Source organism: Brevundimonas sp. VNH65, assembly GCF_049445955.1.
Classification (GTDB): Bacteria; Pseudomonadota; Alphaproteobacteria; order Caulobacterales; family Caulobacteraceae; genus Brevundimonas.
On sequence record NZ_JBMSDX010000001.1, the window covers coordinates 276104 to 329386 of the forward strand.

Consider the following 53283-nt stretch of genomic DNA (forward strand, 5'->3'; position numbering starts at 1 on the left):
GCTGGCCAGCCAGCGGTCCGGGTCGGCCGCCCGGACCGTGGCGTCGAGATCGAGCTCCGCCATCGGCCCTTACGGCCGGCTGGCCATGCCCAGCTTGACCGGCTTGGCGTCTTCCTCGACCTGGCCGCGCTTGACGCCCCACAGCAGGATGATCGGCGCGCCGACATAGATCGACGAATAGGTGCCGATGATGATGCCCAGCATCAGCGCGATCGAGAAGCCGAACAGGGCCTCGCCGCCGAAGATCGCCAGGATCGCCAGAACGCCCACGGCCGTGACGCCGGTGATGATGGTCCGGCTCAGGGTCTCGTTCAGCGACAGGTCGATCACCTCGCGCAGCGGCATCGACTTGTACTTGCGCAGGTTCTCCCGCAGGCGGTCGAACACCACGACCGTATCGTTCATCGAATAGCCGATGACCGTCAGGATCGCGGCGACCATGTTCAGGCTGAACTCCAGCCGCATCAGCACGATCAGGCCGAAGGTCAGGACCACGTCGTGGACCAGTCCGGCGATGGCGCCGAAGCCGAACTGCCGCTCGAAGCGGAACCAGATGTAGGCGAACATCAGCACCACGGCGAGGCCGAGCGCCAGCAGGCCCGAGGTGAACAGCTCGCCCGACACCTTGGATCCGACGACGCTGACCCCGGAATAGGTCACTTCGCCCACCGTGCGGGTGATGGCGCCTTCGACCTGCTGCACGACCTGGGTCTGGCCGCGGCCTTCCGGCACCTGGAAGCGCAGGATGGCGGTGGAGCCGTCATTGGCGTTGTTGTCCCGCCGCGCGATGCCCTGAACCTGAACGTCGCCCAGACCCAGCTCGCCTACGGCGCCGCGCACGCCGTCCAGGCTGATCACCTGACCGGCGGGCTTGGACACTTCCATCGAGGCGCCGCCCCGGAAGTCGATGCCCATGTTCAGGCCGGGGTAGAAGCAGCCCACGATCGAGGCCACGCAGAGGATCACCGACAGCACGCCCGCGTAGGGGGCATATTTGACGAAGCTGAAGTTCGTCTTCTGCGGCAGCAGTTTGATCAGAGGCCAACCACGCATCGTCGTCACTCCGCCGCCGCCGGAGCGGGGTTCTTCGCGCCCCTCGCCGGTTCATCGGCGATCGGCAGGGTCTTGGGTTTGGCGACTTTCAGCCACCAGGCCAGCAGCACCTGGGCCGTCATCACCGAGGCGAACATCGAGGTGAAGACGCCGATGGTCAGGGTCCAGGCGAAGCCGCGCACCGGGCCGGCGCCGAAGGCGAACATGATGCCCGCCGCCACCAGGGTGGTCAGGTTGGCGTCGATGATCGTGCCCATGGCCTTGTTGAAGCCGGCGTCCATGCTGGCGATCACGCTGCGGCCCTGACGGGCCTCGTCGCGCATCCGCTCATAGATCAGCACGTTCGCGTCCACCGCCACGGCGAAGGTCAGGATCAGACCGGCGATGCCGGGCAGGGTCAGGGTCGCCTGGGTCAGGGACATGGCCGCGATGATCAGCAGGCCGTTCAGCATCAGGCCCAGAACCGAGATGCCGCCGAACAGCAGGCCATAGGACAGGATCATGAACACCACGATCAGGGCGAAACCCAGGGCCGTGGACACAGCGCCCGCCTTGACCGCGTCGGCGCCCAGTTCGGCGGTGACGACCCGGCGTTCCTCGACCTTCAGTGGCGCGGGCAGGGCGCCGCCGTTCAGCAGGTTCACCATTTCCGAGGCGGACTGGATGGTGAAGCCGCCGGTGATCTGGCCGCTGCCGCTGGGGATGGGTTCATTGATCGACGGGGCGGAGATGACCCGGCCGTCCAGGATGATGGCGAACCGCTTGCCCCGGTTCTGGGGGGCGGTGGCCTCGGCGAAGCGCCGGGCGCCGACGCCGTCGAAGCGGAAGTCGATGGCCGGCCGGCCGGACTGGTCGGACCCGACATTGGCGCGCGTCAGCTGCTCGCCCGACACCAGGATGCGCTTCTTGATCAGGATCGGGGTCACGCCGTCGGCGTCGACATACAGCTGGGCGTCCGGCGGCACGCGGCCTTGCAGCGCGTCGTTCAGGTTCTCGGAATCGACCATCTGGAAGGTCAGCTGGGCCGTCTGGCCGATGACCCGCTCCAGCTGGGCCGGATCGCTCTCGCCCGGCGCCTGCACCACGATGCGATCGGCGCCCTGGCGGGTGATGGACGGTTCGCGCGTGCCCAGGCTGTCGATCCGGCGGCGCACCACCTCGATCGACTGGTCCACGGCGGTGGCGCCCATATTGTCCAGCGCCTGCTGGCTGAAGGCGAAGCGCAGCTGGTTCTGGCCGACGCGGCTGACCACCCGCTCCTGGATGCCCTGCTGGTTCGGTGCGCCCGCCAGTTGACGCAGGGCCTCGAACGCCGCCGACTGCTGCGAGGCGTCGGACAGGGTCAGCAGGGCGCCCGTCGGCTCACGCTGGAGACTGTTCAGGTTGACGCGGCTCTCGCGCATCGTCACCCGCACGTCCTCAACCAGATTGTCGACCCGCTTCTCGCGCATGGCCGGCACGTCGACCTCCAGCAGCAGGTAGGACCCGCCCTGGAGGTCCAGCCCCAGGTTCAGGCCGTTCTTCGGAACCCAGCCGGGCAGGCTGGCCCGCGTCTCGGCCGGAAGCAGGTTCGGATAGGAGAACAGCAGTCCCAGCACCAGCGACAGGGCCAGGACGATGACTTTCCAGCGCGACAGCTGAATCATGATTGAGGGTCCGGTGCGGACGATCCCGTCGCCGGGATCAGCCCTTGGCGTCGTTGGCGGCGATGGCCGTGCGATTGCGGATGTCGGCGATCATCGTCTTGACCACGCGGACATTGACGCTGGGTGCGATCTCGATGTTGACCTCGGCCTCCTCGACGCGGGTCACCTTGCCGATCATGCCGGACGACAGCACCACCACGTCGCCGCGCTTCACCGCATTGATCTTGGCGGCATGCGCCTTCTGGGCCTTCTGCTGCGGACGGATCAGCAGGAAGTAGAACAGGACGATGATCAGGACGAACGGCGCGAACTGCATCAGCAGTCCCATGGTTCCGGCGTCAGCAGGCATATTCAATTCCCCGGCATGGGCGAGCCGCGTCGGGCGCCCGTCGAAAACAAGGCGCGGAAACTAGGGCTGAGGCGCCCGGATTGCAACGCGGCGAATGCGACGGCGGGAAACGACCGCGCTATCGCGGCAACACCGTCATCGGATCGATGGCCTGGGGATTGTCGCCCTGCATCTTGCGGATCTCGAAATGCACCGAGGGGCGACCGTCGCCAGCGCTTGTGCCGACCGTGCCGATAGGCTGTCCGGCCCGCACATCGTCGCCGTCGTCCACACTCGCCGAGCCGAGGTGGGCGTAGACTGTGCGATAGCCGTCCCTATGGATCACCATGACCGTCAGGCCATGGCCCGGAATAGAATCCCCGACATAGGCCACCCGGCCGGTCGCCGAGGCGGCCACCGTCGCTCCCGCCGCGCCCGCGATGTTGATGCCGTTGTTGCGCTCGCCCAGGGCCACCGGTCCGAACCGGCGCACGACCTCGCCCCGCAACGGCCATTGGAACGCCAGGGCTCCTGTAGCGGGCGCCGGAGCCGCCGGCTGCGCCGGGGTCGGCTGCACCGGAGTGGGCGCGGGCCGTGTCACAGGCGCCGCAGGCAGGGGCGGGACGACCGGCGCCGGTCGCACGGGGGCCGCGCTGGCCGGCAGGGCCGTCGGCGCCGGACCGGTGGCGTAGGGGTCGCTGCCGATGTCGACGGCGCCGGCGGGTAGGATCACCCTCTGACCGGCGCGCACCCCCCCGTCCGGGGTCAGGCCGTTCAGCTCGATCAGGGTCCGCACCGGCGTGCGGAACCGCCGCGCCACGCCGGACAGGGTGTCGCCCTGCTGCACCACATAGGCCAGGGCACCGGCGGCCGGGGAGGGGACCAGGGCGGGCCCCGAGGTGTCCTGCGTTTCGGACGGTCTCGGCGCCCCCGCCCCCGACCCGGCGGACGGCAGGGCGCCGCCCTCGATGGAATCGATCGGCGCGGTGCGCGGCGGCGGGGCCTCCTCGATCGGGGCGGGCGTTCCGGGCGCCGCACCCGGCGCGGGCGGATAGGCGGGCTGAGGGCCGACCCAGGCGCCGGGATCGGCCCGCGTCGAATATCGAGGCTCGCTGGGATAGGAGGCGCAGGCCGCCAGCCCGAACATCGCCGCCGTCGCCGCCAGGGCGCCGATCGCCTTGCCGCCGATCACCCGACCGCCGATCACCTTGCCCATAGGTCTTGTCTCCGTCCCCGAGTCGCCCCCCACGCGAACCGTGTGCCCCTTCGCGCCGGCCAAGCCAAGCGCCGAATGGTCACGAATGCTTGCCTGTAGCGACGGCTGGGGGGTTGCACCGCATGTCCGCAGCGACCACGCGATTGAGCGGCTCGGCCACTTCATCCGCCGTCGCGCGGGACAGCATTCGCTCACCGGAACCGGTCAGGCGCAGGTCGCTCCAAGGCACGCCATACTGGACGAGGAGGCGGCCGACGCCCTCGGCGCGACGTTCGCTCAGGCGTTGATTGGCTGCGGTCGAACCCGAGGTGTCGGCGCCGCCCCGAAGCGTGACCCAGCAGCCCGGACGCCACTGCGCCGCGAGCAGCTGGAGTGTAAACCGCCAATCCTTCGGGACTTCTGCGTCGCCCGGCGGGAAGAAAACCCGGGGCATCGTGGAGTGATCGATGCGAGCGTAGTGCGGAGCGCCGTCTTGAGATGGAAGCGTGTCCACGACCACGGTGACGCGGCGGTTGAGGGGTTCGTCCGCCCTTGGGCCGGCGGCGCGCGCCAGTTGAAATGAGCCGCGGCGGCGGATGCTGATGAGCGAGGGCGACACGCCTTGCCGCACCAATTCCAACATCATCGCGCGGCCGCGCTCCAGGTCTTCGCGGAAGCCGGGGCGGGAGGTCTCCAGGGTGTCCGCGTGGGCGTCGATGATGACCCGGCGACAGCGGTTCAGGCGGCAGTAGTCAGCCGCTTCCCTTGCCGCCCTGAACCCTTGCGTGGAAAGGTCCGAATGTCTCGCCTCGAAATAGCCGGTCCACTGATGCGCGCGCGCCGCGCCGGCCGTCACGGTCGCTAGGGCGATCGGCAGGATCAATAGCTTGCGCACGGCGCGACTATGCGGCGAGGAATTGCGCCCGTCACCCCTCCTTGGCCGTCCCCTCGACCAGGGGCACGAACCGCACCTCGCACAGGCTTTCGCGGCGGAAACTGCCGTCCGGCTGACCGACATAGCGATGCAGCATCTGCACCGAGGTCCGCCCCACCGGCGCCACCAGCACCCCGCCCGGCTTCAGCTGTTTCAGCAGTTCGGTCGGCTCGCCCGGCGACGCCGCCGTGACCATGATCCGGTCGAACGGCGCCTGCTCCGGCCAGCCCAGACCCCCGTCGGAATGGCGGGTGATGACATTGTCGATGTCCAGCTGCCGCAACTTCTCCTCGGCCTCGGCCAGCAGGCTGCGATACCGCTCGACCGAATAGACATAGCGCGCCAGCCGGCTCAGCACCGCGCACTGGTATCCGCTGCCGGTGCCGATCTCCAGCACCCGGTGGCGCGGCTGCACGTACAGGGCCTGGGTCATCAGGCCGACGATGAACGGCTGGCTGATGGTCTGGGCGCAGTCGATCGGCAGGGCCTGATCCTCCCACGCCTGATCCAGGAACTTCTCGTGCACGAAGACCGCGCGGTCGATCGATTCCATCGCCCCCAGCACGCGGGCGTCCGTCACCCCCTGCTGACGCAGCGACAGGATCAACCGCCCGGCCCGGTCGTCGCGCAGGTTCATCCGAACATTCCTCCCCCGTTGGGGGAGGTGGCGCGGCGCGCCTTCGCGCCGAGACGGAGGGGGCTCGCGGCAGACCCGGCGTCCGCTGTCGGCCCCCTCCACCGCTGCGCGCTGCCCCTCCCCCGGCGGGGGAGGAATGAAAGCCTCGACGTCACCCCGCCACCGCCTTCGGCGGCGCCCCGCCCAGCACCTTCTTCAGCTCATGGACGCTGCTCATGTGCGTCAGGTCGATATGCAGCGGCGTGACCGAGATCCGGCCCTCGTCCATGGCCCGCAGGTCCGTGCCCGGCGCATGGTCCTGCTTCTCGCCCCGGAACGCCATCCAGTAATAGTCGCGGCCCCGCATGTCGGTGCGCCGCACCGCATGCATCTCGCCCACCTTGCGGAAGCCCTGGGTGGTGACCTCGACCTCGGTCACCTCCTCGGGCGGGCGGGCGGGGAAGTTCAGGTTCATGATCACGCCCGGCTCCCAGGTCTGGGCCAGCAGGCGGCTGATGATCGGCGGCGCATAGGTCTCGGCCGTCTCCCAGTGGGCCGTCACCTCGTCGTGGAACCGCTCCAGGCTCTGGCTCAGGGCGATCGACCGCACCCCGAACGCCATGCCCTGCAAGGCGCCGCCGACCGTCCCGGAATAGGAGCAGTCCTCCCCGACATTGTGGCCCCGGTTCACCCCCGACAACACCAGGTCCGGCTTGCCCGGCAACAGGCCGTTGAACGCCAGCACCACGCAGTCGGTCGGCGTCCCGGTCACGGCGAACTTCCGCTCGCCCAGCCGGTTCACCCGCAGCGGCTCGGTCAAGGTGATTCCCCGTCCCTTGCCCGACTGCTCCTCCTGCGGCGCCACGGTCCACACGTCGTCCGACAGCGCCCGCGCGATCCGCTCCAGCGCGGCCAGCCCCTCGGCGTCGACGCCGTCGTCATTCGTCAGGAGGATTCGCATGGCGCACCTTGTCCCCCAGCCGACGACGAGGCTCAAGCGGCGTAAATGAATTCCGTCACCCTCGGGCCTGTCCCGAGGGCCCATGGCCGCAGCGCGCCGGGCCGCCAGACGTCGATCGACGCCTGTCACTGGCCGTCGTCACCGGGACGGATCGGGATGGGCCCTCGGGACAGGCCCGAGGGTGACGGACCTTCAGGTCAGCGTCTTTCCGAAGATCACCCGATCCGACGCACCGACGTCGCCAGGATCACGTAGTCGGAGCGGCACTGGTTGGAGATCACGCTGCCCTCATGGCTGATCACCTGACGCTCCCCGCGCGAGGCCCAGGGCACGGCCCGGCCGGTGATCTGCACCTGCGCCCCCTGCAGGTCGCCCGCCGTGTCCTGCAGATTGCGCGGCAGGGCGCCGGACACGCACGGCCGCATCAGCCGGTTGCGCAGCTCGCGCTGCTCCGAGGCCAGCTGGAACTCGCCCTGCGACACCCGCACCCATCCGGTGAAGGTCGTCGCCGAGGCGTCGAACCCCGGCGTCGCCTGGGTTTCCGGAATGGTGCCGCATCCGGCCAGCAGGGCGGCGGAAACAGCGAGGGTCGAAATCAACTTCATCGGTCTACTCCTTTTTCCTTCTCCCCTCGGGGGAGAAGGTGGCTCGCGCAGCGAGACGGATGAGGGGGCTGTCGGACCGGATATCGATATGAGCGGGAGGTTCGGACATCCCCCTCATCCGGCCCGACGTGCCACCTTCTCCCCCGGAGGGGAGAAGGACGGTCAACCCACGCTCTCGATCCCGCCCATATAGGGCTTCAACGCTTCGGGAACGGCAATCGTGCCGTCCTCGCGCTGATAGTTCTCCATGATCGCGACAACCGTGCGACCGACGGCCAGGCCCGAGCCGTTCAATGTGTGGACGAACTCGGTCTTCTTCTCCCCCGCCCGCTTGAACCGCGCATCCATGCGCCGGGCCTGGAAGTCGCCGCAGTTGGAGCAGGAGCTGATCTCGCGATAGGTGTTCTGGCTCGGCAGCCAGACCTCCAGGTCATAGGTCCGCGTCGCCGAAAAGCCCATGTCGCCCTTGCACAGCAGCACCTTGCGATAGGGCAGCTCCAGCGCCTTCAGCACCGCCTCGGCGCATTCGGTCATCCGCTCGTGCTCGGCGGCCGAATCCTCCGGCCGGGTGATGGAGACCATCTCGACCTTGTGGAACTGGTGCTGGCGGATCAGGCCGCGCGTATCCCGCCCCGCCGACCCCGCCTCGGCCCGGAAACAGGGCGTCAGGGCGGTCAGACGCATCGGCGTGGCCAGCTCATCCTCCGGCAGGATCTGCTCGCGCACGAGGTTGGTCAGCGAGACCTCGGCGGTGGGGATGAGCCAGCGGCGATCCGAATTGTGGACCAACTCGAACCGCTCTGAGTCACGGCCATAGTAAGCCCGAGCGTGCTCGATGCCTTCGCGGTCCGCTAGATCGAGAACTGCGCCGGCGATGATCTGGAAATCCTTGTCGATGTCGGATTTCATCAAATCGCCGCGCTGCGCTTCAAAGAGGTCTTCAAAGAACTTCGGCAACTGCCCAGTGCCGAACATCGCCTCGTCCTTGACGAGATAAGGCGGGTTCACCTCCAGATAGCCGTGCTGGTCTGTCTGCATGTCCAGCATGAACTGGCCGACGGCGCGTTCCAGTCGGGCCAGATGGCCCTTCAGCACCGCGAACCGGGCGCCCGACATCTTCGCCGCCGCCTCGAAGTCCAGCAGGTCCAGGGCCTCGCCCAGATCGGCGTGGTCCTTGGACGGGCCGGCGTTGTCCGGCTTCGGCGCCCCGGCCCGGTCGGAGGCCCAGCGGTATTGCTCGACGTTCTGGGTCTCGTCCTCGCCCTCCGGCACGTCTGCGGCGGCCAGGTTCTTCTGCGCCGCCAGCAGGTCGCGCAGGGCGGCGCCCTTGTCGCGCTCGACCGCCTCGAACCCGGCGATGTCGCCCTTCAGCGTCTCGACCTCGGCCTTCAGCCGGTCGGCCTCGGCCATGTCCTTCTTCGCCATGGCCGCGCCGATCAGCTTGGACGCGGCGTTGCGCTTGGCCAACGCCTCCTGCCCCGCCGTCTGCGCCGCACGCAGTTCGCCGTCCAGCGTCAGCAGCTGATCGACCAGTTCTTGCGCCCCCTCGACCCCGCGCGACGACCACCCGGCCACATAGGCGGCGGGGTTCTCGCGAATGGCTTTGATGTCGTGCATGGGACCGGTCTTGAGCAGGCGTTCAGAAAGGCCGGAGCCTTAACCTCCCCACGCCCACTGGGCAATGTGAGGGTGACGCAAGTGCCGCCACAGGTCCTTCTCCCGCTTGGGAGAAGGTGGCCCGCAGGGCCGGATGAGGGGACTGTCTGGCCGTCGGCGAAGCCGTCGCACCGCCCGTGACACGGCTCACGCCGACTCCACCGTCCGTCCCCTCACCCTTGAGCGCCAGGACGACGGCTGCGCCGCCGTGCGCTCAATCCCTCTCCCAACCGGGAGAGGGAGAGGTCTGGCAGAGGGCGGTCATCCGTCACACTTCAACACCCGGATTCGCTGTAATCCCTCACCTTTCCCCGAAACTTGCAGCCCGCTTCCGGGCGCAGGTGGAACCTCGTCCATAATACCCCTGCTTCACCGCACGGGAGGGCCGTCGGCCGGCGACCTGCGGGCGGTGGAGGCGAGACAGCGGGGGCGGGGTCTGTTCACACGGGCTCCGCCGCCTCGACCGCGGAGGGGAACCTTTTCGGAGCCGAGGTTGGGTCGGAGTTGAAATCCCGACCGTTCCGGGGATCGGCCGCGCCGGCCGACCCGCCCGCCGGGGGGCTATTCGACGCCGGCGCCAATCAGCGCCCCCCGTCGCTCCTCCCGTCCAGGCCTCGCGCGGAGCGAGCTCAGGCGAAATCGGGCGGGGCCTCGGCCCCGTCTCAGATTTCGCCCGACATCGGACCTTCGTCGAACGCGGTAATACCCAAATCCACAGACCGGGCGAGGCCCGGCGCTCCGCCCCTCCCGCACCCTTCAGGCCCCCGCCGTGAAGCCGACGACGCATGCCCAAATTCCGTCACCCTCGGGCTTGTCCCGAGGGCCCATTCCGGCCGTCGCACGCGCTGATGACCGGTGCCGCAGGCTGTCGCCCGTCCGAACGCGCAGAGGCGTGGGCCCTCGGCACAGGGCCGAGGGTGACGGGAAAGCGGGCGCTCCGGGAGGTGGCGGGAGAAGGCACCCCTATCGACGCATCAGTTCGTCCGCCAGGGCGGCCGTCAGATAGCCGTCGGCCAGCCGGCCGTTGGCGGCCTGCCAGTGGCGCAGGGCGGCGCGGGTGTTGGCGCCGATCACGCCATCGACGCCGCCGGTGTCATAGCCCATCCGGTTCAGGGCGGCCTGGGCGCCGATCCGCTGGTCGCGCGACAGCGGGGCGTCGTTGGGCCAGGTCGCGACCAGTCCGGGCCGTCCCTCCACCCCGTCGGCGATCAGGCCGATGGCCAGGGCGTAGCTGACCGAGTTGTTGTAGCGGCGGATGACATAGTGGTTGGGCAGGGCCAGGAAGGCGGGGCCGCGCGCGCCCTGGGGCAGCAGGATGACGCCGTCCTCGGCCGCCTCGGCCTGAGTCGGCGCGCCGCCGCCCGCCAGGGTCACGCCGCGTCGCGCCCAGAACGACCAGGGATGGCGCGGGCCCTCGGCCTCGGCGTAGTCGAAGCCCTGCGGCAGGCGGACCTCATATCCCCAGCGCTGGCCGCGCTTCCAGCCGGCCTGGGCCAGCAGATTGGCGGCCGAGGCCAGGGCGTCGGCGTCCGAACCCCAGATGTCGACCCGGCCGTCGCCGTCCTGATCGATCCCGAGACGCAGATAGTTGTCCGGCATGAACTGGGTCTGGCCCATGGCCCCGGCCCAGCTGCCGACCAGTCCGGCGCGGTCGCGGCGGCCGTCGATGACGATGTCCAGGGCGTGCTTCAACTGGCCCTCGGCCCAGTCGCGACGGCGTCCGTCATAGGCCAGGGTCGCCAGGGACCGGATCACGTCCTTGGTTCCCTGGATGCGCCCGAAGCTGGATTCCTGGGCCCAGATGCCCACCAGGATCTCGGTCGGCACGCCGAACCTCTGGGTCACGGACCAGGGCACGGCGTCGGTGCGGCGGCGTCCCTCGGCGATGCGGGCGGCGGAGGTGGCGGATTTCACATAGTCGCCGGCCGGGCGGCTGAACTCCGGCTGGGACCCGTCCAGACGCACCACGTCGGGATCCGGCGTCAGGCCGGACAGAAGCTGGTCGTAATAGGCGCGCCGGGAGCCGCCGTGCCGCGCCAGGAAGCCCTGTTTCCAGCCCTCGAAGCCGGGCTGGTCGGGCAGGGCGGCGGCGGGCGGGGGCGCCGGTTGCGGGCGCGGCTGCGGGATCGGGACCGGCGCGGGCGGCGCGGCGGGCTGGGGCGCCGGCGTCACCGGCATCGGCGGCTCGGGCAGCATGGGGGCGCAGGCCGAGACGAGGACGAACAGCAGCAGGCGATGATCGAAACGCATGGAATGGGTTTAGGGGGCTGGAGCGGGAAGGGGCAATCACAAGACCGGGAAGGCGTCGCCATCCTGCTGCAGGAGGGTCAACGTCGCGCTAACCGATTTCGTTCGCAGCCGGGTAAGGCGCGCCCGCTAACACCGCGGGGCTCTCTGAGACGGCCTGGTGGCGGAGGGGCGACGCGTCGGACCCGCAAGTCCGAAGACCCTCCGTTCAACTCGGAGGCCAGGCCTCCATCATTTCATTCTGGGCCGCTGCGCGACGCGCTATGTTCGCGACGCGGTCGCTCACGACTTGAGCGTGATCCTTTTCTTCGGTCGCTGCGCGACGCGCTATGCTCAGCGCGCGGCGCTTCGCGGCTTGAGCGCGGGCGGGCGTCCCTTCGGGGCGGGTCTGGCCTTCGTTCTCAGGTTGACGATCGCCCGCCGACTCTCTATAGGCACCGCTCCGCCGCAGGCTCGACCCGCGGCTCTTTTATTTTGATTTGCCTCAGGACGCCCGACCATGAAGGTCCGTAGCTCGCTCAAGTCGCTCAAGACCCGTCACCGCGACTGCAAGGTCGTGCGCCGCAAGGGCGTGGTCTTCGTGATCAACAAGACCGACCCGCGCTTCAAGGCCAAGCAGGGCTGATTGCGCTTCCCGCCGCGACCGGCCCCGCCGGTCGCGCTGGACGATCCACAGGCTACGGGCTTCGTCCGTGGCCTTTTTCGTGTTCGGGATTGAGACGCGGCCGCGCGTATGGTTAGCGTCCGCCCCCTGATTGAAGTTGGATGCGCTGTGGCAGCGAGGCTCCGCGAGCCGAGCGATAGCGCATTCCGAAGGAACTAGAATTATGCCCGATGACGCCGCCTTCGATGCCTCGCCCGACGTTCTGAACGCCACGGCCCAGGGCCGCCTGCGCACCATCATCGAGCGCCTGGAACGCCTCGAGGAGGACAAGCAGGCCGTCATGGCCGACATGAAGGAGGTCTTCGCCGAGGCCAAGGGCGAGGGCTATGACGTCAAGACCCTGCGCAAGGTCATCCGCATCCGCAAGCAGGACAAGGCCAAGCGTCAGGAGGAAGAGGCGATCCTCGACCTCTACCTGTCGGCCCTCGGCGAGGTCTGATCCTGAAGCGAAAGGCCCCAATGGGCGGCGGCGGGGGGATCAAACGGTCCCCGCCGAGCCCGTTCGAGGCCGAGCGCAAGGCCAGCCAGCGCGCCGCCCTGAACGCCCTGAAACGCGCCCGCCGCTCGGCCGAGCAGGCGGGCGTTTCCTTGTCCGAGTGGGAAGGCGAATTTCTCGATTCGGTCAGCGAGCGCGTGAAGACCCACGGCCGGGCGTTCGGCGACCCGGAGCTGGGCGCGCCGGGCCAGGCCCTGTCGGCCATGCAGGGTCGCAAGCTGAAGGAGATCGCCAGGAAGGCGAAGGGAGAAACCCCGAAAGGCCGTTGGGGCCGGAAGCCGCCCGAAGACTGACCGCCGGCCCCGACCGATCAGAACAGGATCTTGCGCAGGCTGATGCGGACGACCCGACCCTGGGGGTCCAGGAAGTCCGGCTGATAGTTCAGCGGCAGATCGCCCGAACTGCGCACGTCGACGCGGCTGTCGAACAGGTTCTCGACGCCGAGATTGACACGGGCGCCTTTCAGGATCGGGAATTTCTCGACCCAGGAGGTGCGGGCGTTGAGGTCCATGAAGACGTTCAGATTGACGGTCGTCTGGTCACCGAAACTGATGTCCTGAGCCGAGGTGGCCCCGTTGATCCGGGTGCCTTCGCGCCAGTTGGCGTTCATGAAGCCGCCGAAGCCGTTGCGGAACACGCCTGCCTGCAGCTGAATCTCCTGTCGGGACACGCCGCGCGCGCTGGTCGATCCGCCGTTAAGCTGATCGATGATCGGCAGGCCGTCGCGAATGACGATCTCATCCTGGAACCGATAGGTGTGATAGACCGAGACGTTGAAGCGCCCCTGGCCCGGCTGCATCTGCGGCCCGCGACCCCGGCCGCCCCCGCCACGGAACTGGCCGCCGCCGCCCGGAGGCGGCCCGCCCATGATCATGACAGGGCCGCCGCCGCCAGGACCGCGTCCGGCCGCCGCCTGGGCGTTCGGCTTGCCCCACGGCATTGAGAAGTTGAAGCCGGTGCGCAGGTCCTGGCGTTCCGACCGCTCGTAGTTCAGCGGGCGGGCGTCGATCGAGACCAGATTGCCGGCCGCGTCACGGGTGAACCGCTCCGGCAGGGCGGCCTCGAGATCGGGGGTGATCGTCGGGAAGGAGACGATGTCGTCCTCGGTCCGGCTCCAGGTGTAGTTGGAGCTGATCGACAGGTCCTGGCTGCTGAGCGGACGCAGGTTGAACCCAACCTTCAGGACCTCGCGGTTGTCGGATTCGAGGTTGCGGTTGCCCCCGCTGATCTGGGTGATGTTGACGGTGTCGCCGGTCACGAAGTCGTAGACCGCCACGTTCGGCGTGGTGACGACCGGATTGTTCAACTGCGCCACCGTTGGGGCGCCCTGCTCGTTGGTGTAGCTGGCGTTCAGGCCCAGCATCTCGATGGGGGACCAGTTCACGCCCGCGCCGAAGGTGGTCAGCCCACCGAAGTCGGACAGTTCCTCGTAGCCGGCGTTGACGTTGACCGACAGGTCGCCCAGGGCCGTCAGGACCTCACGGCTGCGGTTGGCGATGGGCAGGCTGAAATTGCCGGTGACATAGCCGCGATCGCGAGAAAGGTCGCCGGAGTTGAACACGCCGGAACGGACGCTTTCCGATTCCAGCGAACGCGTGTCGAAGCCCGCCTTGAGGGTGGTCTGGATCCCGCCGGCCGGGAGCGTCACGGGACGACCGCTCAGGATCACCTCGGCCGTGCCGCCGCTGGACACCGACTTGGACGTGTCCTGCAAGGCGGTCAGGCGGTTCAGAGGAATGTCGCCGAACGGATTGGCGCCGGCGTTGATGTCCGCCTGCCAGGCGGAGGCGTTGAAGCCGCGACCGGTCGTCGAGTCACTCTCCGCGCGGTCGTAGGACCCGTTGAACGTCCAGCGCCAGTCACCCAGGAAGCCGTTGAGCATCAGGCCCAGATTGGCGGTCAGGCTGTCGCTGTCGCGCGTCATGACATCCGGTGCGTCGACGTAGCGATACAGCAGGGCGTCATTCGTCAGGGGCGAAAAGGGATTCGAACCCGGCACCGTCAGGGTCAGTCCGGGAAGGCCGAGCAGGCTCTGGCTCGAACTGTCCTCAAGGCTGAGGCTCAGGGTGCCCTGGGTGCTCGAATTGAGGTCGCGGGCGACCGAGGCGCGCATCTGCGAACTCTCGGTGCGAGGCAGCAGGGTGCGGTAATCGCCGAGGTTTCCGGTCCGGGTTTGGCCCGCGCCGGCCGCGAGGTCAGCCAGGGTCGGGGAGGTGACGCCGACGGGAAGGGCCGCCGCCGTCACCGGCGAACCGACAAGCGCCGACAGCGCCGGATCGATCTCGGCGCCGTTGGGAACACCGCGCAGGTTGCCGGTCAGGTCGAACGGCTGGCTACCCGGGTCGCGCACGATATCGCGGTCGGATTCGAACAAGGCGTCTGCGCGCTCGTATTCCAGATCCAGGTTCCACCGGTCGGCGCCCTGGATGCGGAAGAAGTTGCCGTCGATCTCGCTGGTCAGACGCCCGCCCTGGGCCGGGCCGCGGGTCTGGATCGCCACCGATCCCTGGCGGAAAGTGTCGCGCAGGACGATGTTCACCACCCGCTGGTCGGCGCTGTAGCCGTAGGTCAGGGCGACTTCTTCGGGGAGGATTTCGGTGCGTTCGATGGCCTCGAACGGGATGCCGCGAATTTCCTGGAAGCCCGTGGTGCGGCGGCCGTTGAGCAGCACCACCGGGCCGGCGTCGGAGCGGCCGCGGCTCGAGCGGGTCAGGGGTTCGATGGCGGTCAGCAGTTCGGCGATGTTGGATGCGCCATAGGCCTTGAGCTGTTCGGTATCGAGAACGATGTCAGGCGGGATGTCCCCCTGAACGCTGCCGCGCGGCTTGGCGGCCGTGACGGTCAGGGTGCCCAGATCATAGGCGTCGGCGGAAGCGACCCCGGTGGGAACGTCCTGATCAGGGTCGGGCTGGGTCTGGGGCGTCGGCGTCGCCGGAGTGGTCTGTTGGGCGACCGGCGGCTGCGCCGCACCGGGCAGGACAGCGGGATCGACCGTCGACGCATTGCCTGAGGCGAGCGCATAAAGAATAACGGCGGCAATAGTCATACTGGGGTCGTCCTGGACGTCTGAAACACAAGAGTTGGACAGACGGAACGCTGCGCCGGGTGCTCGGCGCGCCCTGATTCCGTACGTCGGGGGCTATAACGCGTGAAGACGCGGCCTCCGTCGGGCGTTCAGGTTACAGTTCGGACATGTTGCCGTCAGTGCGGCGAGATGTTGCCGGAAAACGACACTTTCAGCCGACCGCCTGGGCGTCAGGCGGAAGGATCGCGTCCAGGCCCTGCTCGCGGACCTTGCGATACAGGGTCGATCGACCGATCCCGAGGCGACGGGCGATCTCGGACATGTGTCCGGCGTAGACGTCGATGGCGTGCTGGATCAGGTCGCGCTCGATGTCTTCCAGCGTTCGCAGATGGCCCAGGTCGTCGAGGATGCGAACGGGGCTGTCGATCGCGGGCACAGCCGATGAGATCTCCGCTTGAGCGGTGGCCGGCGCGTCGCTGGGCAGAGGCGCGGCGATCCCCGAGATGGCCGGGAAGTCATGCGGCTGAAGCCACGGCGCGTCGGCCAGGACCAGGGCGCGATAGACGGCGTTTTCCAACTGGCGCACGTTCCCGGGCCAGTCATGGGTGGTCAGCAGGGCAAGTGTCTCGGGCGAGGCGCCCATGACGCGTCGCCCTTCCTCGGCGTTGAAGCGCGTGATGAAGTGATCGACCAGGGCGGGGATGTCCTCGCGCCGATCACGCAGGGACGGTGCCTCGATCGGAAAGACGTTCAGGCGATAGAACAGGTCTTCGCGGAAGGCGCCTTCCCTGACCTGCTGGGCAGGATCGCGATTGGTCGCCGAGACGATACGGACGTCGACCTTCACCGGGCGTTTGGCGCCCACCGGATCAATCTCGCTTTCTTGAAGGGCGCGCAGCAGCTTGACCTGCATGTCCAGCGGCAACTCGCCGATCTCGTCTAGGAACAGGGTGCCGCCTTCGGCTTCGCGGAACTTGCCCAAGGTCTTCTCGACGGCGCCGGTGAAGGCCCCCTTTTCGTGGCCGAACAGGATCGACTCGACCAGATTGGCAGGCAGGGCGCCGCAGTTGACCGCGACGAAGGGCTTTCCGGCCCGGTCGCTGGCGCCGTGCAGGGCGCGCGCGATCACTTCCTTGCCGACGCCGCTTTCGCCGGTGATCAGGACGGGAATGTTCGACTTGGCTGCGCGGGCGCCGAAGCTCTTGACCGTCCGCATGGCCGGGCTGTCGCCGATCAGGTCGTCAAAGGTGGTGCGGCCGGCGACGTGCTTTTTCAGCCTGCCCACCTCGGCCGTCAGGCGGGTGACCTGAAGGGCGTTCTCCACGCCGACCAGCAGGCGTTCCGGCCCGACGGGCTTGATGAAGAAGTCCTGGGCCCCGGCCTGCATCGCCTTGACCACGGTTTCGATGCCGCCATTGGCGGTCAGGACGATGACCGGCGTCGTGTCGCCGCCCGCGCGCAGTTCGGCCAGGGTCTCCATACCCGTCAGGCCCGGCATGACCATGTCCAGCAGGATCAGATCGGCGCCGCCGCCGCCCTGCATCCGCTTGAGCGCCTCGTCGCCGGATTCGGCGTGAACCACGGCGAAGCCTTCACGCTCCAGCACCGCCTGAACCAGGCGACGCTGGGTCGGATCGTCATCGACCACCAGAATGGTCTTTGCCATGGGAAGGCCCCTTCGTTTCGTCCTGACACAGCATCCGCACGCAAGCGGGACTGGCTCGTTTCGGGACGGTTCTACGATCGCGACGGTGAAGATCGGGTTGGGCGGCGTGGTATGCGGCGAGTTAACGGCGTCCCTCGCTTGCACCGCGTCGCAGGCGTCCCCACAACAGCGGCATGAACGCGCCCTTCAAATCGCCCGAACCGACCGAAGCTCCGCTTTGGGACCTTTCCGACCTCTATCTCTCGCGCGACGATGCGGCTGTGGAGACCGATCTGGAGCGGGGTCGGCGCGCTGTGTCGGAACTCGGCGCGTTGCAGGGTCAACTGATCACGGCGCGGGCAAATCCCGGCCTGCTGGGCGAACGGCTGGACCAGGCGATCGGCCTGTATGAGCAGGCGACCGAGGCGCTCGGCGGCTTGGGCGCATTCGCCTTCCTGGCGGCGTCGACGGCGCGCGATGACGCGGCGGCCAACGGCTTCGAGGCGGACATTCGTGAAAAGCTGACGGCGGTCTCGACCCCCACGGTCTGGCTGACGCTGGAGATCAACGCCCTCGAGGACGATGAGATCGAGGCGGCGCTGGCGGCCGACAAGGGCGCGGCGAAGTGGCGGCCGTGGCTGCGTCGCGTGCGGGCCATGAAGCCGCATGAGCTATCGCAGGAACTGGAGACCTTCCTGGCGGAGCATGGGCCGATCGCCGCCCAATGGCCGCGCCTGTTCGATGAAACGTTGGCGGCGCTGCGAGCCAAGGCCGGCAAGGAGAGCCTGACCCTCGCCGAGGCGTTGAACCGTCTGTCCGATCCCAAGGCGGCGCGGCGCAAGGCGGCGGCCGAGGGCCTGTCGGAGGCCCTGGGCGAGCGGGCTTCCACCCTGGCGCTGGTGCTGAATACGGTCGCCGCCGACAAGGCCCTGGAAGACCGATGGCGCAAGTTCAAGCGCCCGGCCGACGGCCGCCACCTGGCCAATGAGGTTGATGGAGACGCCGTCGACGCCATGGCCGAGGCGGTCGCGGCCGCCTATCCGCGCCTGTCGCATCGGTACTATGCGCTGAAAGCCCGGATCATGGGGCTGAAGACGCTGAACCACTGGGATCGCAACGCCCCTTTGACGGCGGCCCGTCCCCGAACGTTCGACTGGAAGGAAGGACGCGAGATCGTCCTAGACAGCTTTTCGGACCTGGGCGCGGAGTTCTCGGATCGCGCCAGGTTGTTCTTCGACAATCCCTGGATCGACGGCGCGGCGCGGCCGGGCAAGCAGTCCGGGGCCTATGCCCACCCGGTGACCGCGAACCGGCACCCCTACGTCTTCCTGAACTGGATGGGTGAACGGCGTGACGTCCTGACCCTGGCGCACGAACTGGGGCACGGGGTGCACCAGACCCTGGCGGCGGATCGCGGGACCCTGCTGGCCGACACGCCGCTGACCCTGGCCGAGACGGCGTCGATCTTCGCGGAGGGGCTGACCTTCGACCGGCTGCTGGCGGAGGCGTCGACGGCGGACCGCAAGGCCCTGCTGGCCGGACGGATCGAGGACGGGCTGAACACCGTGGTGCGTCAGATCGCCTTCCATCGCTTCGAGACCCGGTTCCATGACGAGCGTCTGAAAGGCGAGGTGTCGGTCGAGCGCATCGGCCAGATCTGGCTGGAGGAGATGGGCGACAGCCTGGGGCCGGCCGTGACGCTGAACCCCGGCTATGAACACTGGTGGAGCTATGTCAGCCACTTCGTCCACTCGCCCTTCTACGTCTACGCCTATGCGTTCGGGGACCTGCTGGTCGCGGCCCTGATGGAGACGCGGGCCAAGGATCCGGAGGCCTTCACGCCGCTGTATCGCGAGTTGCTGGCCGGGGGAGGGACGCGCACCTATGTCGAGGCCCTGGCGCCGTTCGGCCTGAACCCGCGCGATCCCGCCTTCTGGACCATCGGCTGCGGTCGCCTGGAACGCTTGATCGACCAGTTCGAAGCCCTGGTCTGAGATCGGTTGACGGTCGCGGCCCCGCCATCGACTGTGGCGGCATGAAACCCACGCTGAAGATCGCCGCCCTGGCGGCAGGCCTGCTCATCTCCGCACCCGGCTTCGCGCAATCTCCGGCCTCGCCGACCCACCGTGCCTTGGCGGCAGGCTACAAGGCCCTGACGATGTGCAGCGCCCTGTTCACCGCCGAGCAGGCCGGAGCGGCACGCACGCCGGAGAGCGTCGAATCGCATGAGTTGGTCGGGATATATCCAGAGCTCCAGCCCCTGATCGGCGACATGAAGGCCGAGATCGGCGACGGCGAGGTCTCGGTCGGGTGGGACGCGGACATGCCGGCCCGCGTCGCCCAGTTCACGCCCGGACAGGGGTGCGCCATTCAGCCGATCGGCTTCGTCGGCGGCATGCGGGAGATGCGGCGGGTGGCGCGCCGGACGTCCGCGCCCGACCTACCGCAGGCGGCAGTGCGCGGAGATCGGGCGGCGTTGGACGCCGGGGTCGCGCGGGCCTTCGGCGGATTTGGCCAAGGCGTGACAACCGGCGTCGTGGTGCTGCAGGACGGCGCCGTCGTCGCCGAGAAATACGCCGACGGCTTCGGTCCCAACACGCCGCAGCGGACGTGGTCGGTGGCCAAGAGCCTGGCGGGCACGATCATCGGCGCGGCCGTGCAGCGCGGCGAGATCGATCCCGATGCTCCGGCCGCCATCGCAAACTGGCAGGCGCCGGGCGACCCGCGCGCACAAATCACGGTCGACGCCCTGATGCGAATGGCCTCGGGCCTGACCAGCGACACGGCGGGGAATCGCACCGACGCCCTGTATTTCGGCGGCACGACGGTGGATGAGCAGGCGCCGGGCTGGCCGCTGATCGCGCCGCCGATGAGCCGGTTTCGGTACGCCAACAACGACACCCTGCTGGCGGTCATGGCCGTCGCGCCAGGGTTCGCGGCCCACCCGCCGCACGAGCTGTTCGACCGCCTGGGCATGACGCGCACGTTCGCCGAGACGGACTGGCGTGGGAACTATGTCCTGTCATCGCAGGTCTGGACCACGGCGCGCGATCTGGCGCGGTTCGGCCAGTTGTATGTGCAGGACGGCGTGTGGGAAGGCGAGCGCCTGCTGCCCGAGGACTGGCGTGCGCGGGTCACGGCGCCCAGCGGACCTCAGCCGCCGACGGGAGCGTTCGGATACGGCGCGACCTTCTGGCTGATGAACCAATCCGAGGGCGTGCCCGGCGACGCCTTCGCCGCCTTCGGCAATCGGGGGCAGTATGTGGTCATCGTGCCCAGCCGTCGGGTCGTCATCGTCCGGCGCGGCGAGGATCCGGCCGGTCGCGGATTCGACATCGCCGCCTTCACCCGCGAGATTCTGGCCACGCTGGAGCCTCCAGCCGCCTGACGGCCGGCCCAAGCCTTGAGCATTCGGGGCGGCGGCGATAAGAGGCGGTGCAACGACTCTCTCACGGATGCCCGACCATGGCCGACCCGCACCACGCCGATTCCCACGATTACACGCGCGGCGAGATGACGATCGGCGAACAGTCCTCGACCTGGGCCCTGTTCATGGTCCTGGCCAAATACGGTTCGCTGGCGGTCGCGGCGGCCCTGACGTTCCTGACGGTGTGGTTCTGCACCCCGGCCGGCTTCCTGGCCGGTCTCATCACCGGCGTGATCGTTTTCGCGGCGGGGTTCGCCTTCCTGCGGTCCGGCGGCGGACACTGAGTTCCAGCGTAACCGACCGCTGAGGGGCCGTTTTCAGCACGGCTCTTTCCGTCGTTCCCGAAACCGCGAATGCGAATTGTCGGAAACCCGGCAATTCGCGCTTTGACGCGCCAATCCTTTCCTGCCTAACCTCTCCCCAAGAACGAACATCCTGGGAGACGAGATTGGCTGTCGCGATCGCCGTGACGCGCGAGCGCCGTGAAGGCGAGACGCGCTGCGCCCTGACTCCGGAAACGGCGAAGAAGCTGGTCGGCCTGGGCTGTTCCGTCTCGGTCGAGGCCGGGACGGGGGCTGGATCGTCGTTTCCCGATGCCGACTACGCCGCCGCCGGCGCCGTGGTGAAGCCGGACACCCGCGCCGTGCTGGAGGGGGCCGATGTGCTGCTCAAGGTGCGGGGCCCAACGGCGCAGGAGATCAGCGCCCTGAAGCCCGGCGCCGTGGTCGTGGCCCTGCTGGACGCCTATCGGGAGAAGGACACGGTCACGGCTCTGGCCGGCGCCAATGTCACCGCCTTCGCCATGGAGTTCGTGCCCCGGATCACCCGGGCACAAGTGATGGACGCCCTGTCGTCGCAGGCCAACCTGGCCGGCTATCGCGCGGTGATCGAGGCGGCGGCGGCCTATGGGCGCGGCTTCCCGATGATGATGACGGCGGCGGGCACGGTGGCCCCGGCCAAGGTCTTCGTCATGGGCGTGGGCGTCGCCGGGCTTCAGGCCATCGCCACGGCGCGGCGTCTGGGCGCGGTGGTGACCGCCACCGACGTGCGGCCCGCGACCAAGGAACAGGTCGAGTCGCTCGGCGCCAAATTCCTCGCCGTCGAGGACGAGGAGTTCAAGAACGCCCAGACGGCGGGCGGCTACGCCAAGCCGATGTCGCCTGAATATCAGGCCAAACAGGCGGTCCTGACCGGCGAGCACATCAAGAAGCAGGACATCGTCATCACCACCGCCCTGATCCCCGGCCGCGCGGCGCCGGTTCTGGTCACGGCCGAACAGGTGGCGACGATGAAGCCGGGCTCGGTGCTGATCGACCTCGCCGTCGAGGCGGGCGGAAACGTCGAGGGGGCCAAGGTCGGCGAGACGGTCGTGACGCCGAACGGCGTCTCCATCGTCGGCATCGCCAACCTGCCGGGCCGGATCGCGGCGGACGCGTCCAGCCTCTATGCCAAGAACCTGGTCGCCTTCCTCGACCTGATCCTCAAGGACGGGGCGGTGACGGTGGACCTTGAGGATGAAATCCTGAAGGCGGCCGTGGTCACCAGCGGCGGGGCCGTGGTGCATGAAGGAGTGAAGGGCTGATGGAACACGTTGATCCCACCGTCTTTCGTCTGGCGATTTTCGTTCTCGCCATCTTCGTCGGCTACTATGTGGTCTGGTCGGTGACGCCGGCGCTGCACACGCCGCTGATGGCGGTGACCAATGCGGTGTCCAGCGTCATCATCGTCGGCGGGCTGATCGCCGCGGCGGCGGCGACCTCGGGCTCCGGCGGCTGGGTCGCCAAGGGGGCGGGCGTGGCGGCCGTGACCCTGGCCAGCGTCAACATCTTCGGCGGCTTCATGGTCACGCGGCGCATGTTGGCCATGTACAAGAAGAAGGAACGTCCGGCGGCGGCCAGGCCCGCCCACGGCGGTTCCGCCTGATGCCCGAACTGGCCGGAGACTGGGACGCCGTCGCCATCGTCCGCCTGCTGTCGTGGGCTGCGACGGGGCTGGGTCTGGCCATGTGGCTGTGGTCCTGGTTCGGCGAGAAGGACGCGATCCAGCGCCTGCGGTTTTCCGACTGCGGCGTGGTGATCGTCTTCGCGGCCACCCTGCTTCGCATCGCGGTGCAGGAGCGGTCGATGACCGCCATCGACTGGGCCCTGGCCATTCTGTCGCCCCTCTTCATCCTCGCCGCCCTGTGGCGGCTGTCACGCACCTGCCGGCCCGGAACCTGAGCCGGTTGGAGACTTAAAGAATGAACGCCTCCTTCGCAGCTCTGGCCTATCTGATCGCCGGCGTCCTGTTCATCCTGTCGCTGAGAGGGCTTTCCAGCCCCGAGACCAGCCGACGCGGAAACACCCTGGGCATGATCGGCATGGCCGTGGCCGTGGGCGTGACCCTGCTGACGCTGTGGACCTCGGGCGCGACGGACCTGCTGACCGCCGCCCTGATCCTGGGCGGGGTGGTCGTCGGCGGCGGGGCGGGGGCGATCATCGCCGGGCGGGTCAAGATGACCGACATGCCGCAGCTGGTCGCGGCGTTCCACAGCCTGGTCGGTCTGGCCGCCTGTCTGGTGGCGGTGGGCGCGGTCTATGCGCCGGCGTCGTTCGGCATCGCCGAGGGCGCCGGGATCAAGGTGGTGTCGATCATCGAGCTGAGCCTCGGCCTCGCCATCGGGGCCATCACCTTCACCGGGTCGGTGATCGCCTTCGCCAAGCTGGACGGACGGATGTCGGGGGCGCCGATCATCCTGCCGGCGCGCCACCTGATCAACATCGGCCTGGCCCTGGCCCTGGTGCTGCTGATCGGGGTGATGATCGGCTCTGGCGGCACGGCCATCTGGGCCTTCTGGGGCATTTTCGCCATCAGCCTGATCCTCGGCGCGACCCTGATCATTCCCATCGGCGGGGCCGACATGCCGGTCGTGGTGTCGATGCTGAACTCCTATTCCGGCTGGGCAGCGGCGGCCCTGGGCTTCACCCTGGAGAACATCGCCCTGATCATCACCGGGGCCCTGGTCGGGTCGTCAGGCGCCATCCTGAGCTACATCATGTGCAAGGGCATGAACCGCAGCTTCATCAGCGTCATCCTGGGCGGGTTCGGCGGCGACAGCGGCCCGGCCGGCGAGGGACGGGTCGAGACGCGGCCGGTGAAACAGGGCTCGGCCGACGACGCCGCCTTCATCATGAAAAACGCCTCCAAGGTCATCATCGTGCCAGGCTACGGCATGGCGGTGGCCCAGGCCCAGCACGCCCTGCGCGAAATGGCCGACAAGCTGAAGGAGGAGGGGGTCGAGGTGAAATACGCCATCCACCCCGTCGCCGGCCGCATGCCGGGCCACATGAACGTCCTGCTGGCCGAGGCCAACGTGCCGTATGACGAGGTGTTCGAACTGGAGGACATCAACTCGGAATTCAGTTCCGCCGACGTGGCCTTCGTCATCGGCGCCAATGACGTCACCAATCCGGCCGCCAAGACCGACCCCGCCAGCCCGATCTTCGGCATGCCCATCCTGGACGTGGAAAAGGCCGGCACCGTCCTGTTCATCAAGCGCGGCATGGCGGCGGGATACGCCGGGGTCGAGAACGAACTGTTCTTTCGCGACAACACCATGATGCTGTTCGCCGACGCCAAGAAGATGGTCGAGGGGATTGTGAAGGGGTTGTGATTACAGTTGATCGAGCCTGTGCCATAAAGCCAGAATTCTTTCGGCACGTTGACTATCGTCTGGTCTGCCGTCGGCCATGACTTTTTGCAAATAGCGGCTCATGGCGTCGCGACTAGCCCAATCGTCAGGGGTTGCGACAATCGAGTAGATCAGCTTCGTCTCGGCTAGAATCTGCGCTTCGATATGAGCGCGGCCGCGAAATTCCGACGGCGCCCTGCCGAGTTTTGGAGGGAATTCGAGAGAACCCTTTCCGCCGAAACCGAGCGCCGATCCGCCGTTGTATGATTTGCTCAAGCCGCTTCACTCATCGGCCGCAGCGTCCCCGCTTCCCGCATCAGCATGTGCTGATAGATAGGGTCGATATCGCAGCCGTTGGGCCAGGTCGGGACGCCCATTTCGATGAAGACGCGCGCGAAATAGGTGGGGTCGCGCAGGGGCGCCGTCATCGGGCCGAGGTTGACGAAGTCGCCGAGGTCGGCGACGCCCATGTTTCCGTCGTCGAAAACGATCTCTAGGCGATGGTCAGGCAGGGCGCGAACGCGGGTGGCCCGGACCAGCTTGATCTCAGTCATCGTTCAGGCCCTCGATTTTGAATGTCGGCTGTCCCGACACGGCCAGATCCCAGTTTCTCAGCAGCTCGGCGCGGTGCTGAACGAGCCATTCTACCACATAGCGGGTTTCGCGTCGCGGCAGGTGTCCGGCGATGACCTTGCCCGTCCGAAGGTCGAACAACGCCTCGTCGTCGCCATAGGCGGCGTGAAGATGTGGCGGCGCGTGATCGAAGAAGTTGATGCGGATCACGATCCCGAAGAAGATCGAAATGATGGGCACGTCGTCCACCTAACACGGATATGCCGACCTCTCCATGACCTTCACCGCCGCCGAAGTGATCGAATGGCTCGACCTCGCGCCCCATCCGGAGGGCGGGCATTATCGCGAGACGTTTCGGGATGAGCGCGTCTTCGACGGGCGGTCCGTGTCGACGGCGATCTATTATCTGCTGGCCGAGGGGGAGGCGTCGCACTGGCATCTCGTGGATGCGGCCGAGATCTGGCATCACTATCTGGGCGATCCGCTGGAACTAAGGATCGCGACGGAGGGCGGGGTTCGGACGGTGGTTCTGGGCGACGACCTGAAGGCGGGGCAGGTCAAGCAGGCGGTGGTCCCGGCCGGAGCCTGGCAGGCGGCGAGGGGGCTGGGGGCGTGGAGCCTGATGGGCTGCACCGTGGCGCCGGGGTTCGAGTTCTCGACCTTTGAGCTGGCCCCGGCGGGCTGGTCGCCGGAATAGCGGGAGAGCAGGATGGCGTCCGAACCCAAGACCAAGCCGACCGACGTTCCGGTCGCCGACTTCATCGCCGCCGTGCCGGATGCGCGGCGGCGCGAGGAGGCGGAGGCCCTGTGCACGCTGATGACCGACATCACGGGCGAGCCGCCGGTGATGTGGGGGCCGTCGATCGTCGGCTTTGGGCGCTACACCTATGTGAACACGACCAAGAAGCCCGCCGACTGGCCGATCATCGGCTTCTCGCCCCGCAAGGCAAAGCTGACGATCTACATCATGCCGGGGTTCGAGGGGCAGGCGGAGCTGATGTCCCGGCTGGGCAAGCATACGACGGGGGTGTCGTGCCTGTATCTGAATCGCCTGTCGGACGTTGATCCGGTCGTGTTGAGGGAACTGTCGGAGAAGTCCGTGGCCTGGATGCGCGAGCGGCATCCGACCGCAAGCTGAGGCCCCTTTCGTCCGGCTGTTCACGGCGCTATCACGCCGACGTGAGCACAGACGCCGTATCCGCCCAGAAGCCCCCGCACCGGTTCGAGGCGCTGGATTCCCTGCGCGGCGTCTGCGCCGTGCTGGTGGTGATGTTTCACATGCCGATCGCCAGTCACTGGCGCGATTGGCCGTTGGTCCAGCACGGCTATCTGTTCGTCGACTATTTCTTCGTCCTGTCGGGCTTCGTCATCGCCCACGCCTACGCCCAGCGGCTGCAGACGCCGAGGGACGCCGGGCGGTTCATGGTCAGGCGGCTGGGTCGGGTCTGGCCGCTGCACGTGCTGATGCTGGCGGCGTTTGTGGGACTGGAGCTGGTGCGGCTGTGGACCGCGTTCGACGGGGCGACGCCGTTCGAGCGGGACCGGTCGGTGGAGGCGATCTGGACCAATCTGTTTCTCATCCAGGCGTTCAATCTCCATGGCTATCTGACCTGGAACGGGCCGGCGTGGACGCTGAGCGTCGAGGTGGGCTGTTACGTCGTCTTCGCCGCCCTGCTGCTGCTGGCTCCCGGGCTGCGGTTCGGTCTGTGGCGCTGGATCGGGGCGGCGGCGGCCCTGGCCTGCGCGGTGATCGTGGCGACCCAGGCCCCGCGATGGATGAACACGACCCATGATTTCGCCTTTCCCCGCGCCGTGTACGGCTTCTTCCTGGGCGCGGCCTTGCAGGGCGTCTGGCTGAGACTGCCGCGGCTCAAAGGAGCGGCCGCGACGGCTCTGGAGCTGGCTACGGCGGCGGCGATCTGTCTGTTCGTGGCGTGGGCCGAGGGGCCGGCGGCCGTGCCGGTCACCCTGCTGTTCGTGATCGCCGTCTGGGTGTTCGCCGGCGAGGATGGGGCGGTGTCGCGGCTGTTGAACAGACCGGCGCTGGTGACCCTGGGGCGGTGGTCGTTCGCCGTCTATATGGTGCATATGCTGGTGCTGACGATCATGCTGATCGTGGCGCGCAAGGCGGACTGGATGCCGAACGGGCGGCGGATCGACTTCGGCTCGGTCTGGCTCAACGACCTGTTCGCCCTGGCTGTGCTGGGGGTCATCGTGGCGCTGGCGGTCCTGGTTCACCGCACGGTCGAGGCGCCGGCCCAGAAGCAGATCGACCGGTGGACCCGACCGGCGCGGCCTTGATGTCAGATCAGCTCGATCTCCGACGGTGAGATTGCAGGCCGCCTGCCAAGACGACGCGCACATACTGTCCTTGTGATCTCAACGGCGACCGCTGCCCGCCGCAAACCACGAGGATGACCCAGAGCAGGACCGTCGCGACCAGCCGCACCCCTGCAAGGACGAGCGGCAAGACGTAGGACAGGAGCCAAAGCGCCAGCACGCCCCAGAAGAAGACGGCGACACCAAAGGTGACCATCAGGCCGCCATCCGCCAGTCGGCGGCGAAGCCGGGCTCGGCCGCGAAGGCGGCGCGGCCTTCGTCCCACAGAAGGTCCTCGTCGGAGTAGCGGGCGGAGGCGGCGGCGGAGATGACGTCGACCACCTGTTCCTCCAGCCGGTCCCAGATGACGGCCAGGTCGCCGCAGCCCTCGGCCTCGCAGGGGACGATCAGATAGCGGCTGTCGGCGACCATCGTCGCGGGGCGGAAGCGGGAAGCGATCGAACGCGCCATGGGGGTCTCTCCTGAGCCGATGCGTCGTTTGCGGCGTCTTGCCGATGATCGGAAGATGAGACAGTGTTGCGCCAATATCGGACGTATCGGTGCGAGACAGGGTGCGAGGCGGGCGACATGCGGCACGACAAGGCGATGATGGTGCTGGAGCTGGCGCGGCGGATGGCGGCCTCGGCAGAGGGGCTGACGCTGAACGAGATGGCGCGCGACCTGGAGGTGGGGCGTCGGACGGCCGAGCGGCTGAGGGACGCGGTGCTGGAGCTGTATCCGGCGACCGAGGAGGTATCCGATCCGCCGACCAAACGATGGCGGATCCGCGGCGGCCTGTCGGGCTTCGAGCAGGCGCCGACGGCGACCGAGCTGGTCGAACTGGCCAAGGCGGCGGAAGGGCTGCGGCGGACGGGCGAGACCGGGCGGGCGGCGGCGCTGGAAGGGCTTGAGCGGAAGCTGAAGTCGGCCATGCGGTCCACGGCCCTGAACCGGCTGGCGCCCGATCTGGAGGCCCTGGTCCGCGCCGAGACCATCGCCGTGCAGGCGGGACCTCGTCCGGCCGCCGACGAGGCCGTCCTGGCCGCCATCCGCCGGGCGTTGCTGGCCCAGTCGCCCCTGGGGTTCATCTATGCGAGGCCCGGCTCCGAAGCGCGGCGGCGCAGCGTGGCGCCGTGCGGCCTGATGTTCGGCCGGGCCAACTATCTGGTCGGGCTGGACCGTAAGTCGGGGGAGATCCGCACCTTTCGTCTGGACCGGATGAGCGACGTCAGGGTCGAGGAGGGCCTGTCGCCGCCGCCGCCGGATTTCGACCTGGCCGCCTTCGCCAGCCAGTCCTTCGGCATCTATCAGGACCAGATCGAGGAGGTGACGCTGCGCATCGCCGCCGAGGGGGCGGACGAGGCGCGGGGCTGGCGCTGGCACCCGACCCAGACGGTCGAGGACCTGGCCGACGGCCGGGTGGAGGTGCGGTTCCGCGCCTCGGGCATGCGTGAACTGGCCTGGCATCTGTTCACCTGGGGCGATCAGGTCGAGATTGTCGCGCCGCAGCGGCTGAAGGCCGTGATGGCCGAGGAACTGGCGGCGGCGAGACGGGGGCTGGAACGGGCGGGGTGATCGGGGGCGGTCGCTCTCCGTCCCGTCACCCTCGGCCCTGTGCCGAGGGCTCACGCCTCTTCGCGTTCGGACGGGCGACAGCCTGCGGCACCGGTCATCAGCGCGTGCGACGGCCGGGATGGGCCCTCGGGACGAGCCCGAGGGTGACGGAATTTGGGTAAGCGGGATCGGCTTCACGGCTTGGGCCTGAAGGGTGCGGGAGGGGCGGAGCGCCGGGCCTCGCCCGGTCTGTAGGATAGAAGTACCGTTTTCGACGAAGGCCTGATGTCGCTCCGCGCGAGGCGTGGACGGGAGGAGCGACGGGGGGCGCTGATTGGCGCCGGCGTCGAATAGCCCCCCGGCGGGCGGGTCGGCCGGCGCGGCCGATCCCCGGAACGGTCGGGATTTCAACTCCGACCCAGCCTCGGCTCCGAAAAGGTTCCCCTCCGCGGTCGAGGCGGCGAGGTCACAAGAACCCCGCCCCCGCTGTCTCGCCCCCACCGCCCGCTGGTCGCCGGCCGACGGCCCTCCCGTGCGGTGAAGCAGGGGTATTATGGACGAGGTTCCACCTGCGCCCGGAAGCGGGCTGCAAGTTTCGGGGAAAGGTGAGGGATTACAGCGAATCCGGGTGTTGAAGTGTGATGGAAGAGGTCCCTCTGCCAGACTCCTCCCTCTCCCTGTGGGAGAGGGATTGAGCGCACGGCGGCGCAGCCGTCGTCCTGGCGCTCAAGGGTGAGGGGACAATCGCTGCAGTCGGCGTGAGCCGTTTCTCCGGCCCGTGCGACGGCTGCCGCCGAATGCGAGACCGTCCCCTCATCCGCCCCTGCGGGGCACCTTCTCCCAACAGGGAGAAGGAAGGTTGGGAGCGGCCTCTCTCGATGGGAGGAAGGAAGCCTTGCGACTCGGCCGTGTCAGCCGGCCTTCCGGGCGTCGAGCCAGCGGACGGTGTCGGCGTCGCGGGCGGAGAGGTCGGGGTAGGCGGGGTCGGAGCCGACGTCGGGGACGCGGCGCCAGGAGCGGGCGCATTTGGGGTGGTCGGCGACCCGAACCTCGACCGAGACTGTCTCACCGCCCGTGACGAGTTCGGCGCCCGAGGTGCGGAAGACCTCGGCGGCGTCGAGGCCGTCGAACGGGGCCAGCAGGTCCGCTGTGGCCGTGACCACCGGCCAGGCGTCCAGGGCGCCGCCGATCCGCTTGTCGCGGCGAGCCGCTTCAAGGGCGTCGTTGACGGCGGACAGGACGGTGTCGATGCGCGACCAGCGATCCGCCTCGGTCGCATTCTCCCACCCGGCGGGCGTGTCCGGGATCACCCGCGCGCAGTTGGTCCCGGCGTCGGGGAAGCGGGTGGTCCAGGCCTCTTCCATGGTGAAGGGGGTCAGGGGCGAGAGCCAGGCGGTGAGGCGCATGAAGACCTCGTCCATGACGGTGCGGACGGCGCGGCGCTTCACGCTGTCCGGACGGTCGCAGTAGAGGCTGTCCTTGCGGACGTCGAAATAGAGGGCCGAGAGGTCGCCGGAGCAGAACTCCAGCACCGGGCGGACGACGTCCTGGAAGCGGTAGTCGGCGTAGGCCTGGCGCACCTGGGCGTCGAGGGCCCAGAGGCGGTGCAGGATGAACTTCTCCAGCGGCGGGAACTGGTCGTAGTCGCTGATGCGCTCGGCCTCGTCGAAGCCGTTCAGGGCGCCCAGCAGATAGCGGACCGTGTTCCTGAGCTTGCGATAGGCGTCGATCGTGGTCTGGAGGATCTGTTTGCCGATCCGCTGGTCTTCCGAGGAATCGACCAGGGCGACCCAGAGCCGCAGGATGTCGGCGCCGGATTCCTTGATGACCGTCAGGGGGTCGGTGGTGTTGCCCCGCGACTTGGACATCTTCTCCCCGTTCTCATCCAGGGTGAAGCCGTGGGTGAGAACCGCCTTGTAGGGGGCGCGGCCGCGGGTGCCGCAGCCCTCGAGCAGGGAGGACTGGAACCAGCCCCGATGCTGGTCGGAGCCTTCCAGATAGAGGTCGGCGGGCCAGTGGGCGGGACGGTCGCCGACATAGCCGTTTTCCGGCAGGCGCGGGTCCAGGGTGAAGGCGTGGGTGGAGCCGGAATCGAACCAGACGTCGAGGATGTCCTCGACCTTTTCATACCGGGCCGGGTCGTGGGCGCCGAGGAAGGCCGCGTCATCGGCGGTGAACCAGACGTCGGCGCCGCCGTCGGCGATGGCGGCGACGATGCGGGCGTCGACCTCGGGGTCGTGCAGGGGCTGGCCGGTCTGTTTGTCGACATACATGGCCAGGGGCGCGCCCCAGGCTCGCTGGCGGGAGACCAGCCAGTCGGGGCGGCTCTCGACCATGGAGCGGATGCGGTTGCGGCCCTGGTCCGGGTGGAAGGCGGTGGCGTCGATGGCGTTGAGGGCCGTCTCGCGCAGGGTGTCGCCGCTCTTGAGGGGTTCATCCATTCGGATGAACCACTGGGGCGTGTTGCGGAAGATGACCGGGGCCTTGGAGCGCCAGGAGTGGGGGTAGGAATGCTCCAGCCGGCCGCGCGACAGCAGGGTTCCGGCTTCGATCAGCCTGTCCATCACCGCGCCGTTGGCGGGGCCGAACTTGCCGGTCTTCTTGCCCTCGGTCTCCAGCACCTTGAGGCCGCCGAACAGGGGGACGTGGTCATAGTAGGCGCCGTCGGGATCGACGGTGTCGGGCACCTCGCGATGGCCATGGGCAAGCCAGACCGCATAGTCGTCCGCGCCGTGGCCGGGGGCGGTGTGGACGAAGCCGGTGCCCGCGTCGTCGGTGACATGGTCGCCGGCCAGCAGGGGCACGGCGAAGCCGTAGCCGGGGTCGCAGTCGGCCAGGGGGTGGGCGCATTCCAGCCCCGACGGGTCGATGTCGTAGATGCGGGTCCAGGACGCGATGTTGGCGGCCTTGAAGACCTCCTCGGCCAGTTTGTCGGCGACGATCAGGCGGTCGCCGGGCTTGGCCCAGGGCTGGAACTCTAGACCCTCGACCAGGTTGGCGACCTCATAGAGGCCGTAGCTGATCTCCGGGCCGTAGGAGATCGCCCGGTTGGCCGGGATGGTCCAGGGGGTGGTGGTCCAGATCACGATGGACGGCGTGGCCGTGCGGAAGGCCAGCAGGTCGTCCGGATGGCTGTCCGACATGCCGGTGACCGGGAATTTCACCCAGATCATCGGCGAGACGTGGTCGTGGTATTCGATCTCGGCGTCAGCCAGGGCGGTGCGTTCGACCGGGGACCACATCACCGGCTTGGAGCCGCGATAGAGCTGGTGGGTGTTCTTGAACTTGTGGAACTCGGCGACGATGGCGGCCTCGGCCTTGAAGTCCATGGTGGCGTAGCGGTTGGCCCAGTCGCCGACGACGCCCAGCCGTTTGAACTGTTCCCGCTGCAGGTCGATGTATTTGCCGGCGTAGGCGCGGCAGGCGCGGCGGAACTCGTCCTTGGACACCTCGTCCTTGCGGCGGCCCCTGGCGCGGAACTCCTCCTCGATCTTCCACTCGATCGGCAGGCCGTGGCAGTCCCAGCCGGGGACGTAGTCGACGTCCTTGCCCAGCAGGAACTGACTGCGGACCACGAAGTCCTTCAGCGTCTTGTTGAGGGCGTGGCCGATGTGGATGTCGCCGTTGGCGTAGGGCGGGCCGTCATGCAGAACGAACAGGGGGGCGTTCTGTTTCTGACGCTGGGCGCGCAGGGTTCCGTAGAGGTCGCCCCATTGCTCGAGGATCAGCGGTTCCTTCTGCGGCAGGCCGCCGCGCATGGGGAAGGGCGTCTCGGGCAGGAAGACGGTGTCGCGGTAGTCGCGGTCCCCGCCTTCGCGGGGATGGGCGGAAGAGTCTGAGGTGGTGGCGTCGGCCATGGGAAGTCTCGGCGTCTGGGGTGGTCGTTCGCGGTCGAAGAAGATGTCGATCCCGACGTAGCGGGGGCCGGAGACTGAACTCCCGGCCCGGACGTTACGCCGGGCGGCTAATCGAAATCAGGCGAAGAGGGACGCGAAAGGCCATGGTGGAGGCGGTCTAGCAGACGGCGGGGTTCCGGCGCCAGTCCAGGCGTCAGCATTCGACAGTGGCGGAGACAGTCGCGGGTGGGGGAGGATCGGGTCATGAAGATGATTGCGCGCATGGCCCTGAACCTGTCTCTGGGTCTGGTTCTGACGTCCGGCGCGGCCTCTCCGGCTGCGGCCCAGAGTGTTGAGGCGTCGGCAGAGGCGTTCGTGCGCGAAATCTACGCCGGCTATGCGGCGGCGGAGGCGGAGGATGCGGCCCCGCCGGAGGATCGGCCGCCGATGTGGAGCCGAAGGATGGCGGCCCTGATCGATCGCGATATCGAACTGGCCAAGGACGACCTGCCGTTTCTGGACGCCGATCCGATCTGCAACTGCCAGGACTGGGAGGGGATCGCCGTCCGGTCGGTGCGGACGCGGGCGATGGGCCGGGGGCGGGTCGAGGCGGTCGTCAGGTTCGTGAACGGCGGGGAGGCGCAGACAGGGCGTTTCGTCCTGATCCGCGAGGACGGCGGCTGGCGGATCGACGACGTGCTGAACCCGCCGTACCGGGGTCTGGCGGCGCGGCTGACAGAGTCCAACCGGCGGGTGGAGGCGGGGCGTCCGGCGTTGTGGCGGGACTGATCGTCGCTTGCGCGAAGGGCGCGACGGTCCATAGTCGGTGTGAGGAAACTGTCCGGGAGAGACGCCATGCGTCGCGCCGCCATCGCCGCCGCCCTCGCTTTTCTATGCGCCGCCTGTTCATCCGAGGAGAAGGCGAAGGCGCCGGAGGCCGAGGCGCCCGCCGCCCTGCCGCCGGGTCGGCCGGCGATCTATGAGGCCGCGCGGGAAGGGCCGGAGCCGTTCGTGCGGGCGCTATACGCCGTCTATGTGGCGGGCGGCCCGAAGGAGCCGCCGCCGCCGCCGGGCCAGGATCCGATCTATTCGCGCATGCTGAACGCCGCGATCATCACCGACTTCAACCTGTCGAAAGGCGAGGTTCCGACGCTGAACCACGACCCGATCTGCAATTGTCAGGATCAGGGCGTCTTCACCCTCGATTCCCTGACGGTGATCTCCACCGGCGAACGCAGCGCCGACGCGGCCGTGGCCTTCACCAACGCCGGTCAGACGACCCGACAGACGCTGAAGGTGGTCAAGGAGGGGGTGATGTGGAAGGTCGAGGACGTGATCGACGCGGACGGCGGTTCGCTGAACGACATGCTGATCAAGGCGATCGAGGCGAGGGGCGGGTGAGGCCTCAGGCCGACTGAGCCAGCACCGCCCGCGCGTTGGCGGCGTCGATCTGGATCTGGGCCTTGAGTTCGTCGAGGCCGTCGAAATTCATTTCGCCGCGCAGGCGGGCGACGAGGTCGGTCTCGACGACCTGACCGTAGAGGTCGCCGGAGAAGTCGAACAGCCAGGCCTCCAGCAAGGGGGTCTCCAGCTCGAACATGGGACGGACGCCGAGGTTGGCGACGCCGCCGAAGATTCGGCCGTCGGGCAGGCGGGAGCGGGTGGCGTAGATGCCGTAGAGGGGGCGCTGGTATTCGCCCAGAGAAATGTTGGCGGTGGGCGTGCCGATGAAGCGGCCGCGCTTGTCGCCGTGGATCACCTCGCCCTGGATGGCGAAGGGACGGCCGAGAATGGCGGCGGCGCGGGCCATGTCGCCGGCGCTGAGAGCCTCGCGCACGGCGCTGGACGACAGTTTCAGCCCGCCCTCGTCGTCGCGGCGCGGGGTGACGGAGACGGTGAAGCCGAGGTCCTGGCCATAGCGGGCGAGGGCCTCGGGCGAGCCGGAGCGGCCCTTGCCGAAGGTGAAGTCGAAGCCGACGGCGACGTGCTTCAATCCCAGGCCGCCGGACAGGACGTCGGCGGCGAAGCCGTGATCAGACATGGCCGCCATCGCGGCGTCGAAGGGTAGGAGGTAGAGGCGGTCGATCCCCAGCGGCGCCAGAGCGCGGGCCATCTGGTCCGGCGTCATCAGGCGGAAGGGGGCGGCGTAGGGCTGGAACAGGCACCGCGGGTGCGGGTCGAAACTGACAACGGCCGCGGGGACGCCGAGCTCGCGGGCCTGTTCGACGGCCTGACGGATGACGGCCTGATGGCCCAGATGCACGCCGTCGAAGGCGCCCACGGCGGCCGAGGCGCCGCGCAGGTCGGCGGGCAGGTCGCGCCAGCCGCGGATGATCTGGACGGCGGGGCCGCTCATGGGGTCAGTCTTTGGCAGGGCGGCGGCGACGGGGGACGCGGACGGTGGCCTCGCCATCCATGATCAGGTCGTCGCCGACATAGCCCTCGCATTTCAGGACGACGCGGGCCGAGGTCTCGTCGACCGAGGCGACGCTGATGCGGGCCAGGACGACGTCGCCGATGCGGACGGGCTTGTGGAAGGCCAGGGTCTGGGTCAGGTAGATGGCGCCCGCGCCCGGCAGGATGGTGCCGACCACCGCCGAGCCGAAGGAGGCCGACAGCAGGCCGTGGGCGATGCGGCCGCGATAGGCGGTTTTCGCTGCGAAAGCCTCATCGACATGGACCGGGTTGAAGTCGTCGGAGGCCTCGGCGAACTGGCCGATGCGGTCCTCGGTGACCAGCACCTCCTTCTCGGCGTACATGCCGGGATGCAGCTCCTCGAGGATATAGCCGCCGGAGGGGTGTTTCTGGACCAGTTCGCTCATGGGGGCTGATTAGCCGCAGGGGCGCGGTTTGGCCACCGCCATCTACCAGACCAGGTCGAGGGCGGCGTAGCGGGCGTAGGTCGTCTCGGCGCGGAGCAGTTCGGCGGCGCGGGCGGGATCGAGGCGGCCGTCCGGACCCTTGGCGGCGTCGCCGTGGATGCCCTGGGCGATGAACAGGCAGTCGAGCGCCTGTTCGGCGGCGCCGAGGACGTCGGTGACCACGCCGTCGCCGATGCAGAGGACGCGCGAGCGGTCGGCGGGGCAGCCCAGCAGCCGCTCGGCCTCGTTCAGGGCCAGGGTGTAGATGGGGGCGAAGGGCTTGCCGGCCATGATCACCCGGCCGCCGAGGCTTTCGTAGAGGTCGGCGATCGCGCCGCCGCAATAGATGATCTGGTCGCCGCGCTGGACGATGCGGTCGGGGTTGGCGCAGATCAGCTCCAGCCCCGCCTCGGCCGCCGGGGTCAGGCGTTCACGATAGTCCTCGGGCGTCTCGGTGGTGTCGTCATAGGGGCCGGTGACGGAGATGAAGGCGGCGTCGGCGGCCCCTGTCGCCCGTTCCAGCGGCAGGCCCGCGTAGAGGGGGGCGTCACGGTCCGGGCCGATGATCCAGGCAGGACCGGGGGCGCGGCGCTCCAGCTCCATCCGGGTGGCGTCGCCCGAGGTGACGAAGGCGCGCCAGCTGTCGCGCGGCACGCCCAGGCCGTCGAGCTGGGCCACCACGTCGGCGGCGGGGCGGGGGGAGTTGGAGATCAGGACGACATGCCCGTGATCGCGGTTGAACCGCGTCAGGGCCTCGCAGGCCGCCGGCCAGCTCTCGCGGCCGTTGTGGATCACGCCCCAGACGTCGCAGAGCAGGATGTCATAGTCCCCGGCGATCTCGCCGAGGCCGGTCAGGGCGTGGGGGAGGGTCATGCGGGGGATGTAGCGGGTGAGAGGCGGGATGTGGAGGGGGCGCGCTCAGGGGATGGTAGGGCGTACGACCTGACCGTCCTCCTTGGTGAAGCCGTGAGGCGGATGGTCCAGCAGGTCGAACACGACCTCCGATGGGCGACACAGGGCGATGCCCTTGGGCGTGACGACGATCGGCCGGTTGACGAGGATGGGGTGGGTCAACATCGCCTCGAGGACGGTGTCGTCGCCGACGTCGGGGTCGAGAAGGCCGAGTTCGGCCGCCGGCGTGCCCTTGTCCCTCAGCACGGCGCGCGGTCCGACGTCCATCGCGGTCAGGAGGCCGTACAACTGTGCACGCGTCCAGCCGGTCACGAGATACGGAACCACGACCGGGTCTTCGCCCGACGCGCGGATCATCGCCAGGGTGTTGCGCGAGGTTTCGCAGTCGGGGTTGTGATAGATGGTGACGCTCATCGGGCTTCTCCGTTCTGGACGCGCCGGACCGCCGCGCCGCGTTCGTACCAGGGCCGGGTGCGGTTCACGCAGGCGACCACGGTCAGCATGACGGGCACCTCGACCAGCACGCCGACCACCGTCGCGAGGGCGGCGCCCGAATGGATGCCGAACAAGCTGATCGCCGCCGCGACCGCCAGCTCGAAGAAGTTGCTGGCCGCGATCAGGGCGGAGGGGCCAGCCACGGAATGAGCTTCGCCGGTCGCACGGTTCAGGACGTAGGCGAGACCGGCGTTGAAATAGACCTGGATCAGAATCGGGACGGCCAGAAGGGCGATCACGATGGGCTGTTGCAGCAGTTTGTCGCCCTGAAAGCCGAACAGCAGCACCAAGGTCGTCAACAGCGCCGTGAGGGAAAGGGGCTGGAGAACCGCCAGGGCGCGGTCCAGCGCGCCCGATTGCCGGATCAGGAGGGCGCGCAGGCCCTGGGCGATGACGACCGGGACAATGATGTAGAGCAGGACCGACAGGACGAGAGTAGGCCAGGGCACGGTGATCGCCGACACGCCGAGCAGCAGGGCGACGATGGGGGCGAAGGCCACAATCATGATGGCGTCATTCAGGGCCACCTGGGACAGGGTGAAGGTCGCGTCGCCTTTCGTGAGATGGCTCCAGACGAACACCATCGCCGTGCAGGGCGCAGCGGCCAGCAGGATCAGGCCGGCGACGTAACTGTTGATCTCGGCGGCGGGCAGCCATGGCCGAAAGAGCACCGCCAGGAACAGCCAGGCCAGGACAGCCATGGAGAAGGGCTTCACCGCCCAGTTGATGAACAGGGTCACGCCGATGCCGCGCCAGTGACGCCCGATCTGGCGCACAGCGGCGAAATCGACCTTGAGCAGCATCGGAACGATCATCAGCCAGATCAGGCCGGCGACGGGGAGGTTGATCGACGCGACCTCCATGGCGCCCAGGCGTTCGAACGCGCCGGGCATCCAGGCGCCCAGGGCCACGCCGGCGACGATGCAGAGCAGCACCCACAGGGTCAGATAGCGTTCGAAGATCGACATGGCGCCGTTCAGTTCGTCGGAGGACAGCAGGCGGCGCGGGAAATCACATCGCCCAACGGCAGGCAGACGTCCGGAGACCCCTGGCAGCAGTCCTCCATCAGGAAGGCCAGAAGGTCGGTCATCTGCGCATAGTCAGCGGCGTAGATGATGGATCGCCCGTCACGCCTGGAAGAGGTCAGTCCGGAACGGGTCAGGATGGTGAGATTGTTCGACAGGGTGCTGGGGGCCATGCCGACAGCCTCGGCCAGCACGCCGGCGGGCGACCCTTGAGGCCCGGCGCGAACCAGGGCGCGAAAGATGTTCAGCCGCCCCTCGTGAGCGAGGGCGCCGAGCGCATCGAGGGCTGACTTCGTTTCCATACTTCACAAATAATCGAAATATGTGGCAGAGAAAAGCCATGACCGACTTTCCCGCCCTCGTTCCCGCGTTTCTCGAACAGCCGACCCTGGAGCGGCTTGAGCCTGTGGCGCTGGACCATCCACCGCGCTTCCTGCTGCTGTACGGCTCGCTGAGGGAGCGGTCGTTCAGCCGGTTCCTGGTGGAGGAGGCGGACCGGCTGCTGCGCGCCTTCGGGGCCGAAACCCGCATCTACGATCCGCGCGGACTGCCGCAGCCGGACGGGGCCGATCCGTCGCATCCGAAGGTGCAGGAACTGCGCGAGGCGTCCCTGTGGTCCGAGGGGCATGTCTGGTGCAGTCCCGAACGGCACGGGGCCATGACCGGAATCTTCAAGTCCCAGATCGACTGGCTGCCGCTGGAAAGCGGCGGCGTCAGGCCGACACAGGGCCGGACCCTGGCGGTCATGCAGGTCAATGCGGGGTCGCAGTCGTTCAACACGGTGAACCAGCTGCGGGTTCTGGGGCGCTGGATGCGGATGATCACCATTCCGAACCAGTCCTCGGTGGCCAAGGCCTATGACGAGTTTGACGACGAGGGGCGGATGAAGCCGTCCGCCTACTATGACCGGCTCGTCGATGTGATGGAGGAGCTGTACCGGTTCACGCTCCTGACGCGCTTCCGGGCTGATGCGCTGGTGGACCGATACAGCGAGCGCAAGGCCGAGGGGCGACCGGTGGCGGGCGCCGAGGCCCTGGCCTCGATCGGTTCGGCAGAGGAAGGCTGACTCAGGCATCGACTTGGGAGAGGGCCGGATGAGGGAACAGTCTCGGGTCCGGCGAAAGCCGTCGCACCGCCCGGGATACGGCTCGCGCCGACTGCAGCGGTTGTCCCCTCACCCTTGAGCGCAAGGACGTCGGCTGCGCCGCCGTGCGCTCAATCCCTCTCCCAACCGGGAGAGGGGATGGGAGAAGGTGCAGAGGGGGCGGAAGGCCAGAGTGTTCCTACCCGAACCGCCGCCGCTGGTCCGCGCTGCGGAGGGTGGAGCGGATGAAGTCGGCGGGGGGGTCGGTTTCGGCGAGGACCTGTTCCTTGATGGCGCGGGGTTCGCCGAACAGGTGGCCCTGACCGAGGGCGATGTCGAGTTCGAGGATGTCGACGATCTGGCGTTCGGTCTCGACCTTTTCGGCGATGACCTCGATGCCATAGCGGCGGGTCAGGCCGGCGAAGTCGGCGGCCTGGATGTCGGGCAGGGACGGCAGGGGGGCCGCGCCGTCGATGTCCAGCAGCTGTTCGATCAGCAGGTCGGCGGCGACCTTGATGAAGCGGACGTCCGAGCGTTGCAGGTCGGCGAAGTCGAGGTCGAGGGTCTGCACCTTGTCGATCGAGAAGCGGAAGCCCAGGTCGGCCAGCTTGGCCATGTTGCGGGCCTCGACCGCGCCGCGCGCGTCGAAGGTGGCCTGGCCCAGCTCGAAGATAAGGGCCTGATTGAGGTCGCGGTTCTGGCTGAGGAAATCGAGGAACTGGGGGAAGAAGGTCTCGTCGCCCAGAGAGGACAGGGCCACGTTGCAGAAGACCCCGACCTTGCGGTCCTGACGCGCCAGGCGGCGCACGATCTGGGCGCAGCGGAACAGCAGCAGGTTGTCGATGGCCGGGACGAGGCCCTCGCTCTCGGCGGCGGAGAGGTATTCGGCCGGCATCATGACGCGGTCGGTCTCGTCCCGCAGACGGGTGAAGCTTTCGTAGAAGACCGTCCGGCGCTGGGGCAGGGACATGACCGGCTGAAGATAGAGGTCGACGCGGTTCTCGGTCAGGGCGTCGTGGACGGTCTGGAGCAGGATGTTGGACTGCTGGCGGCGGCGGCCCTCGAGGCTGTCGGGCGGGGTCAGGGGGGCGACGCGCAGGCGGTCCTCGATGGATTCGCTCATCTGCTGGATCAGGCCTTCCAGCATGCGGACCTCGCCGGTCAGCTCCTCTGTGCTGGAGAGGGCGCCCGCCTGGATGGCGTCGGCCAGTTCGGCCACGGCGGCCTGTTGCTGTTCCAAGGCGTCGGCGAGCAGGAGGTGGGCGTCGCGGACGTGGGAGATTTCCTTGCGCAAGGCCTTTTCGCGGCCGCGCGCGCCGAGCATGTGGTGGATCAGACCCAGGCCGCTGAGCACGCCGACCGTGGAGGCGAATCCGGCGCCGAGACCCAGCCCCGCGCGCCAGACGAAGGCGCCCACCGTCATCGCCAGGAAGAGGTAGCCGAAGAAGAGCAGGCCGTTCGTGAGGTTGCGCATCGCTGTCCGTCAGGAGGAACGGCCCACGCCCGTCCCAGGAAGGGAATCGTCGCAGTATCCGTTGAACCCGGCCCCGCCGCCAGAGGAAACTGGGTCGCGGCGGGATCGGGCCGGGGAAAAGCGCCGGCCTGACCCTGCGTCACCGTTGTCGCGGAGAGATCGGGCGGCTTATGTGCGACCGACATCAGACGGGATCGGCGCCAAGGCCGACGACGAGGGGAGACGAAACATGGAACTGTTCGACCTGAGCGGGAAGGTGGCGATCATCACGGGATCGTCCAAGGGCATCGGCAAGGCCATCGCCGAGCGGATGGCGGAGCACGGCGCCAAGGTGGTGATCTCGTCGCGCAAGGCCGGGCCGTGCGAGGAGGTCGCCCAGGCGATCAACGCCAGGCACGGGGAGGGCCGGGCCATGGCTATCCCCGCCAACATCGCCTCGAAGGAGGATCTGCAGCGGCTGGTGGACGAGACCAACGCCGCCTGGGGCCGGATCGACATCCTGGTCTGCAACGCGGCGTCCAATCCCTATGCCGGTCCGATGGCGGGGATCAGCGACGAGCAGTTCGAGAAGATCTTCCATAACAATGTGCTGGCCAATCACTGGCTGACCCAGATGGTCGCGCCGCAGATGCTGGAGCGGAAGGAGGGCGCGATCCTGATCATCTCATCGATCGGCGGCCTGAGGGGCAACAGCCTGATCGGCGCCTATAACGTGTCCAAGGCGGCGGACATGCAGCTGGCGCGGAATCTGGCGGTGGAGTGGGGGCCGTCGAACGTGCGGGTCAACTGCATCGCGCCGGGCCTGATCCGGACCGACTTCGCCAAATATCTGTGGGAGAACCCCGAGGTGCTGGAAAAGACGGTGGAGCCCAATCCGATGAAGCGGATCGGCGAGCCGGATGAAATCGCCGGGGCGGCCCTGTTCCTGTGTTCGAAAGCGGCGTCCTATATGAACGGCCAGACCCTGGTCGTGGACGGCGGACTGACGATTGCCTGGTGAAGACGAGAACAGAACGCGCTCAAGCAGCCCGGAGGGCGGTAGCGCAGAAAAGCCGCGCTCAAGCAGCCCGGAGGGCGGTAGCGCCAGAGGCGGCCTCCGCCAGGACCTTATCTGGCGGCTGGAGGCGGCGGCGTTTCAGGCGCTGTTCGGCTTTCTGCGGCTGATCGGGGTTGAGGGGGCGTCCGCGTTCGGCGGCGGCCTGTTGCGATGGTTGGGGCCGCTGACGGGCACGCACAAGACGGTGCGGCGCAATCTGGCGATCGCCTTTCCCGACATGGATGCGGCCGAGCGCGACCGGCTGGCGATCGATCAGTGGGAACAGACGGGGCGGACCTTCGCCGAACTGGCGGTCATGGACCGGCTAACGCCCGAGGGCGGTCGGGTGGAGGTGGTCGGGCTGGAGCGGTTGCATGCGGTGCGCGACAGCGGCCGGCCGGTGGTGCTGATTTCGGGGCACCTGGCCAACTTCGAGGTGATGGCCGCGGTGATCATGGCGGCCGGCGTGCCGTGCCAGGTGACCTATCGCGCGGCCAACAATCCCTATGTCGACGCCCTGATCCGCAAGAGCCGCGAACGCTATGGCATCCGGCTGTTCGCGCCGAAGGGGGACGGCACGCGCGAGCTGATGGCCGGGATGAAACGGGGGGATTCGATCGCCCTGCTGGTCGACCAGAAATACAACCAGGGGCCGGAGGTCGAATTCTTCGGCCAGCCGGTCAATGCGTCGCCCGGCGCGGCGCGGCTGGCGCTGAAGTTCGGGACGGTGATGCTGCCGCTGTCGGTGGTGCGGCTGCCGGGGGTGCGGTTCCGGGTGACGGCGCATGAGCCGATCGCGGTAACGGGAGACGACAAAGGCCAGGCCGTGCTGGAGGGTATCCAGGCCGCCAACCGGTTCGTCGAGGACCGGGTGCGCGAAGCGCCGGTCGACTGGTTCTGGGTGCACAAACGTTGGCCGGACGCGGTGTACCGCGCCCTGATCGAGTCAGACTTCCGCTGAGGCGAAGTCTTCCGGCACGGCCTTGGGATCGTCTGCGCGACGGAACGGCCCGGGGTAGTTGGGCACCTTGAGGCGACGTCTGTCCGGCCCGAAGTAGCCTTCGGTCTTGACGAAGGGGCGGGGTCTGAGGACCACGGCCTTGATGCGGTCAAACACCGCCTTGGCGGTAATCGGCTTGGCCACGAACTCGTTCACCCCGGCGTCGCGCGCCTCCGTGACGCGGCTGCGCTCGGAATGGCCGGTCATCATGATGATCGGCAGATAGGGGTCGGCGCTGTCGGGGCTGTTGCGGACCAGGCGGGTGAACTCGACGCCGTCCAGAGGGAACATGTTGAAGTCGACGATCGCCAGGTCGATGGCATGTTCGCGCAGGGCCTGCAGCGCGGCGGCGCCGTCGCCGACCTCATGGATCGTGCGAACGCCGGCCGACTGAAGGATGGCGGAGGTGATGGTCCGCATGTGCTGGTTGTCGTCCACCAGCAGCACATTGACCGATTGAAGGCCTGACATCGGAGACTCTAAATCCACGTTCGCTGTAAGGTGAAGTATCAGAACACCTTAGGCGCGCATAGCGGATGATACGCCCGGAAACGGGGAATGTGGACGGCCGGGCTCAGGCGGCCGACGCCGCCCGGCTGAGGAACTCCGAGGGACCGGCGTAGGGCTCTTGCAGGGGCGCGGACCAGTAGCGCAGGGCCGTCAAGGGAATCCGTCTGCCCGTGACGGCGCAGACGACATGATCGCCGGGGCGCAGGACGGCGAATTCGCCGTCGCCGTAGTGCAGTTGGGCCGACTGGCCGGCGGCAGGAGATGCGTTCATCCGGACATCCTAGCGAGGCGAGGTCTGGCGGGGGAAGGGGGTCTCAGAACAGATCGCCCTGACCTGGGGGCGCGGCGCGCGGCTTCGCCGTTCGGGATGGCGGTGACGCGGCGGGAGCGGCGGCGTCCGCGCCGTCGATCCGGGCGCCGCGTGCGCCGTCGGGGAAGACCAGGCGGACAGCCTGGCCCGGCGACAGGGCGGCGGCGGAGGCGATCATCCGACCCTCGGCGTCGTCGATGCGGGCGAAGCCGGGCTTGGGCGTCAGGGGGTTGAGGCTGTTGAGCGCCCGGGCCAGACCGGTCAGCCGGTCCTCGGCGCGGTCGAGGCGGCGGCGCATCGGCGGGGACAGGCGCGTCGCCGTCGCGGCCAGGCGGTCGGCCCGGCGTTCGACCGCCCGGTCCAGCAGGCCGCGGCCGAACCGGCCGCCCAGGGCGGCGAGGCGGCGCTCGTGCACGGCGGCGTTGCGGTGCAGGGCCGCGCCCAGACGGCTGGCGGCGTGATCGAGGCGTTGCTGGGCCAGGGCGGTCAGGTCGTCCGGACGGGCGGGCAGGCCGCGCGCGACGGCCATCAGGCGGGTGCGGCGATCCTGAAGCCCGCGCGTCGCCGCGCGGTTCAGCCGCTGATCCAGGTCGGCGACGGCGAAGCGGAGTTCGGCCAGCACCGGAGTGGCGATCTCGGCGGCGCCGGTGGGGGTCGGGGCGCGGCGGTCGGAGACGAAGTCGATCAGGGTTGTGTCGGTCTCGTGCCCCACCGCCGAGATGATCGGGATGCGGGCGGCGGCGACGGTGCGGGCCAGACCCTCGTCGTTGAAGCACCACAGATCCTCGACCGAACCGCCGCCGCGCGCGACGATCAGCAGGTCGGGGCGCGGGACCGGGCCGGACCCGTCGAGCGCGTCGAAGCCGCGGATGGCGGCCGAGACCTGGCCGGGCGCGGCGTCGCCCTGAACGACCACGGGCCAGACCAGGACGCGACAGGGCCAGCGGTCGGCGATGCGGTGCAGGATGTCGCGGATGACCGCGCCGGTCGGGCTGGTGATGACGCCGATGGTCGCCGGGAAGGCCGGCAGGGGCTGTTTGCGGGCGGGGTCGAACAGGCCCTCTTCGCGCAGCCGGGTCTTGAGACGCTCCAGCTGGGCCAGCAGGGCGCCGGCGCCGGCGGCCTCCATCGACTCGATCACGATCTGATAGGACGAGCGCGCCGGATAGGAGGTGATCTTGCCGGTGACGATGACCTCCAGCCCCGTCTCGGGCTGGACGCCGAGGCCGCGCACGGCGCCCTTCCACACGACGCCGTCGAGGGCGGATTTGTCGTCCTTGAGCGTCAGATAGACGTGGCCGGAGGCGTGGCGGTTGACCTTGGAAATTTCGCCCCGCAGGCGGACATGGCCGAAGCGGTCCTCGAGCGTGCGTTTGAGGGCGAATGACAGGTCCGAGATCGACAGGGGCGGATTGTTGTCGCGTGGCGCCTCGGCCGGGGTCTCGCCCTCGAAGATGTAGTCGTCGCTCATGGGGGGCATCTAAGCCGAATTTCCCAGGGCTGTAAGGCGGCCAACGCACATTCCGTGCCTCCCGGCGCAGGCCGGTATCCAGGACGCGAGTGGCGCTGACCGGCGTGCTGATGGCGGAGCTTCCCAACTGGACCCCGGCCTGCGCCGGGGTGCACGGTGGAGGACGCAGCGGCCGTGGCGGCTGGCGGCCAAGGGCGAAACTTGCGAGGTTGGCGGGCCGACCGCGAAGGAGACCGTCATGGCCGATCCGTCCGACGCCGATCCCGAAAACCGCGACCCGGAAGAGGTCGAGATGCAGCGTCGCAGCGACCTGCCGACGCTGAGCCCCTGGCTGATCCTGGTCGTGATCGCGATGCTAGCGGTGGGAGTCTATGCCGTGTCGGCGCTGCTTTGACGGCGGCGGCGGCTTGACCGCGCCGCGGCGGGCGGCCATTCGGCCCGCATGAACATCCTGCTTGTCGGTTCCGGCGGCCGCGAACACGCCCTGGCCTGGAAGATTGCACAGTCGCCGCTGAAGCGTCGGCTGGTCATCGCGCCGGGAAATCCGGGGATGGAGGGGCTGGGCGAGATGCGGCCCGTCAAGGCCGATGACGCGGAGGGCCTGGCGGCGCTGGCGCAGGAAATCCACGCCGACCTGGTGGTGGTGGGCCCCGAGGCGGCGCTGGCGGCGGGTCTGGCCGACCGGCTGACCGCCCTGCACATCCCCTGTTTCGGGCCGACGGCGAAGGCGGCGCAGCTGGAGACGTCGAAGGCCTTTTCCAAGGGCTTTCTGCAACGCCACGGCATTCCGACGGCGGGATACGGCGTCTATGAGGACGTCGCCTCGGCCAAGGCGGCGCTGGACGCCTATTCGGCGCCCTATGTGATCAAGGCGGACGGTCTGGCGGCGGGCAAGGGCGTGGCGATCAGCCCCGATCGCGCCGACGCCGAGTTCGAGATCGAGCGGATGCTGGGCGGCCGGTTCGGCGAGGCCGGGGCGCGCGTCGTCATCGAGGAGTTCATGGACGGCGAGGAAGGCTCGCTGTTCGCGCTGTGCGACGGCAAGGAGGCCGTGCTGATCGGCGGCGCCCAGGATCACAAGCGGGCCTTTGACGGCGACGCCGGGCCGAACACGGGCGGGATGGGCGCCTATTCGCCCGCTCCGGTGCTGTCGGAGGCCGTGGTGGCCGAGGCGCACGCCCGCGTGGTCCAGCCGACGCTGGACGGGATGGCGGCCGAGGGCGCGCCTTATCGCGGGGTTCTGTACGTCGGGCTGATGATGACGGCCGAGGGGCCGAAGGTGGTGGAGTTCAACGCCCGGTTCGGCGACCCGGAATGCCAGGTGCTGATGATGCGGCTGGACGGGGACATCGTGCCCTATCTGCTGGCCTGCGCGCGGGGGGACGTGTCGCATCTTCCGCCGCCACCGCTGAAGCCCGGCGTGGTGATCTGTGTGGTGTTTGCGGCCAAGGGCTATCCCGACAGCCCGCTGACCGGGTCGATCATCCGGGGGGCGGAGCAGGATTTCGGACCGCACGTCCAGGTGTTCCACGCCGGAACCCAGCGCGACGCCGAGGGGCGGCTGATCGCCGCCGGCGGGCGGGTGCTGAGCGTCTGCGCGGAAGGCGCGGATGTGGCCGAGGCGCGCGAGCGGGCCTATGCCGCCATCGCGGCCATCGACTGGCCGGGCGGCTTCTGCCGGTCAGACATCGGCTGGCGTGCGCTGAACCGCTGAGACGTCCGCCTGGTTGTCAGAAGCTCAAGGCTGCGCTTCGACGACATCGGCGAATGGCGGTTCATCACAGTGGACACCACGAGATCACCACGCACACGACGAGATCTCGTTGTGCCCGCTGTGATGGATGGACCATCAGAGGGGGTCCGCTATCGCGGGATATCGCCTATGCTCAGCCGGCCGAAACGTGATCCCGGCTTAGGTGTAGGCGAACAGCAGGCGGCCGACGCCCATGCGGTCGCGCAGCATCGGCAGGTCGGCGTGGGCGGTGGAGAAGCAGCCGTAGCTGCGGCCCAGCTTGCCCTCGCGAGCCAGGAAGGTCGGATCGGCGTAGTCGGCGCCGTGGATGATGATGGCCCGGTCGCGCGCGCGGTCGTTCGAGTACTCCAGCCCGTCGAGCAGGACGTTCGGTCCCTGTTGCGGTCCCCAGCCCGGACCGGCGGTGGCGTAGGCGCCGAGCGAGGACATGTGGCTGTCGGGCGTGTTGGAGAAGTCGCGGGCGTAGCCGGAATGCTGGGGGTCCGAGCCGCGGCCGTGGCTGGTGCGGAAGGCCGTGACGTGGCCGGAATAGAGGTCGACCTCGAACAGACGCTCATCGCCCGAGAATTTGCGGAAGTCGACGATGTACATGCGGTCGCGCAGGGGGACGCGGCGGTGGTGGACGTCGAGGGCAGCCATGGCGCGCTGCATCAGTTCGGGACGGACCCGGCGATAGGGATCGAGCGGCGGCGGGGCGATGACCGTCTGGGCCGGATGGATGGCCGGAGGCGGGGGCGCGGGCGGCGCGACGGGCAGGGCCTCGGCCAGGAGGGCGGCGCTGGGCGTCTTGGGTCCTGCGCTGGCGCAGCCGGCCAGCAGGGCGGAGCCGCCCAGGATGAGGCCGCGCCTGGAGAGTGCTTCGCGCGAAAGCTGCATGCTGCGCCTTTGTCGATGGACCCCGAAGGCGGTTTTGTCCCCGATCGGGGGGCCGGTTTCAACCTCGGCCTTGGCGCGAAGTCGCGAGGCGGTATGGTGAAGCGAGTCCTGGGAGGGGAAATCATGAAGAGCCTGGCCTGTATTGCGGCCCTGATGGGGCTGAGCCTGGCCGTTTCGGCCGCCGCGCAAACCCCGGCGACGCCGCCGGTTTCCCCCGAGGCGGGAACCACGTTCGTGCAAGTGGGGCGGCTTCTGGACGACCCGTCCACGGGCCAGGTGAAGCGCGATAAAACTCTCGTGATCCGAGGGAACCGGATCGTCGAGGTGCGCGACGGTTTCGTCGGGGAGGGGAATGTCGTCGATCTGAGGTCGTCGTTCGTTCTGCCCGGCCTGATCGACAGCCATGTGCATCTGACCGGCGAGCAGAGCCCGACCAGTCGTCTGGACGGGGTGACGCAGTCCAACGCGGATCAGGCCTTTATCGGGGCGCGGAATGCGCGCAAGACGCTGAACGCCGGCTTCACCACCGTGGCCGATCTGGGGGCGACGGGGGAATCGATCTTCGCCCTGAGAAACGCCATCGCGCGCGGCGACGTGCCGGGGCCGAGGATCATCGCGGCCGGGGACGGGGTGTCGATCCACGGCGGCCACGGCGACGTCAACGGATACCGCGAGGACGTCATGCACATCTTCTCGGGCGAGAACATCTGCTCGGGGCCGGAGGACTGCATGCGGGCGGTGCGGCTGCAGGTGCGGTCGGGCGCGGACATCATCAAGATCACGGCCACGGGCGGGGTGCTGTCGAACACGGCGGCGGGTCTGGGGCAGCAGTTCAGCGACGCGGAACTGGCCGGGATCGTCGAGGCGGCGCACAAGATGGGCCGTCAGGTCACGGCCCACGCCCATGGGGCGGACGGGATCAACAGCTTCCTGAGGGCCGGGGGCGACTCGATCGAGCACGGCACCTATCTGGACGAAGAGTCGATCCGGCTGATGCGGCGCGAGGGGGTGTGGCTGGTGCCGACCCTGATGGCGGGGGACTTCGTCTATCGCATCGCCTCGGGGCCGAACAACTTCTTCACCCCGGCCCAGACGGCCAAGGCCCTGGAGGCGGGACCGAAGATGCTGGACATGGCGCGCCGCGCGCATGAAGGCGGGGTCCGCATCGCCTTCGGCACCGACAGCGGCGTCTCGGCCCACGGCGACAACGCCGGGGAGTTCGCCCTGCTGGTGCGGGCCGGGCTGACGCCGATCGAGGCGATCCAGACGGCGACGGTCAATGCGGCGGCGCACCTGAGGCTGTCGGACGAGGCCGGACGGCTGGCGGTCGGCATGCCCGCCGACCTGATTGCGGTGGCGGGCGATCCGCTGACGGATGTGACGGAGCTGGAGCGGGTCCGGTTCGTGATGAAGGGCGGACAGGTGGTGCGGGCGGATTGAATTTGTGTCTCCTCCCTGCGCCGTCGGCGTGGGGAGGTGGCGCGGCGCGCCTTGCGCCGTGACTGAGGGGTTCTTTCCGCATCACCCAAGACCGAGCGGTTTCAAGAACCCCTCCACCGCTTCGCGGTCCCCCTCCCCATCTGCGATGGGGAGGAGATGGATCAGGCTGCTCGTTCGGCCAGAAACGCCGCGAACCCCGCTTCGTCCTCGAAGCGGGCGGTGACCGGCCATGAGGTGACGTGCGGGCGCCGGTCGGGCGGGAGGCGGACCCAGTCTTTTTCCGTGGTGATCAGGGCGGCGTCGTGGAGGGCGGCGCGGTCGTCGAGGAAGGCGAGGTCGGCGGGCTTCAGTTCGGCGTGGTCGGGGAAGGGGACGAAGTCGCGCAGGTCGGCGCCGGCGGCGATCAGGCTGCGCTCGACCTTCCACGGCTTGGCGATGCCGGCGAAGCCGACCAGGGGGCCGGGCGGGGGCGGGCTGTCGGGCGTCAGCCGGGCGATGAAGACGGGCAGGTCGCCGAAGGTCGCGACCAGTTCGGGATCGGCCGTTTCCATGTCGGTGGGCAGGAGGATGACCACGGCGTCGGCGCGGGCCAGGCCGGCGTTTAGCGGTTCGCGCATGGGTCCGGAGGGGAAGACGGCGCCGTCGCCGAAGGGCCATTCGTCGTTGCGGGTCTCTCCGTCGACAACGACGAGGCTGAGGGTCTTTTTCAGAGCCGTGTTCTGGTGGGCGTCGTCGAGGACGAGGGCCTGGGCGCCGTCAGCAGCGGCGGCGCTGGCCCCGGCGGCGCGGTCGCGGGCGATCCAGGCCGGAGCCTGCTGGGCAAGCATCAGGGGTTCGTCGCCGACGTCGGCGGCGCTGTGGGCGGCGGGATCGACGCGAACCGGGCCCTCCAGCCGACCGCCGTAGCCGCGCGAGAGGGCGTGGGCGTCGGTTCCCGAAGCGCGGAGCAGGCGGAGGACCTCGCGGGCGACCGGGGTCTTGCCTGACCCGCCCATGGTCAGATTGCCGATGGAGACGACCCGCACGCCGGGATCGAAGGGCGTGGCGCGGGCGATGCGGCGGGCGGTGACGGCGGCCCACAGCCAGGAAGCGGGCCGCAACATCAGCCGCATCATGCGGGCGTGGCGGCTGTCGCGCTCATACCACCAGCGGGGGGTGTTGAGTTTCATGTGAGCGCACCGACTTCCTGCTCCCCTCGGGGGAGAAGGTGGCAGGCGGAGCCTGACGGATGAGGGGGCTGGTTCAGTATATCCTCATGGTGAAAGCTGAGGCCCAAGTCGGCAGCCCCCTCATCCGGCCCTGCGGGCCACCTTCTCCCCCGGTGGGGAGAAGGAAGGGACCGGTGGGTCATGGCTTTCCCCTGTCCGGCATCAGGGGCGTCAGGGCGGTCCACAGGCGGTCCAGGCCGGAGCCCGCGTCGACGGCGGCGCGCCGGGCGCGTTCGCCCATGGCCACGGCGGCGGCCGGGTCGGTGAGAAGCGGCGCAATGACGGCGGGCAGGTCGGAGGGGGTCTGGACCACGGTCAGGCCGCCCGCCTCGACCAGAAGGGCGGCGACGGCGCGCCAGTTGGAGGCGTCGGGGCCGCTGATCGTCGGCTTGCCGAGGCGGGCGGGCTCGAGCGGATTGTGGCCGCCGACGGGCTCCAGCCCTAGCGCGGGGGCGAAGCTGCCGCCCATGACGACGACGTCGGCCAGGCGCAGGAACAGGCCCAGTTCGCCGAGGGTGTCGGCGATGTGGACGGCCCCGTCGGCGTCCGGCGCCTGGCCGAGCGAGCGCAGGCTGACGGCGAAGCCGGCCGCCGCGAGGTCTGCGCCGATGGCCGGGCCGCGCTCGGGGTGGCGGGGGACAAGGATGAGACAGATCGGCTGGGCGAGGTTTGACAGGGCGCGGGCCAGCGCCAGCTCCTCGGCCTCGTGGGTGCTGGCCACGACCACGACGGGCAGGTCGCCGATTGCGGCGCTGAGGCGGCTGAAGGCGGCGGCGTCATGGGGCAGGGGCTCGCCCGAGAGCTTGAGATTGACCTCGCCGTCGATGCGTCCGCCCATGGCCGAGAGGCGGTCGGCCGAGGCCGGATCCTGGGGCAGGATCAGGTCGAAGGTCGACAGCAGGCGCCGCGCCATGCCCGGCGCGCGCTTCCAGCCGTCGGCGGACTTTTCGGTGACGCGGGCGCTGACCAGGGCCAGGCGGACGCCGCGCCGGTCGGCCTCGACCAGCAGATTGGGCCAGAGTTCGCTCTCGACGAAGACGCCGAGGCTGGGGCGCCAGTGATCGAGGAAGGCGGCGACGGCGCACGGGCCGTCGATCGGGGCGTACTGGTGGATGACGCCGGGCGGCAGCCGCCGGGCCATCAGGTCGGCCGAGGTGACGGTGCCGGAGGTGACCAGAACGGTGAGGTCGGGGCGACTGCGGCGGAACCGCTCGACCAGGGGCAGGAGAGACAGGGTCTCGCCCACACTGACGCCGTGCAGCCAGACCAGGTCGCCGTCGGGTCGGGCGACGCCGGGGACGCCGAGGCGTTCATCGACCCGGGCCGGGTCCTCCTTTCCCTGGGCGGCGCGGCGGTCGAGCAGGCGAGGGGCCAGAGGCTCGATCAGGCGCGTGGCCAGCCGGTAGAGGGTGAGGGCGGGGCTCACAGCCGCTCCAGCCCGGTCAGTTCGTCGGCGCGGGCCTCGACGGCGGTCAGGCGGTCGGTCCAGGCCAAGGCCACCTTAGAGGGGGCGACGTCAGAGGGGGCCGCGTCGTCGGGATAGCGGTCGATGTCCCAGACGATGGCGCCCTTGCCGAAGGGCAGTGGCAGGATGGCGCGGTCCCAACTGCCCAGGCGGATCGCCGGATTGCAGGACAGGCCGATGAACAGGACGGGGGCGCCGGACAGTTTGGCCATGACCGCAAGGCCGTCGCCCATCTGGCGCATCGGGCCGCGCGGGCCGTCGGGGGTGAGGGCGACGCCGCCGACCTTGAGCTGGCGCAGGGCGTCGCGCAGGGCGGCCGATCCGCCTTTCGCCCGGTCGGCCTTGTCCTTGTTGGCGGAGGAACCGCGAATGGAGGGGAAGCCGACCTTGCCCATGGCGCGGGCGATGAACTGGCCGTCGGGGGACAGGGACACGATGGCGCGCACCTCCTGCGCCCGGTGGTGCGGCCAACAGGCGGGGGTCAGGCTGATGCGGGAATGCCAGAAGACGCAGATGACCGGACCTCCGTCGGCCCAGACCTGTTCGGCGACGGCTTCGTTCTCGCGGGTCCAGCGGATGGTGGCGACGCAGAAGCGCATCCAGCCGGCCAGGAGATTGGCCATGACGGTCTGGATGACCGGGTTGCGGAGGGGCCTCACGGGATGACCTGCCCTTCTCCCCTCGGGGGAGAAGGTGGCCCGGAGGGCCGGATGAGGGGGGTGTCTGCCCAGAGCGCAGTTATTGAGATGGGGAGCGGCTGAATCAGCCCCCTCATCCGTCTCGCTTCGCGAGCCACCTTCTCCCCCGAGGGGAGAAGGAAAACCGGACGCCGCCTCACGTGACCGCCTCGATCGCGGGCGCGCCGTCGAGCGACTGTTGGCGGGCGAGGCGGGCGTAGAGGCCGCCCTGGGCGACGAGGGAGGCGTGGTCGCCCTGCTCGACGACCCGGCCCGCCTCGATGACGTAGATGCGGTCGGCGTTGCGGACGGTGGACAGGCGGTGGGCGATGGTCAGGGTCGCGCGGCCCTGCATGAGGCGTTCAAGCGCGGTCTGAACGGCGGCCTCGCTCTCGGTGTCGAGGGCGCTGGTGGCCTCGTCGAGCAGCAGGATGGGGGCGTCCTTGAGGAAGGCGCGGGCGATGGCGATGCGCTGGCGCTGGCCGCCGGACAGGCGCAGGCCCGCCTCTCCGGCGCGGGTCTGATAGCCCTCCGGAAGGGCGAGGATGAAGTCGTGAGCGGCGGCGGCGCGGGCGGCGGCCTCGATCTGGTCCTGGCTTGCGTGGGGACGACCGTAGGCGATGTTGGCGGCGATGGTGTCGTCGAACAGGAAGGGCTCCTGGGTGACCAGGGCGATGCGGTCGCGCAGGTCGTGCAGCCGCACGTCACGCACATCCACCCCGTTCAGGGTCACGACGCCGGCCGTCACGTCATAGAAGCGCGGCAGGAGGCTGAGGATCGTCGACTTGCCGCCGCCGGACGGGCCGACCAGAGCCACAGTCTGGCCCGGCGCGACGGTCAGGGAGACGTCGGAAAGGGTCGGGGCGCCGCCCTCCGCCGCGGGCGCATAGGCGAAGCTGACGCGGTCGAAGGCGACGGTCAGGGAACCGGCGGGCACGGGCCGGGGCGCGGCGGCCTCGCGGATTTCGGGCTGGATGTCGAGGGAGGCGAACAGGCGACGAGCGGCGGTCAGGCCCTCGGTCATGACGGTCTGGAGGTTGGTGACCTGGCGCAGCGACTGGCCGGCGGCCATGAGCAGGCCGATGAAGGCGGCGAAGGCGCCGACGCTCATGTCGCCCTCACGCGCGCGCCAGCCCGCATAGGCCATGACGGCGGCGACCACGATCATGGCGACCAGATTGCTGAACGGCCCGGCGAAGGCGCGGCTGTCGGCGGACTTGATGACGTGACGCTGGC

The 53283-nt window shown here is 68.9% G+C and carries 56 protein-coding genes (2 of these 56 only partly in view); 22 read left to right on the top strand and 34 right to left on the bottom strand.

Annotation, left to right across the window (positions count from 1 at the left end; all coding sequences use genetic code 11):
• The 11 genes from ACO2Q1_RS01345 to ACO2Q1_RS01395 form a co-directional block, all read right to left on the bottom strand.
• Positions 1–63, bottom strand: partial view of a squalene/phytoene synthase family protein gene (locus tag ACO2Q1_RS01345; protein WP_423327743.1) — the start only. Its footprint begins 567 nt before the window's first position; only the first 63 of its 630 coding nucleotides appear in the window; its start codon is at positions 61–63; its stop codon lies off the left edge, out of view.
• 6 nt (positions 64–69) lie between these two features.
• Positions 70–1053, bottom strand: coding sequence for a protein translocase subunit SecF (gene secF, locus ACO2Q1_RS01350; protein WP_423327744.1), 984 nt, complete (start codon positions 1051–1053; stop codon positions 70–72).
• Positions 1054–1058: 5 nt separating this feature from the next.
• A complete protein-coding gene (gene secD, locus ACO2Q1_RS01355) occupies positions 1059–2699 on the bottom strand; it encodes a protein translocase subunit SecD (protein ID WP_423327745.1) in 1641 nt (546 codons plus the stop codon).
• 37 nt (positions 2700–2736) lie between these two features.
• A complete protein-coding gene (gene yajC / locus ACO2Q1_RS01360; protein WP_423327746.1) occupies positions 2737–3048 on the bottom strand; it encodes a preprotein translocase subunit YajC in 312 nt (103 codons plus the stop codon).
• Between the two features lie 118 nt (positions 3049–3166).
• Positions 3167–4243 carry a peptidoglycan DD-metalloendopeptidase family protein gene (locus tag ACO2Q1_RS01365; RefSeq protein WP_423327747.1) on the bottom strand — a complete coding sequence of 359 codons (1077 nt, stop codon included), beginning with the start codon at positions 4241–4243 and terminating at the stop codon, positions 3167–3169.
• Between the two features lie 79 nt (positions 4244–4322).
• Positions 4323–5105, bottom strand: a complete 783-nt coding sequence (locus ACO2Q1_RS01370; RefSeq protein WP_423327748.1) for an OmpA family protein — start codon at positions 5103–5105, stop codon at positions 4323–4325.
• 43 nt (positions 5106–5148) lie between these two features.
• Positions 5149–5793: a protein-L-isoaspartate(D-aspartate) O-methyltransferase gene (locus tag ACO2Q1_RS01375; RefSeq protein WP_423327749.1), complete on the bottom strand. Its 645-nt coding sequence runs from the start codon at positions 5791–5793 to the stop codon at positions 5149–5151.
• 151 nt (positions 5794–5944) lie between these two features.
• Positions 5945–6733, bottom strand: coding sequence for a 5'/3'-nucleotidase SurE (surE, locus tag ACO2Q1_RS01380; RefSeq protein WP_423327750.1), 789 nt, complete (start codon positions 6731–6733; stop codon positions 5945–5947).
• 215 nt (positions 6734–6948) lie between these two features.
• Positions 6949–7338 carry a hypothetical protein gene (locus ACO2Q1_RS01385; protein WP_423327751.1) on the bottom strand — a complete coding sequence of 130 codons (390 nt, stop codon included), beginning with the start codon at positions 7336–7338 and terminating at the stop codon, positions 6949–6951.
• A gap of 162 nt (positions 7339–7500) precedes the next feature.
• Positions 7501–8955: a serine--tRNA ligase gene (gene serS / locus ACO2Q1_RS01390; protein ID WP_423327752.1), complete on the bottom strand. Its 1455-nt coding sequence runs from the start codon at positions 8953–8955 to the stop codon at positions 7501–7503.
• A gap of 1002 nt (positions 8956–9957) precedes the next feature.
• Positions 9958–11244: a lytic murein transglycosylase gene (locus ACO2Q1_RS01395; protein WP_423327753.1), complete on the bottom strand. Its 1287-nt coding sequence runs from the start codon at positions 11242–11244 to the stop codon at positions 9958–9960.
• A 496-nt stretch (positions 11245–11740) separates the two neighbouring features.
• On the opposite strand from ACO2Q1_RS01395, the gene ykgO reads away from it, so the two are divergent.
• The 3 genes from ykgO (at position 11741) to ACO2Q1_RS01410 (ending at position 12694) form a co-directional block, all read left to right on the top strand.
• Positions 11741–11866, top strand: a complete 126-nt coding sequence (ykgO, locus tag ACO2Q1_RS01400; RefSeq protein ID WP_008263184.1) for a type B 50S ribosomal protein L36 — start codon at positions 11741–11743, stop codon at positions 11864–11866.
• 202 nt (positions 11867–12068) lie between these two features.
• Positions 12069–12344, top strand: coding sequence for a DUF2312 domain-containing protein (locus ACO2Q1_RS01405; protein WP_423327754.1), 276 nt, complete (start codon positions 12069–12071; stop codon positions 12342–12344).
• Between the two features lie 20 nt (positions 12345–12364).
• Positions 12365–12694, top strand: a complete 330-nt coding sequence (locus ACO2Q1_RS01410) for a hypothetical protein (RefSeq protein WP_423327755.1) — start codon at positions 12365–12367, stop codon at positions 12692–12694.
• A gap of 17 nt (positions 12695–12711) precedes the next feature.
• Here ACO2Q1_RS01410 and ACO2Q1_RS01415 read toward each other — a convergent pair whose 3' ends face one another.
• Both ACO2Q1_RS01415 and ACO2Q1_RS01420 read right to left on the bottom strand, forming a co-directional pair.
• The gene (locus ACO2Q1_RS01415) at positions 12712–15447 is read right to left on the bottom strand and encodes a TonB-dependent receptor (protein ID WP_423327756.1); all 2736 of its coding nucleotides are present in this window, start codon (positions 15445–15447) and stop codon (positions 12712–12714) included.
• A gap of 190 nt (positions 15448–15637) precedes the next feature.
• On the bottom strand, positions 15638–17092 hold the full coding sequence (locus ACO2Q1_RS01420; protein ID WP_423327757.1) for a sigma-54-dependent transcriptional regulator: 1455 nt from the start codon (positions 17090–17092) through the stop codon (positions 15638–15640).
• A gap of 173 nt (positions 17093–17265) precedes the next feature.
• On the opposite strand from ACO2Q1_RS01420, the gene ACO2Q1_RS01425 reads away from it, so the two are divergent.
• The 7 genes from ACO2Q1_RS01425 to ACO2Q1_RS01455 all read left to right on the top strand — a co-directional run bounded on the left by ACO2Q1_RS01425 (position 17266) and on the right by ACO2Q1_RS01455 (position 24150).
• Positions 17266–19065: a M3 family oligoendopeptidase gene (locus ACO2Q1_RS01425; RefSeq protein ID WP_423327758.1), complete on the top strand. Its 1800-nt coding sequence runs from the start codon at positions 17266–17268 to the stop codon at positions 19063–19065.
• Between the two features lie 41 nt (positions 19066–19106).
• Entirely contained in the window at positions 19107–20459 is a 1353-nt protein-coding gene (locus ACO2Q1_RS01430; protein ID WP_423327759.1) for a serine hydrolase domain-containing protein, read from the top strand.
• A 77-nt stretch (positions 20460–20536) separates the two neighbouring features.
• Complete coding sequence (locus ACO2Q1_RS01435; RefSeq protein ID WP_423327760.1) at positions 20537–20782, top strand: aa3-type cytochrome c oxidase subunit IV; 246 nt, start codon at positions 20537–20539, stop codon at positions 20780–20782.
• Positions 20783–20946: 164 nt separating this feature from the next.
• Positions 20947–22080 carry a Re/Si-specific NAD(P)(+) transhydrogenase subunit alpha gene (locus tag ACO2Q1_RS01440; protein ID WP_423327761.1) on the top strand — a complete coding sequence of 378 codons (1134 nt, stop codon included), beginning with the start codon at positions 20947–20949 and terminating at the stop codon, positions 22078–22080.
• Positions 22080–22421 (top strand): NAD(P) transhydrogenase subunit alpha, encoded by a 342-nt coding sequence (locus ACO2Q1_RS01445; protein WP_423327762.1) that lies wholly within the window; start codon positions 22080–22082, stop codon positions 22419–22421. The genes ACO2Q1_RS01440 and ACO2Q1_RS01445 overlap by 1 nt, the downstream gene beginning before the upstream one ends.
• Positions 22421–22717, top strand: a complete 297-nt coding sequence (locus ACO2Q1_RS01450; protein WP_423327763.1) for a hypothetical protein — start codon at positions 22421–22423, stop codon at positions 22715–22717. The genes ACO2Q1_RS01445 and ACO2Q1_RS01450 overlap by 1 nt, the downstream gene beginning before the upstream one ends.
• Before the next feature lie 20 nt (positions 22718–22737).
• Entirely contained in the window at positions 22738–24150 is a 1413-nt protein-coding gene (locus ACO2Q1_RS01455; protein ID WP_423327764.1) for an NAD(P)(+) transhydrogenase (Re/Si-specific) subunit beta, read from the top strand.
• On the opposite strand, the gene ACO2Q1_RS01460 is transcribed toward ACO2Q1_RS01455, so the two are convergent.
• The 3 genes from ACO2Q1_RS01460 to ACO2Q1_RS01470 are packed head-to-tail and all read right to left on the bottom strand — an operon-like array spanning position 24151 to position 24981.
• Positions 24151–24444: a hypothetical protein gene (locus tag ACO2Q1_RS01460; protein ID WP_423327765.1), complete on the bottom strand. Its 294-nt coding sequence runs from the start codon at positions 24442–24444 to the stop codon at positions 24151–24153.
• Positions 24441–24722, bottom strand: coding sequence for a DUF2442 domain-containing protein (locus ACO2Q1_RS01465; RefSeq protein ID WP_423327766.1), 282 nt, complete (start codon positions 24720–24722; stop codon positions 24441–24443). Before ACO2Q1_RS01465 ends, ACO2Q1_RS01460 begins: the two co-directional genes overlap by 4 nt.
• Complete coding sequence (locus tag ACO2Q1_RS01470; RefSeq protein WP_423327767.1) at positions 24715–24981, bottom strand: DUF4160 domain-containing protein; 267 nt, start codon at positions 24979–24981, stop codon at positions 24715–24717. The genes ACO2Q1_RS01465 and ACO2Q1_RS01470 overlap by 8 nt, the downstream gene beginning before the upstream one ends.
• 34 nt (positions 24982–25015) lie before the next feature.
• Here ACO2Q1_RS01470 and ACO2Q1_RS01475 point away from each other — a divergent pair, with 34 nt between their 5' ends.
• From ACO2Q1_RS01475 to ACO2Q1_RS01485, 3 genes are read left to right on the top strand one after another with little or no spacing between them, the layout of a single operon-like run.
• Complete coding sequence (locus ACO2Q1_RS01475; protein ID WP_423327768.1) at positions 25016–25438, top strand: cupin domain-containing protein; 423 nt, start codon at positions 25016–25018, stop codon at positions 25436–25438.
• 12 nt (positions 25439–25450) lie between these two features.
• Positions 25451–25879 carry a DUF1801 domain-containing protein gene (locus ACO2Q1_RS01480; RefSeq protein WP_423327769.1) on the top strand — a complete coding sequence of 143 codons (429 nt, stop codon included), beginning with the start codon at positions 25451–25453 and terminating at the stop codon, positions 25877–25879.
• A gap of 41 nt (positions 25880–25920) precedes the next feature.
• Positions 25921–27042, top strand: coding sequence for an acyltransferase family protein (locus tag ACO2Q1_RS01485; protein ID WP_423327770.1), 1122 nt, complete (start codon positions 25921–25923; stop codon positions 27040–27042).
• Between the two features lie 7 nt (positions 27043–27049).
• Here the strand turns inward: ACO2Q1_RS01485 and ACO2Q1_RS01490 are convergent, their stop codons facing one another.
• Entirely contained in the window at positions 27050–27277 is a 228-nt protein-coding gene (locus tag ACO2Q1_RS01490) for a hypothetical protein (protein ID WP_423327771.1), read from the bottom strand.
• Complete coding sequence (locus tag ACO2Q1_RS01495; RefSeq protein ID WP_423327772.1) at positions 27277–27531, bottom strand: hypothetical protein; 255 nt, start codon at positions 27529–27531, stop codon at positions 27277–27279. The genes ACO2Q1_RS01490 and ACO2Q1_RS01495 overlap by 1 nt, the downstream gene beginning before the upstream one ends.
• Positions 27532–27648: 117 nt before the next feature.
• On the opposite strand from ACO2Q1_RS01495, the gene ACO2Q1_RS01500 reads away from it, so the two are divergent.
• Positions 27649–28635 carry a helix-turn-helix transcriptional regulator gene (locus tag ACO2Q1_RS01500; RefSeq protein ID WP_423327773.1) on the top strand — a complete coding sequence of 329 codons (987 nt, stop codon included), beginning with the start codon at positions 27649–27651 and terminating at the stop codon, positions 28633–28635.
• An 890-nt stretch (positions 28636–29525) separates the two neighbouring features.
• Here the strand turns inward: ACO2Q1_RS01500 and ileS are convergent.
• Entirely contained in the window at positions 29526–32471 is a 2946-nt protein-coding gene (gene ileS, locus ACO2Q1_RS01505) for an isoleucine--tRNA ligase (RefSeq protein ID WP_423327774.1), read from the bottom strand.
• A gap of 243 nt (positions 32472–32714) precedes the next feature.
• Between ileS and ACO2Q1_RS01510 the strand changes: the two genes are divergently transcribed.
• Both ACO2Q1_RS01510 and ACO2Q1_RS01515 read left to right on the top strand, forming a co-directional pair.
• Positions 32715–33239, top strand: coding sequence for a DUF3828 domain-containing protein (locus ACO2Q1_RS01510; RefSeq protein WP_423327775.1), 525 nt, complete (start codon positions 32715–32717; stop codon positions 33237–33239).
• A gap of 66 nt (positions 33240–33305) precedes the next feature.
• Positions 33306–33851, top strand: coding sequence for a DUF3828 domain-containing protein (locus ACO2Q1_RS01515; RefSeq protein WP_423327776.1), 546 nt, complete (start codon positions 33306–33308; stop codon positions 33849–33851).
• Between the two features lie 4 nt (positions 33852–33855).
• Here ACO2Q1_RS01515 and ACO2Q1_RS01520 read toward each other — a convergent pair whose 3' ends face one another.
• The 6 genes from ACO2Q1_RS01520 to ACO2Q1_RS01545 are packed head-to-tail and all read right to left on the bottom strand — an operon-like array spanning position 33856 to position 38045.
• Positions 33856–34806 (bottom strand): bifunctional riboflavin kinase/FAD synthetase, encoded by a 951-nt coding sequence (locus ACO2Q1_RS01520; protein ID WP_423327777.1) that lies wholly within the window; start codon positions 34804–34806, stop codon positions 33856–33858.
• Between the two features lie 4 nt (positions 34807–34810).
• Positions 34811–35272, bottom strand: coding sequence for a MaoC family dehydratase (locus ACO2Q1_RS01525; RefSeq protein WP_423327778.1), 462 nt, complete (start codon positions 35270–35272; stop codon positions 34811–34813).
• A gap of 42 nt (positions 35273–35314) precedes the next feature.
• Entirely contained in the window at positions 35315–36184 is an 870-nt protein-coding gene (locus tag ACO2Q1_RS01530) for a TIGR01459 family HAD-type hydrolase (protein ID WP_423327779.1), read from the bottom strand.
• A 45-nt stretch (positions 36185–36229) separates the two neighbouring features.
• Positions 36230–36637, bottom strand: coding sequence for an arsenate reductase (glutaredoxin) (arsC, locus tag ACO2Q1_RS01535; protein WP_423327780.1), 408 nt, complete (start codon positions 36635–36637; stop codon positions 36230–36232).
• The gene (arsB, locus tag ACO2Q1_RS01540) at positions 36634–37686 is read right to left on the bottom strand and encodes an ACR3 family arsenite efflux transporter (RefSeq protein WP_423327781.1); all 1053 of its coding nucleotides are present in this window, start codon (positions 37684–37686) and stop codon (positions 36634–36636) included. Before arsB ends, arsC begins: the two co-directional genes overlap by 4 nt.
• Before the next feature lie 8 nt (positions 37687–37694).
• Positions 37695–38045, bottom strand: coding sequence for an ArsR/SmtB family transcription factor (locus tag ACO2Q1_RS01545; protein ID WP_423327782.1), 351 nt, complete (start codon positions 38043–38045; stop codon positions 37695–37697).
• Positions 38046–38083: 38 nt separating this feature from the next.
• On the opposite strand from ACO2Q1_RS01545, the gene arsH reads away from it, so the two are divergent.
• On the top strand, positions 38084–38809 hold the full coding sequence (arsH, locus tag ACO2Q1_RS01550) for an arsenical resistance protein ArsH (protein WP_423327783.1): 726 nt from the start codon (positions 38084–38086) through the stop codon (positions 38807–38809).
• A gap of 217 nt (positions 38810–39026) precedes the next feature.
• Here arsH and ACO2Q1_RS01555 read toward each other — a convergent pair whose 3' ends face one another.
• Positions 39027–40301, bottom strand: a complete 1275-nt coding sequence (locus ACO2Q1_RS01555) for an EAL domain-containing protein (protein ID WP_423327784.1) — start codon at positions 40299–40301, stop codon at positions 39027–39029.
• A gap of 229 nt (positions 40302–40530) precedes the next feature.
• Here ACO2Q1_RS01555 and ACO2Q1_RS01560 point away from each other — a divergent pair, with 229 nt between their 5' ends.
• Complete coding sequence (locus ACO2Q1_RS01560; protein ID WP_423327785.1) at positions 40531–41301, top strand: SDR family NAD(P)-dependent oxidoreductase; 771 nt, start codon at positions 40531–40533, stop codon at positions 41299–41301.
• Between the two features lie 109 nt (positions 41302–41410).
• The gene (locus tag ACO2Q1_RS01565; RefSeq protein WP_423328232.1) at positions 41411–42298 is read left to right on the top strand and encodes a lysophospholipid acyltransferase family protein; all 888 of its coding nucleotides are present in this window, start codon (positions 41411–41413) and stop codon (positions 42296–42298) included.
• Here the strand turns inward: ACO2Q1_RS01565 and ACO2Q1_RS01570 are convergent.
• The 3 genes from ACO2Q1_RS01570 to xseA form a co-directional block, all read right to left on the bottom strand.
• Entirely contained in the window at positions 42284–42808 is a 525-nt protein-coding gene (locus ACO2Q1_RS01570; protein WP_423327786.1) for a response regulator, read from the bottom strand. The genes ACO2Q1_RS01565 and ACO2Q1_RS01570 overlap by 15 nt on opposite strands.
• A 103-nt stretch (positions 42809–42911) precedes the next feature.
• The gene (locus ACO2Q1_RS01575) at positions 42912–43118 is read right to left on the bottom strand and encodes a DUF2093 domain-containing protein (RefSeq protein ID WP_423327787.1); all 207 of its coding nucleotides are present in this window, start codon (positions 43116–43118) and stop codon (positions 42912–42914) included.
• A gap of 43 nt (positions 43119–43161) precedes the next feature.
• Positions 43162–44628, bottom strand: a complete 1467-nt coding sequence (gene xseA, locus ACO2Q1_RS01580; RefSeq protein ID WP_423327788.1) for an exodeoxyribonuclease VII large subunit — start codon at positions 44626–44628, stop codon at positions 43162–43164.
• 238 nt (positions 44629–44866) lie between these two features.
• Here xseA and ACO2Q1_RS01585 point away from each other — a divergent pair, with 238 nt between their 5' ends.
• A complete protein-coding gene (locus ACO2Q1_RS01585; protein WP_423327789.1) occupies positions 44867–45022 on the top strand; it encodes a hypothetical protein in 156 nt (51 codons plus the stop codon).
• Positions 45023–45070: 48 nt separating this feature from the next.
• Complete coding sequence (purD, locus tag ACO2Q1_RS01590) at positions 45071–46342, top strand: phosphoribosylamine--glycine ligase (RefSeq protein ID WP_423327790.1); 1272 nt, start codon at positions 45071–45073, stop codon at positions 46340–46342.
• A gap of 198 nt (positions 46343–46540) precedes the next feature.
• On the opposite strand, the gene ACO2Q1_RS01595 is transcribed toward purD, so the two are convergent.
• The gene (locus tag ACO2Q1_RS01595) at positions 46541–47257 is read right to left on the bottom strand and encodes a murein L,D-transpeptidase catalytic domain-containing protein (protein WP_423327791.1); all 717 of its coding nucleotides are present in this window, start codon (positions 47255–47257) and stop codon (positions 46541–46543) included.
• Between the two features lie 123 nt (positions 47258–47380).
• Between ACO2Q1_RS01595 and ACO2Q1_RS01600 the strand changes: the two genes are divergently transcribed.
• On the top strand, positions 47381–48697 hold the full coding sequence (locus ACO2Q1_RS01600; RefSeq protein ID WP_423327792.1) for an amidohydrolase family protein: 1317 nt from the start codon (positions 47381–47383) through the stop codon (positions 48695–48697).
• A 161-nt stretch (positions 48698–48858) separates the two neighbouring features.
• Here ACO2Q1_RS01600 and lpxK read toward each other — a convergent pair whose 3' ends face one another.
• The 4 genes from lpxK to ACO2Q1_RS01620 form a co-directional block, all read right to left on the bottom strand.
• Positions 48859–49866 carry a tetraacyldisaccharide 4'-kinase gene (lpxK, locus tag ACO2Q1_RS01605; protein ID WP_423327793.1) on the bottom strand — a complete coding sequence of 336 codons (1008 nt, stop codon included), beginning with the start codon at positions 49864–49866 and terminating at the stop codon, positions 48859–48861.
• Between the two features lie 178 nt (positions 49867–50044).
• Positions 50045–51331 carry a 3-deoxy-D-manno-octulosonic acid transferase gene (locus tag ACO2Q1_RS01610; protein ID WP_423327794.1) on the bottom strand — a complete coding sequence of 429 codons (1287 nt, stop codon included), beginning with the start codon at positions 51329–51331 and terminating at the stop codon, positions 50045–50047.
• A complete protein-coding gene (locus tag ACO2Q1_RS01615) occupies positions 51328–52029 on the bottom strand; it encodes a lysophospholipid acyltransferase family protein (protein WP_423327795.1) in 702 nt (233 codons plus the stop codon). The genes ACO2Q1_RS01610 and ACO2Q1_RS01615 overlap by 4 nt, the downstream gene beginning before the upstream one ends.
• 175 nt (positions 52030–52204) lie before the next feature.
• Positions 52205–53283, bottom strand: the 3' portion of a protein-coding gene (locus tag ACO2Q1_RS01620; RefSeq protein WP_423327796.1) for an ABC transporter ATP-binding protein. 763 nt of this gene lie beyond the right edge of the window; 1079 of the gene's 1842 nt are visible here — the last part of the coding sequence; its start codon lies beyond the right edge, outside the window — the gene reads right to left on this strand; the stop codon is at positions 52205–52207.

What these genes read in the sequence shown, in the direction of transcription:
- ACO2Q1_RS01420 (WP_423327757.1), bottom strand. Translation starts at nt 17,092, where the DNA reads ATGGCAAAGACCATTCTGGTGGTCGATGACGATCCGACCCAGCGTCGC.
- ACO2Q1_RS01375 (WP_423327749.1), bottom strand. Translation starts at nt 5,793, where the DNA reads ATGAACCTGCGCGACGACCGGGCCGGGCGGTTGATCCTGTCGCTGCGT.
- serS (WP_423327752.1), bottom strand. Translation starts at nt 8,955, where the DNA reads ATGCACGACATCAAAGCCATTCGCGAGAACCCCGCCGCCTATGTGGCC.
- ACO2Q1_RS01585 (WP_423327789.1), top strand. Translation starts at nt 44,867, where the DNA reads ATGGCCGATCCGTCCGACGCCGATCCCGAAAACCGCGACCCGGAAGAG.
- ACO2Q1_RS01435 (WP_423327760.1), top strand. Translation starts at nt 20,537, where the DNA reads ATGGCCGACCCGCACCACGCCGATTCCCACGATTACACGCGCGGCGAG.
- ACO2Q1_RS01525 (WP_423327778.1), bottom strand. Translation starts at nt 35,272, where the DNA reads ATGAGCGAACTGGTCCAGAAACACCCCTCCGGCGGCTATATCCTCGAG.
- arsB (WP_423327781.1), bottom strand. Translation starts at nt 37,686, where the DNA reads ATGTCGATCTTCGAACGCTATCTGACCCTGTGGGTGCTGCTCTGCATC.
- yajC (WP_423327746.1), bottom strand. Translation starts at nt 3,048, where the DNA reads ATGCCTGCTGACGCCGGAACCATGGGACTGCTGATGCAGTTCGCGCCG.
- ACO2Q1_RS01425 (WP_423327758.1), top strand. Translation starts at nt 17,266, where the DNA reads ATGAACGCGCCCTTCAAATCGCCCGAACCGACCGAAGCTCCGCTTTGG.
- ykgO (WP_008263184.1), top strand. Translation starts at nt 11,741, where the DNA reads ATGAAGGTCCGTAGCTCGCTCAAGTCGCTCAAGACCCGTCACCGCGAC.
- secD (WP_423327745.1), bottom strand. Translation starts at nt 2,699, where the DNA reads ATGATTCAGCTGTCGCGCTGGAAAGTCATCGTCCTGGCCCTGTCGCTG.
- secF (WP_423327744.1), bottom strand. Translation starts at nt 1,053, where the DNA reads ATGCGTGGTTGGCCTCTGATCAAACTGCTGCCGCAGAAGACGAACTTC.
- ACO2Q1_RS01495 (WP_423327772.1), bottom strand. Translation starts at nt 27,531, where the DNA reads ATGGCGCGTTCGATCGCTTCCCGCTTCCGCCCCGCGACGATGGTCGCC.
- ileS (WP_423327774.1), bottom strand. Translation starts at nt 32,471, where the DNA reads ATGGCCGACGCCACCACCTCAGACTCTTCCGCCCATCCCCGCGAAGGC.
- ACO2Q1_RS01465 (WP_423327766.1), bottom strand. Translation starts at nt 24,722, where the DNA reads ATGACTGAGATCAAGCTGGTCCGGGCCACCCGCGTTCGCGCCCTGCCT.
- ACO2Q1_RS01480 (WP_423327769.1), top strand. Translation starts at nt 25,451, where the DNA reads ATGGCGTCCGAACCCAAGACCAAGCCGACCGACGTTCCGGTCGCCGAC.
- arsC (WP_423327780.1), bottom strand. Translation starts at nt 36,637, where the DNA reads ATGAGCGTCACCATCTATCACAACCCCGACTGCGAAACCTCGCGCAAC.
- ACO2Q1_RS01555 (WP_423327784.1), bottom strand. Translation starts at nt 40,301, where the DNA reads ATGCGCAACCTCACGAACGGCCTGCTCTTCTTCGGCTACCTCTTCCTG.
- ACO2Q1_RS01545 (WP_423327782.1), bottom strand. Translation starts at nt 38,045, where the DNA reads ATGGAAACGAAGTCAGCCCTCGATGCGCTCGGCGCCCTCGCTCACGAG.
- ACO2Q1_RS01600 (WP_423327792.1), top strand. Translation starts at nt 47,381, where the DNA reads ATGAAGAGCCTGGCCTGTATTGCGGCCCTGATGGGGCTGAGCCTGGCC.
- ACO2Q1_RS01570 (WP_423327786.1), bottom strand. Translation starts at nt 42,808, where the DNA reads ATGTCAGGCCTTCAATCGGTCAATGTGCTGCTGGTGGACGACAACCAG.
- surE (WP_423327750.1), bottom strand. Translation starts at nt 6,733, where the DNA reads ATGCGAATCCTCCTGACGAATGACGACGGCGTCGACGCCGAGGGGCTG.
- ACO2Q1_RS01520 (WP_423327777.1), bottom strand. Translation starts at nt 34,806, where the DNA reads ATGAGCGGCCCCGCCGTCCAGATCATCCGCGGCTGGCGCGACCTGCCC.
- ACO2Q1_RS01455 (WP_423327764.1), top strand. Translation starts at nt 22,738, where the DNA reads ATGAACGCCTCCTTCGCAGCTCTGGCCTATCTGATCGCCGGCGTCCTG.
- ACO2Q1_RS01385 (WP_423327751.1), bottom strand. Translation starts at nt 7,338, where the DNA reads ATGAAGTTGATTTCGACCCTCGCTGTTTCCGCCGCCCTGCTGGCCGGA.
- ACO2Q1_RS01405 (WP_423327754.1), top strand. Translation starts at nt 12,069, where the DNA reads ATGCCCGATGACGCCGCCTTCGATGCCTCGCCCGACGTTCTGAACGCC.
- arsH (WP_423327783.1), top strand. Translation starts at nt 38,084, where the DNA reads ATGACCGACTTTCCCGCCCTCGTTCCCGCGTTTCTCGAACAGCCGACC.
- ACO2Q1_RS01450 (WP_423327763.1), top strand. Translation starts at nt 22,421, where the DNA reads ATGCCCGAACTGGCCGGAGACTGGGACGCCGTCGCCATCGTCCGCCTG.
- ACO2Q1_RS01430 (WP_423327759.1), top strand. Translation starts at nt 19,107, where the DNA reads ATGAAACCCACGCTGAAGATCGCCGCCCTGGCGGCAGGCCTGCTCATC.
- lpxK (WP_423327793.1), bottom strand. Translation starts at nt 49,866, where the DNA reads ATGAAACTCAACACCCCCCGCTGGTGGTATGAGCGCGACAGCCGCCAC.
- ACO2Q1_RS01475 (WP_423327768.1), top strand. Translation starts at nt 25,016, where the DNA reads ATGACCTTCACCGCCGCCGAAGTGATCGAATGGCTCGACCTCGCGCCC.
- ACO2Q1_RS01500 (WP_423327773.1), top strand. Translation starts at nt 27,649, where the DNA reads ATGCGGCACGACAAGGCGATGATGGTGCTGGAGCTGGCGCGGCGGATG.
- ACO2Q1_RS01530 (WP_423327779.1), bottom strand. Translation starts at nt 36,184, where the DNA reads ATGACCCTCCCCCACGCCCTGACCGGCCTCGGCGAGATCGCCGGGGAC.
- ACO2Q1_RS01560 (WP_423327785.1), top strand. Translation starts at nt 40,531, where the DNA reads ATGGAACTGTTCGACCTGAGCGGGAAGGTGGCGATCATCACGGGATCG.
- ACO2Q1_RS01490 (WP_423327771.1), bottom strand. Translation starts at nt 27,277, where the DNA reads ATGGTCACCTTTGGTGTCGCCGTCTTCTTCTGGGGCGTGCTGGCGCTT.
- ACO2Q1_RS01445 (WP_423327762.1), top strand. Translation starts at nt 22,080, where the DNA reads ATGGAACACGTTGATCCCACCGTCTTTCGTCTGGCGATTTTCGTTCTC.
- xseA (WP_423327788.1), bottom strand. Translation starts at nt 44,628, where the DNA reads ATGAGCGACGACTACATCTTCGAGGGCGAGACCCCGGCCGAGGCGCCA.
- ACO2Q1_RS01515 (WP_423327776.1), top strand. Translation starts at nt 33,306, where the DNA reads ATGCGTCGCGCCGCCATCGCCGCCGCCCTCGCTTTTCTATGCGCCGCC.
- ACO2Q1_RS01595 (WP_423327791.1), bottom strand. Translation starts at nt 47,257, where the DNA reads ATGCAGCTTTCGCGCGAAGCACTCTCCAGGCGCGGCCTCATCCTGGGC.
- ACO2Q1_RS01575 (WP_423327787.1), bottom strand. Translation starts at nt 43,118, where the DNA reads ATGAACGCATCTCCTGCCGCCGGCCAGTCGGCCCAACTGCACTACGGC.
- ACO2Q1_RS01410 (WP_423327755.1), top strand. Translation starts at nt 12,365, where the DNA reads ATGGGCGGCGGCGGGGGGATCAAACGGTCCCCGCCGAGCCCGTTCGAG.
- ACO2Q1_RS01415 (WP_423327756.1), bottom strand. Translation starts at nt 15,447, where the DNA reads ATGACTATTGCCGCCGTTATTCTTTATGCGCTCGCCTCAGGCAATGCG.
- purD (WP_423327790.1), top strand. Translation starts at nt 45,071, where the DNA reads ATGAACATCCTGCTTGTCGGTTCCGGCGGCCGCGAACACGCCCTGGCC.
- ACO2Q1_RS01395 (WP_423327753.1), bottom strand. Translation starts at nt 11,244, where the DNA reads ATGCGTTTCGATCATCGCCTGCTGCTGTTCGTCCTCGTCTCGGCCTGC.
- ACO2Q1_RS01365 (WP_423327747.1), bottom strand. Translation starts at nt 4,243, where the DNA reads ATGGGCAAGGTGATCGGCGGTCGGGTGATCGGCGGCAAGGCGATCGGC.
- ACO2Q1_RS01510 (WP_423327775.1), top strand. Translation starts at nt 32,715, where the DNA reads ATGAAGATGATTGCGCGCATGGCCCTGAACCTGTCTCTGGGTCTGGTT.